General features: G+C 37.5%; 46 protein-coding genes and 1 tRNA gene. 25 read left to right on the top strand and 22 right to left on the bottom strand.

The genetic code is table 11. From position 1 onward, the window contains the following. Window positions 1–117 precede the first annotated feature (117 nt). Entirely contained in the window at window positions 118–2,958 is a 2,841-nt protein-coding gene (locus tag IQ247_RS12780; RefSeq protein WP_193920486.1) for a sensor histidine kinase, read from the bottom strand. A gap of 176 nt (window positions 2,959–3,134) precedes the next feature. Between IQ247_RS12780 and IQ247_RS12775 the strand changes: the two genes are divergently transcribed. Further along, the gene (locus IQ247_RS12775; RefSeq protein WP_193920483.1) at window positions 3,135–4,268 is read left to right on the top strand and encodes a quinone-dependent dihydroorotate dehydrogenase; all 1,134 of its coding nucleotides are present in this window, start codon (window positions 3,135–3,137) and stop codon (window positions 4,266–4,268) included. 76 nt (window positions 4,269–4,344) lie between these two features. Here IQ247_RS12775 and IQ247_RS12770 read toward each other — a convergent pair whose 3' ends face one another. Continuing rightward, on the bottom strand, window positions 4,345–4,962 hold the full coding sequence (locus IQ247_RS12770; protein WP_193920482.1) for an S-layer family protein: 618 nt from the start codon (window positions 4,960–4,962) through the stop codon (window positions 4,345–4,347). A 562-nt stretch (window positions 4,963–5,524) separates the two neighbouring features. Beyond that, the gene (locus IQ247_RS12765; RefSeq protein WP_193920480.1) at window positions 5,525–6,271 is read right to left on the bottom strand and encodes a hypothetical protein; all 747 of its coding nucleotides are present in this window, start codon (window positions 6,269–6,271) and stop codon (window positions 5,525–5,527) included. A 569-nt stretch (window positions 6,272–6,840) separates the two neighbouring features. On the opposite strand from IQ247_RS12765, the gene IQ247_RS12760 reads away from it, so the two are divergent. The 5 genes from IQ247_RS12760 to IQ247_RS12740 all read left to right on the top strand — a co-directional run bounded on the left by IQ247_RS12760 (window position 6,841) and on the right by IQ247_RS12740 (window position 10,738). Further along, window positions 6,841–6,964, top strand: a tRNA-OTHER gene (locus IQ247_RS12760). A 36-nt stretch (window positions 6,965–7,000) separates the two neighbouring features. Continuing rightward, window positions 7,001–8,623: a TROVE domain-containing protein gene (locus IQ247_RS12755; RefSeq protein ID WP_193920478.1), complete on the top strand. Its 1,623-nt coding sequence runs from the start codon at window positions 7,001–7,003 to the stop codon at window positions 8,621–8,623. A 328-nt stretch (window positions 8,624–8,951) separates the two neighbouring features. Continuing rightward, window positions 8,952–9,446, top strand: coding sequence for an alpha/beta hydrolase (locus IQ247_RS12750; RefSeq protein ID WP_228059699.1), 495 nt, complete (start codon window positions 8,952–8,954; stop codon window positions 9,444–9,446). 241 nt (window positions 9,447–9,687) lie between these two features. Continuing rightward, window positions 9,688–10,362, top strand: coding sequence for an HAD family hydrolase (locus IQ247_RS12745; RefSeq protein ID WP_193920474.1), 675 nt, complete (start codon window positions 9,688–9,690; stop codon window positions 10,360–10,362). A 79-nt stretch (window positions 10,363–10,441) separates the two neighbouring features. After that, complete coding sequence (locus IQ247_RS12740; protein WP_193920473.1) at window positions 10,442–10,738, top strand: hypothetical protein; 297 nt, start codon at window positions 10,442–10,444, stop codon at window positions 10,736–10,738. A 263-nt stretch (window positions 10,739–11,001) separates the two neighbouring features. Here IQ247_RS12740 and IQ247_RS32550 read toward each other — a convergent pair whose 3' ends face one another. The 7 genes from IQ247_RS32550 to rpmI form a co-directional block, all read right to left on the bottom strand. Next, on the bottom strand, window positions 11,002–11,199 hold the full coding sequence (locus IQ247_RS32550) for a type II toxin-antitoxin system RelE/ParE family toxin (RefSeq protein WP_322745496.1): 198 nt from the start codon (window positions 11,197–11,199) through the stop codon (window positions 11,002–11,004). Window positions 11,200–11,276: 77 nt separating this feature from the next. Next, the gene (locus tag IQ247_RS12730; protein ID WP_193920472.1) at window positions 11,277–11,501 is read right to left on the bottom strand and encodes a hypothetical protein; all 225 of its coding nucleotides are present in this window, start codon (window positions 11,499–11,501) and stop codon (window positions 11,277–11,279) included. Between the two features lie 131 nt (window positions 11,502–11,632). Next, window positions 11,633–13,159: a ferredoxin:protochlorophyllide reductase (ATP-dependent) subunit B gene (bchB, locus tag IQ247_RS12725; RefSeq protein WP_193920471.1), complete on the bottom strand. Its 1,527-nt coding sequence runs from the start codon at window positions 13,157–13,159 to the stop codon at window positions 11,633–11,635. A gap of 443 nt (window positions 13,160–13,602) precedes the next feature. Further along, the gene (locus IQ247_RS12720; protein ID WP_193920470.1) at window positions 13,603–14,148 is read right to left on the bottom strand and encodes a tetratricopeptide repeat protein; all 546 of its coding nucleotides are present in this window, start codon (window positions 14,146–14,148) and stop codon (window positions 13,603–13,605) included. Between the two features lie 113 nt (window positions 14,149–14,261). Beyond that, on the bottom strand, window positions 14,262–15,131 hold the full coding sequence (locus tag IQ247_RS12715; protein ID WP_193920469.1) for a transporter substrate-binding domain-containing protein: 870 nt from the start codon (window positions 15,129–15,131) through the stop codon (window positions 14,262–14,264). 102 nt (window positions 15,132–15,233) lie between these two features. Continuing rightward, window positions 15,234–15,590: a 50S ribosomal protein L20 gene (gene rplT, locus IQ247_RS12710; protein WP_193920468.1), complete on the bottom strand. Its 357-nt coding sequence runs from the start codon at window positions 15,588–15,590 to the stop codon at window positions 15,234–15,236. A 49-nt stretch (window positions 15,591–15,639) separates the two neighbouring features. Next, complete coding sequence (gene rpmI / locus IQ247_RS12705; RefSeq protein ID WP_193920466.1) at window positions 15,640–15,837, bottom strand: 50S ribosomal protein L35; 198 nt, start codon at window positions 15,835–15,837, stop codon at window positions 15,640–15,642. 200 nt (window positions 15,838–16,037) lie between these two features. Here rpmI and IQ247_RS12700 point away from each other — a divergent pair, with 200 nt between their 5' ends. Next, window positions 16,038–17,237, top strand: coding sequence for an MFS transporter (locus tag IQ247_RS12700; RefSeq protein WP_193920464.1), 1,200 nt, complete (start codon window positions 16,038–16,040; stop codon window positions 17,235–17,237). 153 nt (window positions 17,238–17,390) lie between these two features. Then, window positions 17,391–18,191, top strand: a complete 801-nt coding sequence (locus IQ247_RS12695; RefSeq protein ID WP_193920462.1) for an SDR family NAD(P)-dependent oxidoreductase — start codon at window positions 17,391–17,393, stop codon at window positions 18,189–18,191. Between the two features lie 46 nt (window positions 18,192–18,237). On the opposite strand, the gene IQ247_RS12690 is transcribed toward IQ247_RS12695, so the two are convergent. Beyond that, complete coding sequence (locus IQ247_RS12690) at window positions 18,238–20,658, bottom strand: ATP-dependent helicase (RefSeq protein ID WP_193920460.1); 2,421 nt, start codon at window positions 20,656–20,658, stop codon at window positions 18,238–18,240. Between the two features lie 307 nt (window positions 20,659–20,965). On the opposite strand from IQ247_RS12690, the gene IQ247_RS12685 reads away from it, so the two are divergent. From IQ247_RS12685 to IQ247_RS12670, 4 genes are all read left to right on the top strand, one after another. Further along, window positions 20,966–22,729: a glycosyltransferase family 39 protein gene (locus IQ247_RS12685; RefSeq protein WP_228059698.1), complete on the top strand. Its 1,764-nt coding sequence runs from the start codon at window positions 20,966–20,968 to the stop codon at window positions 22,727–22,729. A 362-nt stretch (window positions 22,730–23,091) separates the two neighbouring features. Continuing rightward, complete coding sequence (locus IQ247_RS12680) at window positions 23,092–23,739, top strand: sigma-70 family RNA polymerase sigma factor (protein WP_193920458.1); 648 nt, start codon at window positions 23,092–23,094, stop codon at window positions 23,737–23,739. A 27-nt stretch (window positions 23,740–23,766) separates the two neighbouring features. Then, window positions 23,767–24,858 (top strand): DUF1822 family protein, encoded by a 1,092-nt coding sequence (locus IQ247_RS12675; protein WP_193920456.1) that lies wholly within the window; start codon window positions 23,767–23,769, stop codon window positions 24,856–24,858. A 300-nt stretch (window positions 24,859–25,158) separates the two neighbouring features. Continuing rightward, window positions 25,159–27,843, top strand: a complete 2,685-nt coding sequence (locus IQ247_RS12670) for an ABC transporter substrate-binding protein (RefSeq protein WP_193920454.1) — start codon at window positions 25,159–25,161, stop codon at window positions 27,841–27,843. Window positions 27,844–27,945: 102 nt separating this feature from the next. Here IQ247_RS12670 and IQ247_RS12665 read toward each other — a convergent pair whose 3' ends face one another. Then, complete coding sequence (locus tag IQ247_RS12665) at window positions 27,946–29,034, bottom strand: RuBisCO accumulation factor 1 (RefSeq protein WP_193920452.1); 1,089 nt, start codon at window positions 29,032–29,034, stop codon at window positions 27,946–27,948. A gap of 422 nt (window positions 29,035–29,456) precedes the next feature. Between IQ247_RS12665 and IQ247_RS12660 the strand changes: the two genes are divergently transcribed. From IQ247_RS12660 to IQ247_RS12645, 4 genes are all read left to right on the top strand, one after another. After that, window positions 29,457–30,401, top strand: coding sequence for a response regulator (locus IQ247_RS12660; RefSeq protein ID WP_193920450.1), 945 nt, complete (start codon window positions 29,457–29,459; stop codon window positions 30,399–30,401). 132 nt (window positions 30,402–30,533) lie between these two features. Beyond that, window positions 30,534–31,223, top strand: coding sequence for a bifunctional demethylmenaquinone methyltransferase/2-methoxy-6-polyprenyl-1,4-benzoquinol methylase UbiE (gene ubiE, locus IQ247_RS12655; RefSeq protein WP_193920448.1), 690 nt, complete (start codon window positions 30,534–30,536; stop codon window positions 31,221–31,223). A gap of 282 nt (window positions 31,224–31,505) precedes the next feature. Beyond that, window positions 31,506–32,741 carry a DUF445 domain-containing protein gene (locus tag IQ247_RS12650; RefSeq protein ID WP_375341228.1) on the top strand — a complete coding sequence of 412 codons (1,236 nt, stop codon included), beginning with the start codon at window positions 31,506–31,508 and terminating at the stop codon, window positions 32,739–32,741. 52 nt (window positions 32,742–32,793) lie between these two features. Beyond that, the gene (locus tag IQ247_RS12645) at window positions 32,794–33,369 is read left to right on the top strand and encodes a Uma2 family endonuclease (protein WP_193920444.1); all 576 of its coding nucleotides are present in this window, start codon (window positions 32,794–32,796) and stop codon (window positions 33,367–33,369) included. 137 nt (window positions 33,370–33,506) lie between these two features. On the opposite strand, the gene IQ247_RS12640 is transcribed toward IQ247_RS12645, so the two are convergent. Then, on the bottom strand, window positions 33,507–34,226 hold the full coding sequence (locus tag IQ247_RS12640; protein ID WP_193920442.1) for a hypothetical protein: 720 nt from the start codon (window positions 34,224–34,226) through the stop codon (window positions 33,507–33,509). A gap of 252 nt (window positions 34,227–34,478) precedes the next feature. On the opposite strand from IQ247_RS12640, the gene IQ247_RS12635 reads away from it, so the two are divergent. The 4 genes from IQ247_RS12635 to IQ247_RS12620 all read left to right on the top strand — a co-directional run bounded on the left by IQ247_RS12635 (window position 34,479) and on the right by IQ247_RS12620 (window position 38,309). After that, window positions 34,479–34,970, top strand: coding sequence for a GNAT family N-acetyltransferase (locus IQ247_RS12635; RefSeq protein WP_193920440.1), 492 nt, complete (start codon window positions 34,479–34,481; stop codon window positions 34,968–34,970). Window positions 34,971–34,990: 20 nt separating this feature from the next. After that, complete coding sequence (locus tag IQ247_RS12630; RefSeq protein WP_193920438.1) at window positions 34,991–35,830, top strand: dienelactone hydrolase family protein; 840 nt, start codon at window positions 34,991–34,993, stop codon at window positions 35,828–35,830. 245 nt (window positions 35,831–36,075) lie between these two features. Next, window positions 36,076–36,786, top strand: a complete 711-nt coding sequence (locus IQ247_RS12625) for a molybdopterin-dependent oxidoreductase (RefSeq protein WP_193920436.1) — start codon at window positions 36,076–36,078, stop codon at window positions 36,784–36,786. A 311-nt stretch (window positions 36,787–37,097) separates the two neighbouring features. Beyond that, window positions 37,098–38,309 carry an EAL domain-containing response regulator gene (locus IQ247_RS12620; RefSeq protein ID WP_193920435.1) on the top strand — a complete coding sequence of 404 codons (1,212 nt, stop codon included), beginning with the start codon at window positions 37,098–37,100 and terminating at the stop codon, window positions 38,307–38,309. Between the two features lie 191 nt (window positions 38,310–38,500). Here IQ247_RS12620 and IQ247_RS12615 read toward each other — a convergent pair whose 3' ends face one another. Both IQ247_RS12615 and IQ247_RS12610 read right to left on the bottom strand, forming a co-directional pair. Next, entirely contained in the window at window positions 38,501–40,954 is a 2,454-nt protein-coding gene (locus IQ247_RS12615) for an ATP-dependent Clp protease ATP-binding subunit (protein ID WP_193920434.1), read from the bottom strand. A 222-nt stretch (window positions 40,955–41,176) separates the two neighbouring features. Next, a complete protein-coding gene (locus IQ247_RS12610) occupies window positions 41,177–41,527 on the bottom strand; it encodes a YkgJ family cysteine cluster protein (RefSeq protein ID WP_193920433.1) in 351 nt (116 codons plus the stop codon). Window positions 41,528–41,791: 264 nt separating this feature from the next. On the opposite strand from IQ247_RS12610, the gene psb30 reads away from it, so the two are divergent. After that, complete coding sequence (gene psb30 / locus IQ247_RS12605) at window positions 41,792–41,911, top strand: photosystem II reaction center protein Ycf12/Psb30 (RefSeq protein ID WP_015122679.1); 120 nt, start codon at window positions 41,792–41,794, stop codon at window positions 41,909–41,911. A 54-nt stretch (window positions 41,912–41,965) separates the two neighbouring features. Here the strand turns inward: psb30 and IQ247_RS12600 are convergent, their stop codons facing one another. Further along, window positions 41,966–42,262, bottom strand: a complete 297-nt coding sequence (locus IQ247_RS12600; RefSeq protein WP_193920432.1) for a protealysin inhibitor emfourin — start codon at window positions 42,260–42,262, stop codon at window positions 41,966–41,968. 27 nt (window positions 42,263–42,289) lie between these two features. Between IQ247_RS12600 and IQ247_RS12595 the strand changes: the two genes are divergently transcribed. Beyond that, window positions 42,290–42,730, top strand: a complete 441-nt coding sequence (locus IQ247_RS12595) for a four helix bundle protein (protein WP_228059697.1) — start codon at window positions 42,290–42,292, stop codon at window positions 42,728–42,730. Window positions 42,731–42,750: 20 nt separating this feature from the next. Here IQ247_RS12595 and IQ247_RS12590 read toward each other — a convergent pair whose 3' ends face one another. From IQ247_RS12590 to IQ247_RS12570, 5 genes are all read right to left on the bottom strand, one after another. Further along, a complete protein-coding gene (locus IQ247_RS12590) occupies window positions 42,751–43,833 on the bottom strand; it encodes a M4 family metallopeptidase (RefSeq protein ID WP_193920431.1) in 1,083 nt (360 codons plus the stop codon). A 164-nt stretch (window positions 43,834–43,997) separates the two neighbouring features. After that, window positions 43,998–44,816, bottom strand: coding sequence for a class I SAM-dependent methyltransferase (locus tag IQ247_RS12585; protein WP_322745495.1), 819 nt, complete (start codon window positions 44,814–44,816; stop codon window positions 43,998–44,000). A gap of 545 nt (window positions 44,817–45,361) precedes the next feature. Beyond that, window positions 45,362–46,417 (bottom strand): DMT family transporter, encoded by a 1,056-nt coding sequence (locus tag IQ247_RS12580; RefSeq protein ID WP_193920430.1) that lies wholly within the window; start codon window positions 46,415–46,417, stop codon window positions 45,362–45,364. Window positions 46,418–46,672: 255 nt separating this feature from the next. Next, window positions 46,673–47,053: a hypothetical protein gene (locus IQ247_RS12575; RefSeq protein WP_193920429.1), complete on the bottom strand. Its 381-nt coding sequence runs from the start codon at window positions 47,051–47,053 to the stop codon at window positions 46,673–46,675. Between the two features lie 179 nt (window positions 47,054–47,232). Then, window positions 47,233–47,832 carry a Crp/Fnr family transcriptional regulator gene (locus IQ247_RS12570; RefSeq protein ID WP_193920427.1) on the bottom strand — a complete coding sequence of 200 codons (600 nt, stop codon included), beginning with the start codon at window positions 47,830–47,832 and terminating at the stop codon, window positions 47,233–47,235. A 231-nt stretch (window positions 47,833–48,063) separates the two neighbouring features. Between IQ247_RS12570 and IQ247_RS12565 the strand changes: the two genes are divergently transcribed. Then, window positions 48,064–48,543, top strand: a complete 480-nt coding sequence (locus IQ247_RS12565) for a gluconokinase (RefSeq protein ID WP_193920425.1) — start codon at window positions 48,064–48,066, stop codon at window positions 48,541–48,543. Between the two features lie 85 nt (window positions 48,544–48,628). Here the strand turns inward: IQ247_RS12565 and IQ247_RS12560 are convergent, their stop codons facing one another. Continuing rightward, window positions 48,629–49,606, bottom strand: a complete 978-nt coding sequence (locus tag IQ247_RS12560; protein WP_193920423.1) for a carbohydrate kinase family protein — start codon at window positions 49,604–49,606, stop codon at window positions 48,629–48,631. Window positions 49,607–49,949: 343 nt separating this feature from the next. Between IQ247_RS12560 and pedR the strand changes: the two genes are divergently transcribed. Together pedR and IQ247_RS12550 are read left to right on the top strand one after the other, a co-directional pair. Then, complete coding sequence (pedR, locus tag IQ247_RS12555; protein ID WP_193920421.1) at window positions 49,950–50,213, top strand: photosynthetic electron transport-dependent transcriptional regulator PedR; 264 nt, start codon at window positions 49,950–49,952, stop codon at window positions 50,211–50,213. Window positions 50,214–50,596: 383 nt separating this feature from the next. Beyond that, window positions 50,597–51,247: a DUF6391 domain-containing protein gene (locus IQ247_RS12550; RefSeq protein ID WP_193920419.1), complete on the top strand. Its 651-nt coding sequence runs from the start codon at window positions 50,597–50,599 to the stop codon at window positions 51,245–51,247. The last annotated feature ends 95 nt before the right edge of the window (window positions 51,248–51,342 follow it).

The raw sequence follows: 51,342 nt of genomic DNA, 5'->3' as shown, positions 1-51,342 counted from the left end.
GAGATGGGGAGGTTAGGAGTTAGGAGTTTTGAGTTTTGAGTTTTGAGTTTTGAGTTAGAATTTATTCCCTATTCCCTATTCCCCATTACCAATTACCAATTACCAATTACCAATTCCCTATTCAATTGATAAAAGCAAACGACTAACTACCCTACCATCTGGTAATTGATAAAAATCCAATTGTCCTTGAAGTTTTTTTATGAGTTTTTTGCATATTATTAGGTGCTTCATCGGTGGTTGTTTGAGTTTGGAAGGAACAAGTATATCGGAGTTCATATCTTGTTGTAATTCTTCTAATAATTGGGGATGAATGGAACCGTTATCTGTAATAGATATTTCGATAATTTGCGGTTCTAGACGACGACACCAAATATCGATTCTTCCACCTTCTTGAGAGCGGTGACAAGCACCAATTAATAATTCGCTGAGAATTAATTCAATTTTCACAATGTCGCCGTTTATCGTTAATTGTGAGTTAGATATCAGCGAGTCATCTGTATATGATTGTTCATCTTCTAATTTTTGTCCCAAACCATGTACTCCAACCCAGAGTTTATGTTGTTTGAGTAGTTTGTTAACTCCTTTCAAAGACTGTTTAATTAAACTTGCGATTGATATTGTTTCTCGATTAAAAATTAATTGCCACTGCTCTAGCTTTAATAACGCAGTTGTAGAAGCAACGGTATTATCTAACTGTCTTAATAATTGCTGATAGCGTGTCAGAGTTAGTTGGTTATTGGGAATACCTAAATCGTGCATTTGACTGAGTAACATCACTACGTTATTCCGGATATCTTCAAAACGCCGATGTTTGTACCAGTTGAGTTGTTGTAATTCCTCAGTTTTGCAGTGAAGAAGTTGTGTAACTTGTTTTTGCCGACGCAACCAGGCGAGTTGGTTGACGAGAGTTTTCACAGCATCCAAATTTTCTGGCAACCATTTGCGTTGGTGATAGTCTGCCATTAATATTACGCCGGTGGGTTCATATTCAGCGGTGCGTAGGGCTATGACTAAAATTTCCCCAATTGCGCTACCGCAAAGCCATTGTTTAGTCGATTCCGGTAAATCCTCAGCATTAACGCTTACTAAACCAGATGTAGTTATAGCTGAGTGAATCAGTACATCAGTTTGGATTGAGATAGTCGTATCGGTGTTTATGATCAAGCGATCGCCAGCAACAAATCCAGGTAGAATTTGGGCAAATTTTTCACCGGGATTCCAGGATAATAGTGCAGTTAAGGAACAGTTGAGAATTGCCGCGATTTGTTCGAGGACTATAATTTCAGGTTGTTTTTCTTCTTCTTGACTAAGGTTTGTATTTTGAATGGGTTCGAGAATCCGTAGGCTTTGCTCAAAGGTTTGCCAAATTTGTTGTTGATGTTGATTTTGTTGGGTTAGTTGCCATTGACGGACAATTACTCCTAATTGTTGAGCAACGACTTGGATTAATTCCTTTTCGGTTGTTGTCCACGAACGATTGTTTTCGCTGGCAATCATTAAAATGGCATCGGGTATCTTTTGATTGGTACAATTGCTAACTAAAATCGAACGTATTCCCGCTGTAAGTAAAGATGAACGCCAGTTGAAAAATCGTAAATCATCTTCTAAGTTCTCTACTCCTACAGCTTGGGTAGAACGTTCTAAAAGTTCTGCGTCTACCTCTTTTAATTTATCCAAACTAAATTTTAAACATCGGCGATTATGCGGTTGACTTTGGTAAAAAAAGTTGTATTCAGATTCTTCGCGCTCACGAAACAATAATAAAAATCGAGTTGCAGCTAATCGATTTAAAACTTTTGCCGAACAGCTATGTAAAACTTGTTCTATATTTTCATCGTTATAAATGCTTTCTACAATCTGACTTTTAAGAATTGCGTCTTCTTGAATTTGTTGGATACTGGTTTCCATCTTTTCGGTGAGGGAAACCAAGGAAATTAAGCCAGCAGCACCTTTGACAAACTTTTTATCTGCTTCAGACCAAATACGAGGTTCTTTACCTTCTACTGCCAAAAATCCCAATAAGTCTTTTTTCCAAAGAATTGGAGCAACCAGAAGACTGCGGACATCAAGACGCTTCAGCAGCTTTTGGGTACTATAACTTTTCAGCGAACTACGCCCTTCTCCAATCCAAACTAGTTGATTTGCGGACAATGCATAATAAAAGTCGCTCAAATCTTCTACGGTTACGGTATTTTCGGCTTTATTTTGACTTAATTTACCGATATTCAAATGTTGAGTACTAATCCTCTGCCAAAAGGAATGTTCCTTGGGGTCAAACCAGTAAACGTTGGTGCGATTAGGAACGATAAATTGATGAGTAGCAGATACTACAGCCTCTAACCTTTGTTCTAAAGTTGCTAGAGTTCTTAATTTTTCCAACAGTCGCAATAACACTTCGTCTGGGTGCTTGGTTTGTTTGTGTTGTAAATCCATTTCCAATCGAAAAAGTGCCGCACCCAGTTCTCCTACTACAATCATTACCAGTGCCTTAGCTTCGCTACCGATTAAGTAACCCCAGCGTTTGGAACCGAGCATAATCACACCCAAACAACGGTCTTTGTAGCGGATGGGTAACATAATTGTTCCCTGGATGTCCAACTTTACGGCAATTTCTTGCCACCCTTCAGCCCGTTTCTCTAATCGTAAATCAGCTACACCCATCGGACGCTGCTGAATCACTACTTGTTCTAACAAATCTCCCGGACTCAAAACCACCCGTTGCTGTAAATAATTATTATCATCGCTTGAGGGTATCACACCGCCTTTACCGAACAATATATGATTGAGACGGTCGTAAAGAGCAATCCAAATTAAAGAATAATCAAACTGCTCTTTGATATATGAAATAGTCGTTTCAATCAGAATGTCAGCATCATCCTCTTCCCTCAAAGTTTGAAGGATGCGTCCTAATGTAAAGATTTGCTGTTCGGCGACTGAAAAATTTTGATGCTGCCTCATCTGATTATCGGTAAATATAGCCTGTTAATATATAAGATGCCCATAAAACTACCTTGACTTAAGCTGTTGATTATTTAACTTTTATTTATTTGTCAAATATTTGTCAAAATATAATCGTCAATAAAATCTGTAATTCAATTTTCTAAAATTAAACTAATTAAACTAATTAAACTAAATTGGATATTTATCAAGTTGTATTTCGTCCGCTATTATTCAATCTGTTAAAAGCAGATCCCGAAAATTTGCATTCTCAAACAATTCGCACTTTGGAATGGTTGGGAGAAGGTGACAAACAACCTTTTGCAAATTTGCTCAAAAATCGCTTGCAACAATCGTTCTGCTTACAAGATTCCCGGTTGTCACAATCCCTATTTGGGCTGCAATTTCCCAATCCCGTAGGTTTAGCTGCGGGTTTTGACAAGGATGGTGTGGCTATTCCCATCTGGTCTAGTTTGGGTTTCGGTTTTGCAGAAGTCGGAACTGTCACATCCCTGGCACAACCGGGAAATCCCCGTCCCCGCTTGTTTCGTTTACCGAAAGACGAAGCTGCTCTTAACCGTATGGGTTTTAATAACTGCGGTGCGGCTGCAATGGCTGCACGTTTGGCAAAACTCACTTCAAAGTCAGACTCCTTAATTCCTATAGGTATAAATTTAGGCAAATCTAAGGTAACACCGTTAACAGAAGCCGCCAATGATTACGGTCACAGCTTTAAATTACTGAAAAATTACGGTGATTATTTTGTAGTAAATGTTTCTTCGCCTAATACGCCAGGATTGCGAAAATTACAAGATGCAGCTATGCTCGCTTCAATATTGGATGCTTTGCACGCAGAAAATGATTTACAAAAACCAATATTTGTGAAAATTGCGCCGGATTTGGAGTGGGAAGCAATTACAGAAATTGTCTCTTTAGCTCAAAGTTATCAATTGGCGGGAATTATTGCCACTAACACTACAATCAAGCGTGAAGGGTTAAATACGCAAATACTTGCTCAAACTGGTAAATTAATATCAGAAGAAGCGGGTGGAATCAGCGGAAAACCAGTGCGTGAACGTTCTACGGAGATAATTAGGTATATTTGGCAGCAAACCCAAGGTGAAATACCAATTATCGGTGTTGGTGGTATTTTTACCGCAGAAGACGCTTGGGATAAAATTACTGCTGGTGCAAGCTTAGTTCAAGTTTATACTGGTTGGGTTTACCAAGGTCCGGGTATGATACGTCGTATTCTCCAAGGTTTACTGTTAAAATTAGAACAAAATGGCTTAAGTAATATCTCGGAAGCTGTGGGATTAGCAACTGATTAAGAAGTCGTGTTTTTAGGATGATTGTCTGAGATCGGAAATATAGTGGTTTTCACTTGAGTGGAATACAAATTTTACCTCACCTCCCACACTCCCGACTAAGTATACGTTGTCCATTTTCCAAACGATAAACCCCAGATGGTTCCACAATGGGATCTCCAATTTTCCAGCGACGAAGCGGCTTTTCAGATGTATTATTTGGTACAGATTGCACTTCAACGGTAGAGTAGACAGAGGGTACTGCATCACCGGGACGATAGGGGAAACCTTGAGCGCCAGTAATAAAGAAAGTACCGTTTCTTTCGTTACTTCTGACTACGCAACTGCTTGCAATTAAAGCTTCGCTATCAATTGGGCTTTCTAGTAATTCTGTGAGGCTATTCTGGATACCGCTATTGTCTGGAGTGGTGAGATTAATATTTCCCGCAACTCCTAATTGCGAACTGGCTGTAATATCGCTTTGAGCAGTTTGCTGTGTGCGAGGTTCGATACCAAAGATACCTTGAGAATTAATTTCAACCTTACCACCATTACCTGCGAAAGCATTGGCGCTGATGTCGCTGTCTTCTTTGGGTATGGCAACGATAAAGCCATTAGGGGCGTTGATTGTGATGTTGCCACCATTACCACCTTGTTGAGTAGTACCTGTATTGGTGGTGATTTGACTACCGCGACGGAGTTGGAGTAATTCACTCACGTTCAGGTTGATGTTACCACCGTTAACGGATGTAGATTCAGCATTTAATCTAGCTTGATTATCAGATGCACCACGAGTAAAAGTCCACCTGTATCCGGCGGTTTAAACCGCGACTACATAAACAAAGTCTACCTGTATCCGGCGGTTTAAACCGCGACTACATAAACAAAGTCCACCGATATCCGGCGGTTTAAACCGCGACTACATAAACAAAGTCCACCGATATCCGGCGGTTTAAACCGCGACTACATAAACAAAGTCCACCTGCGTGGACTAATATATTTGAAACCCGTGCAGACGGGTTTCGTTTGTGTAGCCGCGACTTCTAGTCGCCAGGTATAGTATTAATTTAGATTTTTCAAACATCCAAGCCTTAGAAGATGTCTATAAAAGCGGTTTAAAAAGAGGGCGGTTTAAACCGCGACTACATAAACAAAGTCCACCTGCGTGGACTAGTTAATTTAGAACCAAAAAAATCTTTGGGCGTATTTACTGTTTCTCAAGTTAAAACTGCTACATAAATGCACCCAAACAAATAAAAATCAAATTTTTTAGCTTGAGACTAAGTTTGATCTTCCACGGGGAAAAACTCCTTGGTATCGGGAGAAAAAGTCCAAGCAATTCCATCTGGATCTTTATTACGACTCCATTCGGGAAATTCTGGATCATCTCTACGCTTGAAAACTGTGCTGGAATAAACTCCCAAACGTTTAGCAAGTTCTGATTGAATTAAAGAACCTAAAAACAGTTGTTTTTCTAAAGGTTTCTCTAGGTGTTCTACAGTTTCTTTTGGTAACTGTTCCTCTCGATTTGCTAATTCAACAACTGATTCTTCCTGCTCAACTTTTACCGGAATCGGTTCGAGAAATTCTTTGTTTAAAGTTACTCCCGGTGCGTTTCTAAAGTCGATTTCTGGTTCGCTACTGTCCAGAATGCTACCCAAAGTATTAGCACTCATAAAGTAATATACTTTATTAGCATCATCCAAGTTAGCAATAGTCGCGCCAAATTCAGAAGCTTTACTATCCAAATAGCGTTTTGCCTTACCTCCATGAAAATTACCCCGCAACGCTAAATCCATAGGGGTAATTCTGCCTTGATTTTCCCGAACTAACTGCTGGAAAACCGGATTAACCTTGTTGCACCATTGTTGCCATTGAAAGGTTCGCCACAAATTGAATGCAATAAGTATGGCAAACACTCCCAACAAAAATCGCCAGGTACTAACTAGGAAAATAATTACAAACGATAATGGCAAAAGTAGAAGCAAAAAACCTTTGCCCGAAGTTTCTAGTGTTGTTTCACTCATGCCTGTGTATTTGCTAAGTGATTTATTTTAGGAAATAATATCATCTTGGCAAAAATTGGGACACTAATTTGTATTGTTTGTCGATTTACAGGAAAATATTTGGGAAAATTTGATTTTATTAATACTCGTAAATTCGCCAATTTTTAGCTAAAAAATCCTTGCTCAGCAGTATTCTCAAGTTTGAAGGGTATTTGGCAAAAAAACTTAATCTCATGCCATTTAGACTAAACTTGGAAAAGTAAGTAATTAATAATACATATATAAGTTGCTCCACCGAGAGATACGAACACCACGAAAATTAATTTCTAAACCTCTTGACAATCTATAGTACATATACTACATTAATGTTACAGAGCAAAAAACACAGTGTAAATCAATCAAATGCCATAAAAATGTTTGATTGTTGCACGATATTTTTCAATCTTGTTAAAACAAATTAATTGGGAGTAAACCAGAAATATGTTGAGTAAAAATTAAAATTTTGAATTGTTTTTACGAAGGTTTATCGGCTTTTAGCACCACAAATCCGTGTAATCCTTTAATCCTTTAATCCGTGTTCAATTCTGATGTGGCGAGTAGCTCAGTTGGTAGAGCGCCTAAACGTCTTTGTTCAAAACTTGCCTGAAAAGGACGATGAATAAAGGTTATCGCTTGTAATGCGGGATGTCGCAGGTTCGAGTCCTGCTTCGCCACCTTCCATTTTGCCTTTCCAGGCTGGGAGTTTAATCAATGAACTATAAATTTTTTACTCAAAATATTAATCAAAATAATCAAAATAATAAAACACCACAAAATCAACCCATTCCTGGAAGAGAAACAGAAATGATTCCGGGGCGTAGTGGGGGTTATATGTTTGATGCTGGTATCTGGCAAATGCTGCGACGCTGTTTGCTAATTGGTACCGCAAAAAGCACTTATTATGCTGGAAAAAATGAATTAACTGAGGATTTTGTCTCAACCGTTCAACAAGCTGTTACGGAGAATCCCGCTCGTGTAGCCGAAGAAATTCTCTACGCTAGCGATGGAAGAGCCATTAATAACAGTGCGCCAATATTTGCTTTAGTATTGCTCTCAATGGGTAAAACACCAGAAGCGAAAGCAGCTTTTACCGAAATTTTTCCGCAAGTAGTCCGTACTGGTAGTCATTTTTATGAATGGTTGAGTTATACCAAATCGCTGCGTGGTTTTGGTAAAATTGTCCGGGAAGCTGGTAAAACTTGGTTGTCTAATTCCGATGCTAAGGGTTTAGCATATCAATTGTTGAAATATCAGCAACGTCATGATTTCACTAACCGTGATGCTTTACGCTTGTTTCACGTTAAACCACCAACTATCGACCATGAATTACTGTTTCATTGGGTAATCAAGGGTTGGGAGGAATTACCCAGTAATATTCCCACTGAAGCTTTATCACAAATTTGGTGGTACGAATGGTTGAAACGCAACCCAGATCAAACCCATGAAGCGATTATCCAAGGACGTTTAACCCATGAAATGGCTGCCCCCGTGGGTAAAATGGATAAACAAGCTTGGCAGTTGTTATTCAACGAAATGCCAATCGGTGCAATGTTGCGTAACCTGGGTTCGCTGACTGAGTTAGGTGTATTGCGAACTGATGAACCTGCAAACATTGATCGCGTTGCAGCAGTTCTCAACAGTAAAGAACGTCTGAGAAAAGGACACATCCATCCCATTGATGTTTTAAAAGCACTCAAAACTTATCAGTCGGGAGGGAAATTAGGACGCAGCAAGAAGACTTGGAATCCAGTTAGCCGCATAGTAGGAATTTTAGAAAAAGCAGTAGAACTGTCTTTTGATGTGGTTGAACCTACGGGTAAAGTGTTCATGCACGCCGTTGACGTATCCGGTTCCATGTCTTGCAGCACCGTGAGTTCGGTAGGACTTACCTGCTGTGAAATTGCCACCACAATGGCACTTGTCACCGCAAAAGCTGAAAAAAACTATATGATTCGCGGCTTTGCTGAAGACTTTCGCGATTTGGATATTACTGCCAAAGATAGTTTTAGTTCGGCGATTCGTAAAGCTAGTAATCAAAATTTCGGTGGAACCGATGCAACAGTAGCTTACAATTGGATGATTAAAAACAAGTTCAAAGCTGATGTAATTTGTTTTTGGACTGACTCCGAAAGCTGGGCTGGTAGCAGTCATCCGTCACAAGCGCTTGCACGATATCGCAAAAAAATCAACCCTAATATTAAAGCGATATACGTCACCCTTGCACCTTATCAGATTACCTTGATTGATCCATTAGACCCCTTATCATGGGATATCGGCGGATTTGATCCCGGTGCGCCGCGTTTGATTCAAATGTTGGCAAATGGTGGATTGTAAAGTGTATTGCGTTTCACCCTTGTAAAGACGTTGCAGTGCAACGTCTCTACTAAATTAATCACGGCGGGGTTTCCTGGTTCGCAACTTGCCCATATCGGGACGATGGACTTAGGATTATCGGTTAAATCTCCACCAATTTGGGGATGAACGGGTTCAATTCCCGTACCCGCCTTTATATATAACCTTGTATATAACCTTGGCTAGAAGTCAAGGCTTTTTTTTGACAATATACTATGAGAAATTACGCAAAATATTTACTGTTTAAATATTATATAGATATATTAAAATGAAAATTTCATATTACTTTTGGCAGAGTCTATTTTTTCTGATGACCAATATTTTTATATTTGGTAATAGCAGCGTAAATGCTGCTGAAACGGTTGTCTTTACATACAAAACATTTCGTAGAACTTTGCCAGTCAGTGAATTAACAAAATTGTCGGAAACAGGAGAAGTTTCTCCAACGTTGAATTATTATTTGCAGCAGACGCAACAAGAACCTCAAGCAGTTCGAGATGTGTTGAATAGACAAGTAAATGTTGATACTGTGACTTTAGACCGCACGTTAAATAGTAAGATTGGTGAATTTTTATTAGACCAAATCAGTCAAACAATTCATACTTCCTCAAATCAAGCTAACAGACAAGCTTTACGTTCGGCAATAGTACTATCTAGCAGTGAAGATAATCAAGTTTCACTGATTGAAATAATTCAAAATTATCCAACTAATGAAGTTTATGTTAGGGCTGATAATTTAGCGCGGACTTATAATCAACTGAGTATTTTGACGGAAGGTTTACGAGGATGGTTAGGTATCCGCTAATTATTAGCTATATTTCCCTCAGATGGTTATCCTGGGGAACCAACAAGCAAAGCCCACCGGAAGTGGTTTAGTGCATATTCATAATTAAACGGTATTAGATATTTTAACTACTTACTAAGAATGATTTATTAATACTTCTATATCTGTCTTTAGAGCAGTTTAGTAACAAAATTTAACTGTTAACTTATTGGTAAAGAATAATTTTGTTTGCACTTTATAACTTACATATCTAAACAATACAATGGCATTTAAAGGTGTAATTTTGGATGTTGATGGAACCCTCGTTCTTAGTAATGATGTTCATGCCCAAGCTTGGGTAGAAGCATTTGCAAAATTCGGTTATCAGGTAAAATATGAGGAAGTTCGACCATTAATTGGTATGGGTGGCGACCAAATTATTCCTAAATTTGCGCCAGGGCTTTCTGATAGTGAAGGGAAAGGTAAGGAAATTACTGATTACCGTAAGGAATTAGTGCTTGATAAATTTGTACCACAAATGTCCCCTGCTAATGGTGCTAGAGAGATGGTATTGAAACTGCAAGAACAGGGAAAGCGTTTAGTAATTGCAACTTCAGCAAGTTCTAAAGTACTTACATCTTTACTCAAAGTGGCGAAAGTAGACGATATTCTTAGTCAAGATGACGCTACAAGTTCCAACGATGCGGAAAACTCGAAACCAGCACCAGATATCGTACAAGTTGCTTTGAAAAAGTTTGAAATGCTGCCCGACGAAATTGTGATGATCGGTGATACTCCTTACGATATTGAAGCAGCAAACAAAGCTGGAATTGAAGCAATTGCAGTTCGTAGTGGTGGTTTTGATGATTCTCAACTCAAAAGTGCGATCGCTATTTACAATGATGCTGCCGATTTGGTAGAAAACTATGATAATTCACCGCTAGCAAGGGCAGAATGATTGTGATATTTTTATCGTAGTGTGGTTAAGAAGAGGTAATCTAAATTTATAGCCACCTGTATAAATATAAATCAAGTTGATGAAATTAATTGCTTTAATATTACTTTTGCTGAGTACGAATTTTTCATTGGCTTTTCCCGCAAATGCTGCTGTAACTTGTCGCGATTTTAACGGACACGAAGTTTGTATTCTTGATATTAAGCGTAGTGCTAAGAGATATTGGAATTATCGGACAACTATTAGTATTGACGGTGAAAAACAACCGTCAGAAATCTATAATTGTCGTGGAGAGTTTAAGATTCAAAATGATGGTAAGATTGTCAGGTTTGGGGAAGATGGTGTTGGTAATTTGATTTGTAAGTTTTTTAAGAAGTAGTAAAAAAAACCGCAGAGACGCTGAGGACGCTGAGTAAAGAAGTACAGAGGTATTGCTGGTTGTTGGGATTTTATTTGTTTTGGGCGACGAGTATGCAAGCAAGAATAAATATGGTAAATCCTACGTAGCTAAATACAGTTATCCAATCTTGCCAGTTAGGGGGAAGTATTAAGGATGTATTGTTCATTGGTGAAAGTGAATAAATTTAATTTTTTGCGAGTGAAAGCATAGTCAAACTCAGCCAAAATTTGATCATATATCGCTCAATAAACTTCATCATGACTACCAATATTAATTAATATAATTATTTGTTCGTTTTCACTATCTTCAAATGTATAAATAATTCGGCAATCATATTCAACTGCACAAGCCCATAATCCCTCTAACTGACCTCGCAGTTTATGCGATTTCAAGGAATTCGTCAATGGATCGTTAGCTAACAGTTCTAAAACAGCTAATATTTTTTCTTCTCACTGAGGATTTTTACGAGTAATACGCTTAAAAGCTCGTTTAAAACTTGTACCCCAAATTAAAGTTATCATTCTTCATCTAATAAATCGGCTTTTAAATCAGAAAAATTACCGCGTTTAGCTTTACCTAATTTCCATTCCTGTAAAGTCTCGGTTGCACTTGCTGCAATTTCTTCGCGTCGCTTTTCAATACGTCTTTTCTTAATTAGTTCAAACAACATATCTTGTTCTTCTGCGGATAGTGCTTCTACATATTCAATAACTGTTTGTAAAGATGCTGATTCATTTATCATTTTTTTCTCCATTACATACACTATCTTTTCAGAACTTATTATCATATTTTAGCGGGCTTTCCGGCCCGCACTACAATGAAAAGAGCATCGTTGAAGGATGCTCAAATAGTATTGATAAGTTAATTATTCAATTAAGCTCCTACAGATTCTTTTGCTGCGTACAATACCTCAACGTTAATATCTTTAATTCCTCTTTCTCTGGCAAATTTCTCGGTATTTCTTTTGACTTTACCTCTGACAAATCCAGGAATTTTGTTTAATTCTGCTAATCCATCTTTTGTCCAACCTAAGTCAGATTCAGCAGAAATTCCTTTGGTAATTACTTCTTTGGTATCATGTCCACCGAAGATTTCTAATAAGTGGTCTTCCATTCCCAAGGTAAAGGAATTATATACCAAGTCGGCGATTTGATTGGTTCCTTCGTAACCCATGAAGGGTTTGTAACCAATGGGGAAGTTTTGAATGTGAATTGGTGCGGCTATTACACCGCAAGGAATATTTAAGCGTTTACCTACGTGACGTTCCATTTGTGTACCGAAGATTGCTGAAGGTTCAACTCTTGCGATCGCGTCTCCAATTGCTCCGTGATCGTCGGTAATCAAAATTTCGTCGCAGTATTCACTAACTTGTTCGCGGAACCATTCTGCATCATATTTACAATAGGTTCCAGCCCAAACTACGTGAATTCCCATTTCCCGCGCTAATATCTTGGTTATCGCTGCTGCGTGGGTGTTATCACCAAATACAACGGCTTTTTTACCAGTTAAGTTTTGACAGTCAATTGAACGGGAAAACCATGCAGCTTGAGATACGTATAAGGTTTGCTCGTTGATAAATTCTTCGTAATTTACCTCTGCACCTTGTTGATTAATTACCTGCTGAATTTTACGGATGCAACGAGCATTTTCTACTACACCCATTGGGGCAATATCAACGTAAGGCATTGCGAATTCTGCTTGCAAATACTTGGCTGACATCATCCCAAGTTCGCGGTAAGGTACTAAGTTGAACCAAGCACGGGGTAAGTTTTTCAATTCATGAACTGAAGCTCCTTCGGGGATAACGGCATTAATTTCAATTCCCAAATCGTGCATCAGTTTTTTCAACTCGGTGCAATCGTGCAGGTTATGAAAACCAAGAGTTGAAATACCAATGATATTTACAGAAGGTTTTTCTGTCTTTCCCTGGGGAAGTTCGTCTTTTTTACGTGCTTTTTCGATGTAGTATTTTACAACTTGCTGCAAAGTTCTATCAGCAGCTTCTAATTCGTTGACGCGATAATGGTTGACATCTGCCAGCATTACATCACATTTAGCATCCATTTGCGCTCTTTCGACAAAGTTTTCTAAGTCTTCTTGGAGAATACTGGAGGTGCAAGTGGGAGTCAATACGATTAAGTCGGGACTTTCTTCGGAGTCTTTACGGGTAATGTTATCTACAACTTTTTCTTGAGAACCACGAGCAAGAACGTTACGATCAACAACACTAGTCGTCACCGGAGTAAAATTTCTTTCCCGTTCCAACATCGATCGCATTACATTAAAATAATCATCACCAATCGGTGCGTGCATGATAGCATGAACGTTCTTAAAAGAACTGGCAACGCGCAGGGTACCAATGTGAGCAGGACCTGCATACATCCAGTAAGCTAATTTCATGGAAAGTTTTCTCCGTTTTATAGAAAATAAAGTTGTCCGATGATTGGACTATAAGTGCTTTAATTTATTAACCTTCTCAATTGTCGCAAAATAAGTAGTTATGAAACAGAGAAGTTAATAGAAGTTGATTTAACGGTTAATTTTTCTAACAATTGAATATTTTTGAAGCAATTTAATAAGTTAAGTAACATGATATAGAGCGTGAGGAGATTATGGAATGGATAAACTAACAAAATACCGTCAATTAATACAGGAAATATTACTCATTCGCTTAAAATAACAAGGGAGCTTTTCGGCTCCCATTACACAATTACCAATCACGGATTAAAAAGGATTGCACGGATTACACGGATTTTAATTACCCATTACCTATTACCCATTACCTATTACCTATTACCTATTACCCATTACCTATTACCCATTACCAATTACCCATTACCAATTCAAGCTGTAACCAACCTTCTTAATGATTGAGCGCGACGTTTAGCAACGGCATTTTTCGCATCTAATTCTAATGCTTTTTCGTAACTTTCTAAAGCCTGAGCATTTAATTTTTTACGTTCGTAAGCATGACCTAAATTATTCAAGGCTGTGACGTAATCTGGTTGTCTTTTCAAGGCTTCTTTGTAATTACGAATTGCTAAGTCGTACTGTTCTTGAGCAAAGTAAGCATAACCTAATCCGTTATAAGCTAAGGTTACATAATCTGCTGTTGCAGCATCTGTTTCTTCTTGTTGTTCGTCTGCTGCTTTGATTGCTTTTTGAAATAGGCTAACTGCTTGAGTAAATAGTTTTTTCTGTGAATAAATACTGCCTAATTGGTAATATTCTGCAATCGAACCTGTTTCTTTGCTTAATTTAGAACGCAGTTTAGAAAAAGAGCCTTCTTGTTTGCGAGATTTAAAAATTTGGCGAAAAACGCTTATAACTGTTAAAAACAGCAAGCCTACTAAAATAGATAGATAAATAACTGCTAAATTACTATTCATGAGCTTTTATTAATGTTCAATTATCAGTTATTACTTATTCCAGTCTACTATTTAGGATACTAGAATTGTCGGTGAGAAAAAATTACGATTTATCAATTTTGAGGGAGTAGTAACTATAAGCCCCAATATTCAGCGCGTTGTTTGAGCCAACCTTTTTCTATATAACTAGCAATTAATTGGCTGACTTGTCGTCTTAGTTCATCATATTGTAATCCTTTGGGCATGACTACTGATAATGGTTGTGTTGATATTTTGGTTGGGAGTAATCGATATTGGGGGTTTTGCTTTATCCAGTTGCTGAGGCTGGTAATATCGGCGGCGAAGGCTATTACTTGGTTGTTCTCGATGAGGCTTTGTCCTTCTAAGTAAGATTCAACTCCGACTAATTCGGCTTTGGGGAGGTAATATCTTAGCGGGGCAATGGTGCTGGAGTTTTTCAGAACGGCTATTTTACTGTTTTGTAAGTCTGTCAGCTTTTGAATTGATGTGTCTTTTGTTGCTATAAATCCGCCATCTAAGTAGTAAGGAACGCTGAAATTGACGATGCGTTCTCGTGAAGGAGTTGCTGTTACTTTGGCGATCGCGATATCAACTTCACCTTCTATAACCGCTTGGAGTCGCTCTAAGTTAGTTACAGGTTTGAATTTGACTAAATTATCTAAATTATCGGAATTACTTACGTCTGATTTACCTAACAAATCTTGTGCTAACCGTTGTGCTAGTTCGATTTCTAATCCTTGTAAGTTACCGCTTTCGTCTTTGAATCCTAAAGGCGGAAAGTTATCTTTGACTGCAACAATTATATAACCGCGCTGCTGAATTTCTTTTAATGTTGCAGCAGATACAGATGATGTTCCGACATTGAGGAACAAAAAAGTTAAACATAGAAAAATTACAGCGGATAGTAGCAGATGTAACTTATGCTGCTGATTGTATTGCCGATTCTGTCGATAAATTAACCGTAATTTCAACCAATCAATCATAGAAGAGCAACAGTAGTTACATCCGTATACATCCGTTAGTAGATTTTGGATTTTGGATTTTCCTTGATATCTAAAATCTTAAATTTGTTGGGGTGTTGATAGTTAACCTTTGGCTTGAGAGGCGATTTCGGCAACTTTGCTAAAACCATCGGGATCTAAAATCGCCATTTGAGCCAACATTTTACGATTAATTTCGATGTTGGATTTTTTCAAATAGCCCATGAATTTACTGTAACTCATACCGTGCTGACGGATAGCAGCGTTGATACGAGTAATCCACAGACGACGGAAATCGCGTTTGCGTTTTTTGCGATCGCGATAAGCGTGACGTAGGGCTTTCATTACCTGTTGGTTAGCGGTTCTAAATAAGGTAGAATGAGAACCACGAAAGCCTTTAGCTAGTTTAAGGATTTTTTTGCGGCGTTTGCGAGCTACATTACCGCGCTTGACTCTAGTCATAGTTTTAGTTTCTCAGAAATTTGGCAATAGTTTCCTAATATTTTAGGATTTACAAATATGGAAGCATACCGCGTACATTATCGGCATCGCGATCGTTAACAATCACAGCTTTGGACAAATTACGCTTTTTAGCGGTAGTCTTCTTTTCTAGAATGTGGTTTTTGAAGGCTTTGCGACGAACGATTTTACCAGTACCTGTGGCACGAAATCGTTTCGCAGCAGCTTTACGAGATTTTAGCTTAGGCATTTTCTTCTGCTTCTATACTTAAACACAAACCCATATTATAGTTGGTAATTAGAGCGAAAGCTAAACTAAGTTACTAATTTATGGATGAAATAGAGATTGTAGACCAATCCACGTTAAAATACTTTCCTCAACCCAACCGATCAACTATTCTGATAATAGTTTTAACAAATACTATTTTAAGGATGAATAGTATATAGGAAATGAATAACAGCAAACAAGTCTTATGGTTGCAGGTTTTCGGTTTAGCGATGGTACAGGGAGCAATTACACTTAGCTGGGTAATTTACAATTTTTATTTACCTAAATTATTAGTACAATTCGGTTTCTCTCAATCTTTGGCGATAAGTCTGCTAATTTTAGAAAATGCTTTAGCTGTATTCATGGAACCTGTGATGGGTTCCCTTTCCGATCAAAATCAACGTTGGTTTGCTAGCCGTTTCCCTTTTATTACAGTTGGGGTGTTGCTTTCCTCAGCTTTGTTTATTGCTATTCCATGTGTTGTTACTTTTGTTCCACCGACAACAGTATTAAAATTTATTTTGCCAGTACTAGTAGTCGCTTGGGCTTTGGCTATGACTGTATTTCGCAGTCCGGTGCTGTCTTTGTTGGGACGGTATGCAATGCCAAAAAGTTTACCAATGGCTGCCAGCGTACTGACGTTAATTGGTGGAACTATCGGTTCTTTTAGAATTGCTGCTAATGATTTACTGCTTAGTTTTGGTCCGATTATTACTTTTGCTTTTGGTTCTTTTGTGCTATTAGGTTCAGCAGCTGTATTAAGATTTATCCATCCTCCGCAAATTGTATCGCAAGAACCAGTTGATAAACATCAAGCAGCATCACCTTTACCAATATCAATTCCAGCATTGGGACTAATTTTTGTTTTAGGTGGTAGTTTTGCTTGGGGTTATCGCTCATTGTTTGATGGAGTAGGTAAATTTTTGAAACTTCAGGATTCGAGCGATAATATCCAGTTACAAATGGTGATATTCGGTATTGCTGTGGCTTTTGCGGCTTTACCTGCTGGTTTGATTGCTTCTAAAATTGGTAATCGTAACGCTATGCTTGGTGGTATTTGTGCGGCTATCTTATTAATGTTATTGCTACCTTTTGTTGGTGCGAATGTAGTAATTCTTGCTTTTTTGGCAATTGGGATTAGCTTCGTTTTGAACGGTACAATTCCCTTCGCTTTAGAAATGGTTCCACCCCATCGTGGAGGATTGGGTATCGGAATGTATTTTGGTGGTGTTGGCTTAGCTATGAGTATTTTTGGTTCGGTGTTTAATCAACCCCAAGGGATTACACCACAATTCGCGGCTTTCATGAGTGCGATCGCATTTTCACTTGTCTTCGGATGCATTATTTCCACTAACTTTATTTATCGCGAAAACAAAATATAGTTTCATCAAAACCCTAACAACAAGAAAAATTCAACTATCAAAAGTTATGTAAATCCTTGTTCCACACCACCAAAAAAATAAAACTCCAGAGCGATAACAATATCAAAACTATTAACTGATAATTGATAACTGTTAGTTGATAATTGATTTATTATGGATTTTGGGATTAAAGATAAAGTTGCTGTCATTACTGGTGGTGATTCTGGTATTGGTATGGCTACAGCGAAACTGCTCGCTGCTGAAGGTGTGAAACTAGCTTTAATTGATAAAACTGACGATAATTTAAAACAAGCGGCTGAGGAAGTTGGAAAAATCGGCGAAGTAAAAGGTTGGCAAGCAGATTTAAGAGAACTCAAGCAAGTTGAAGCTGCTAAAAATCAGATTTTAGAACATTTTGGCAAAGTTGATATTTTAGTTAATGCAGCCGGAATTACTGGTGCAACGGGAGATTTTCTCGAAATATCCGATGAAGATTGGCACGAAGCAATTGAAGTAGATTTGATGTCAGCAGTACGGGTTTGTCGTGCTTTCATTCCATCGATGCGCGCAGAGGGTTGGGGAAGAGTCGTTTTAATAAGTTCCGAAGATGCTTTACAACCTTACCCGGAAGAATTACCTTATTGTGCTGCGAAAGCCGGAGTACTCAACTTAGCCAAAGGATTATCAAAAGCTTACGGAAAAGATGGTGTGTTGGTAAATTCAGTTTCTCCTGCATTCATTGCAACTCCTATGACAGACAAGATGATGAAACAGCAAGCGGAAGAAAAAGGCATTAGTTTTGAAGAAGCAATTTCCCAATTTTTGTCAAAAAATCGTCCTCATCTCGAATTAAACCGTCGTGGAAAAGCCCAAGAAGTAGCTGCGGTAATTGCGTTTTTGTGTTCCCAGCAAGCTAGTTTTGTGCTTGGTGCGAATTATCGAGTTGATGGTGGTTCGGTTGCGAGTATAGAGTAAGGAACAGGGAACTGTAAACACGAATTGATATTAAAGGCTGATTTCTTTACCCCACCACACACTCAGTAAACTCTCGCTTCAAGGCATTAAATACCGGAGAAGCTGGTTGTTTTTGCAAATTATTTGGTTTACTCCAGGTAAAAGGTGCTTCTTGGGCTGCTGATATCCACAGCAAACGTTTGGCTCGCGTCATGGCAACATAAAATAAACGGTATTCTTCAGCGATTTTCAAATGTTTTGCTTGTTCCCATGCTGCGGTTACGTCGGGTAAGGTTCTTTCTCCATGCAATGCAGCACGGATTTGAGCGCGGGCTACTTCTGATAAGGTAAAGTCACCCAGGAATTTTCTTTGCGGTGGTACCCAAAATTTACCTGGTATTAAGTTTTCGTGTAAAAAGGGTAAAAATACGTAATCCCAATCCAAACCTTTGGCTTTATGCATGGTGATGATTGTCAGTTGATTACGTCTTGTATAACGGGCTTCTGAGTCTTCGGTGTCTACTGGTTCAAAGCGTTCGGAACTGACGATTTCGCTGAGTACTACCAACATTGTCCCCATGGAAATGTTACCGAAAATTTGCTGATTAATTCTTTCTGAAAGTTTATCTGCGGTGGCTAATTCTGCTTGTTGATACTCTAGCTTTAAAGCAATAAATGATATTAACTGATAAAGAGGTAATTCTAAACGAGCGTTGAGTAAATCTCGGCACAAATCACCGGCTTTTTTAACGGCTTCGGTTTGTAGTGGTGCTAGGGGAGAAGGATATAAGAATTCTTCGGGTAAGGAAGCTAAAGCATTTAAATCTTGGGGTTCAATTAATCTTCTTTTGACTAACACTCCTAATGCTGCTTTGAGAAAATCGGCAGAATGAGGGCGATCGCAAAATTGTAAAATTGCCAATATTTCTTCTGGTACATGAGAATGTCGGTCTTGTTCTCCTACGTCATAAAGTGAAATATTATGCTGTTTACAAATTGGTCTGAGTGCTTCACTTAACCATGTTCCCTGACGATTTTCTCTGACTAATATCGCTGCACTACCGTTGTTTTCATTGTCTTGGGGAAATAGTTCGATGATTCTCTTTGACAGTAATTCAACGGTGTGATGAATGTCTCTAGGAGTATAAATTTCAACTCCTCTTCCCACTGCTGCGGGGTTCGCATTTGGTTGCGGATCATTGAAGTCAACACTCAGGATTCTTTGATTGCGGAATGGGAGGGGAAGATGGGGGGAGGATTGTGTGTGGGTTTTTTGGTGTTTTTGGTAGAGGCTGTTTACCCATTCGAGGGCAAAGTTTGCAGTTTCGATAATAATTCTACTACTGCGACCGGCTTGATTCATAGTCGCCAAAAGTCCTTGAGAATCGCATTCTTGGCAAAATTGACGAAAATAAATTGGATCGGCGGGAGTAAAAGTAGAATTAATCGCTTGATTCGGGTCACCAACACGGATTAAATTAATTTGGGAATTGGTAATTGGTAATTGGTAATTGGTAATTGGAAGTGAGCTTTCCCTCTCTCCTTCACTAGCTAATATTTCCAACAACTTTGTCTGAAGTGGACTGGAATCCTGTGCTTCGTCTTCAAATACTGCGAAAACTTGATTTTGCTCGATTTTTCTGGCGCTTTCGTTGTCTAATACTCGCAATGCTGCTAATATCATGTCATCGTAATCAATAAAATCGCGATCGCGCATCAAGTTCTGATATTGTTCGTATAATCCGGCGGCAATTTTCAAAACTTCATATGCATCGGTGCTTTGCTCGCTTAATTGATGTAAGTCTTCGGGTAACATTCCCGAACTTTTGGCTTCATGAATTACCGTTGTTGCTAATTCTGGTAATACTTCTGTGCGTAAAACCGATTGACGACGCAATCTTTCTGTTTCTTCTCCGTCAAATTGCATACCTTCCATCAATTTTGCATACAGTCGAGGATTGCTGGTAATCCATCTCTCCACTGCGGTACGGATGAAGCGGTGACTTTGATTTGGGGTAATTAATGTTACGTAGTCTAGTTCTAAACCGGATAATTGGGGATGACGGCTGGCAATATTTAATGCTAAACCGTGCAAGGTATATACTACAAAACCCGTTTGAGGTAAAGATAAACCTTCTCTGAGGTATTTACGGATTTTGGCTTTAATATTAGCAGCAGCGGAACGAGTGAAAGTGACAACTACTAATTGACGGCGAATTTGGGGACGTAGAGAGTTATGATTTTGGTACTGACGGGCGATGGCAATTGCCGCAGCAGCAGCCATCCCTGTAGATTTACCGGCACCGGGTACCGCAGAAACTGCTAAAGGACCACTTTTCCAGTCAGCCATTTGTTGTTGTCCGCAACGTAAAGAATTACGGATATTTGCAATTGCGGCTTCACGGGAATTAGATGTGTGCAACGTCGGTAATTTTGCTACTGACAAAGGATTATCTGGCACTGGATAGATGGAATTAGTGTCTGACATATGCGAATTTATATTATAGATTTTATATATTCAAAAGCTAGGGGTGATATGTGGGTTACAAGCAGCTATTGTTACATAAAAAGTTATAAGTTTGTATGCAGGTTATTATTGCCTAATTTCTCAATAACAACATCATGGCAACCTAATTGTTGGTTTGCTGAAAATGTATAAAAAGCACCTATCTTTTTCAAGCTCATAATCCTAAAATCCTTGCTAAATAAACTTTACAGTCTGCTTTTACTTACTGATAAAAACATTGAGGTTTATTTGAATAGACAAATCATTTCCTCAATTATTTCATAATTCAATGATGACAAATCATAAATTTAATTTACATTATTTACATTATCTGGGTTTAACTTTTTTTATTGCCATCGCGATTATTTTGCGTTTTTGCAATTTGGAACTTAAGCCTTTGTGGATGGATGAAGTTATCACCGCTATCTTTAGTTTAGGAAAAAATTATAGTTCTATTCCTTTGGATATAGTATTTTCTGTGGAAAGTTTGCGAGATGTTTTTACCTATCAAACTGGGGTAAGTTGTAGTCAAATTGCTCAAAATATTGCTACTGATTCTACCCATCCACCGCTGTTTTTTTGCGGGATGTATGGGCTTCTGGGATGGATGAAACCCTTGGGAGATGATTGGGTAAGTAAATTGCGATCGCCATCTGTATGGTTTGGTGTAACTTTAGTTGTGACGGTATATTTTCTTAACCGATTAGCTTTTTCCCGTAAAGCTGGATTGATGGGTGCTGCAATTGTTGCTGTTTCACCTTTTGCGGTTTATTTATCCCAAGAAGCGCGACACTATACTTTACCAATGCTGACAATAAGTTTATCTTTGTTAGCACTTATACAAATTCAACGAGATATTTTTGCATCACAGCAAATTAAGATCAGGATTTGGGTTTGGCTGTCATGGACAATGATTAATATTATCAGTATTTATATTCACTATTTTTGCATTATTGTCTTTATCGCTCAAGTTGCAACTTTAGTGCTGTTGATTTGGAGAAAGCTGAAAATTCTCAAAATCCGAAAAGTTTTGCTAACAATGATTTTATCTAATAGTGTAGTTTTGATTAGCTTAATTCCCTGGTTTCGGGTAATGCAAAATCATTTAAATCGTTCCGAAACCAATTGGTTACCTATTCCTCAACACATTGAACCGCTATATCAAACTTTGATTAATTGGATTATCATGGTAGTTATTCTACCAGTAGAAAAACAGCCTTTACCAATAACAATTATTTCTGGTTTGTTAATGTTATTATTTGCGGGTTGGTTGGGATGGAAAGTATTTCGAGGAATTAAGTTTTTGTTAAAAGAACCACAAACTCGTTTACCTACTTTAACTTTATTGAGTTTTACAACTTTCGTATTGTTAGGAATCTTGGCGATTTCTTACATATTCGGTAAAGATATTACAGTCGCACCCCGTTATAATTTCATTTATTATCCCAGCTTCAGCGCTTTAATTGCAGCCGCTTTGATTTCTGAAAACAATAGTAGTCGGATTATTTTGTTCGCTGAAAATTCTCTAACAAAACAAAATATTCTCAAATTTAGCACTCAAAAATTATTCTTACCAATCGTTTTATTAACTAGCTTTATTAGCTGTCTATTCGTAGTATCTGACTTAGCTTTTCAAAAACCATATTTACCCCAACAAGTAGCACAAAATATTTACCAACAACCAACTGTTCCTTTAATGGCTGTAATGGCATATCGTAATTATCAAGATGTGGCTTTGGGTTTAAGTTTTGCTTTGGGTTTGGAAAGGGAAGTTAAGAGTTTTCAAAATAGCAATATTCCTGCATCAAATTATCATAATTTTGCTTTCTTTAATCAATCCGTTGGATTAGAATCGGTTTTTAAAAACCTTTCCCAATTACCCAATCAAAATATTTCTCAACTTAATTTGTGGATATTTGCACCCGGAAGAATCCGAAACGATTATCCCCAACAAATTCAAGTTTCTCCATCATTATCTTGCAACATCGACACTAACCAACATTATCGTATCGGCATTCCTTATCAACTTTATCGCTGTCAAAAAAACAACTAGGTTATTCCGCACAAAAAACTCTGCGTACCTCCGCGCCTTCCTTTGCGCTCCTCTGCGTTAAAAAAATATATAATTTTGGGCGTTGCTGAAAAGATGTATGAAAATGATTTTGCGTGATTTTGAAATCCTTGGGAGACGTGATAAGTAGTTAAGCCTTGATGATTTATATAATTACCACTCAGTTATAAAACTATTCCCTATCTATATCTAAATGTAAAGTTTTGTAAAGAATTGAGCGGATTTTTGAATTTACATCTGACAACCTAATGAAGCAGACAATTCAAAATCATTGTAGGAGCAGCTGTGTTAGAGCAACACCCGATATATCAATCGTTTTTCTGTCACATATTAGCATTACGCATATGACACATTCTGAAGATTTAAACGGGCAGCTAAATAAATTAGCAACAGAAGTTTGTCAACATCCGAATGGTAGCCTGAAACGACAGCGATTGTTAAATCAATTGATTTCTCAAATGCAGCACTCAGGAAAAATTTGGAAAGGTAGCGATATTCGGGAGCAATATTATGAAGATGGATTACAACAAACTTGGTTTTGGTTTTGCAAAAATATTCATAAATATGATGCATCTCAAGCGAATGTAATTACTTGGTTTAATGTCCATCTAAAGTATAGACTTTTAGATATTCGGCAACAAATAGCTGAAGAAATGAAAATTAAAGCAGCTAATTTAAAATCTGAAGAATCAAATCCGATAGATCCAATTGATAAGTTACCTGCACCTGACAAACCGCAACCAATTTTAGAAGAAACTCTAGAATGGATTGAAACACAAGGTAGTGAATTACGTCGTCTTCATATTCGTTCATTTCCGCATATTAACTGTCAAGTATTGCTCAAATATAAACTACCTCCTGATGCAAAAACTTGGCGTGAATTAGCGGAAAAATTTGGGAAAAGAGAAAGTACTCTCAATCATTTTTACAACCACAAATGTCTTCCTTGTCTGCTAGCTTTTGGCAGAGAACAAGGATATATAGACACGTAGCAAAAGTTATTTTTACGGTATTTACTGATGATATCAACAGAACAGCTAATCATTTCTATTCCGATTACTCAATCTGAGCGAAATCAGGCAAATAAATTTGCTCAAGAACAATCAAATCCCGAAAAAGCCAAGCAAGTTTACCATAATACTTTGGCTGTATTAGTAACTAATAACTATTTACAAATGTTAGACATAGCGACTTCATTAGAACAGAGTTATAGCTGGAATACTGTTGCTCGATTAAGTACTAATATTGCGGACTTAAATTTACCAGAAAAGGGACATTTAGAATGTCGTTCAATATTAAAAGGTAATGATACTTGTTACGTTCCTCAAGATGTCTGGAATAACCGTATTGGTTATGTTGTAGTGCAGCTTGATGAAGATTGTAAACAAGGAAATTTACTCGGATTTGTGCCGCAAGTTAACAGCACTATGCTTAATCTTAACAAGTTGCAATCTTTAGATAATTTATTTGAACTTCTACATTCTAATCAAACTGTAATCCAGTTAAATAGATGGTTAGAAAATGCGATTGATACAAACTGGCGAAATATTCAAGAAATCATAGATAAACGAACAATTAATCCTCTTTTTGTATTTGCAGATATTTCTCCTAAAATTGCGAATTCTGAGAAAATGGAAGATATAGTAACAGAATTATATTCTAGCCAAGATGAGATAACTAAAGTTGATTCCGATTCTGAAAAAGCTTTAATTCATCTATTAAAAAATACTCACAATGAAGAAATTCGCTGGAAAGCCGCCGAATTACTTTGGGAAATAAATCCACAAAATCCCGCAGGAGGAATCAGAAAAGCAATTGACTTGGGTATACACTTTGATCAAAATGCTGTGGCTTTGATGGTGGCAATTTTACCCAAACCGGATGAAAGCTTGGCAATTTTAATTAGAGTATATCCGGGAGGTGGTAAAATTCATCTTCCCCTAGGATTACAACTCAGCGGTTTAGATGCAGAGGGAAACTCGTTTTTTACAGTACAATCTAGAAATAAAGATAACTATATTCAGTTTAAATTTACTGCTGAATTAGGAGATAAATTCAACATTCAGGTTGCTTTAGGAGATGCAAATATTACAGAGAGATTTATTGTTTAGTTATTCAGATAATTTGTATGCGCCGATTTTTCTCTGTTCAAAGCAATATTTTTATTTGTAGAGATGTGATACAATTCGTCTCTACATTTTTGATATTTTTAACGCGAAGGGACGCAAAGGTATACGCAAAGGGACGCAAAGTTTTTTATTCCTATGGTGTAAAAAAGAATAAATTTATTACAAATATTATTACAAATATTATTAAAAATGGAAACATTAGCATCTATAATCTATTCTTCAGTATAATTACGGTTATAAATTAGACGAATTTTTAAGAAAAACCATTACTCCCCAAGCGTCATGAGCAAGTTTGTTGTATTGAATATTTACGAAGGCAGTTTTGACCAAGGGTTTCGTGTAATGCTTGAAATTGGTGAAGATGGTCGAAGATTCTTTAAACAAGAGATTACACTTGCTCCGGCACCGGATATTCCCCAATTATATCGAGATTGGCAAGACAAATACCGCGAGTTGGGTAAAACTAGACAAATTAATATTCCTGCGGCTCAAATTACTAATTGTTCTGTAATTGAAGATGAAAATATTGCTAGAAATCGATTTGAAAAATATTTGATTCAGTGGTTTGCTCAACTTTCCTTCCGAGAATTACAGGTAAGGATAGAAGAAAAAACTTATCCAAATGAATTAATAAGAGTAATCATAGATACTAATAATATTTATTTAAAAAAGCTTCCTTGGCATTTATGGAAATTATTTCACAATCGTCCTCAAGCCGAATTTGCTTTGAGTGCAGAGTATTCACGTTCTAGTGAACCTTTAAAACGTCCTATAAAAATTTTGGCAATTTTCGGTGGTAGTGAAGGATTAGATTTATCTTTAGATCGACAGTTATTAATAAATTTACGCAAGCGGGGAGCGAAAGTTACTTTTTTAGAAAAACCTCAAATAAAACAACTTAGTCACAGTTTGTGGGAGCAACATTGGGATATTCTATTTTTTGCGGGACATAGTTCTTCTAGAGAAGAATGTAACAGCGGAGAAATTCAAATTAATGATAGCGAGAGTATTTCATTAAATCGGTTGAGAAATGCGTTAAGAACTGCGGTTAAAAATGGTTTAAAATTAGCAATTTTTAATTCCTGTGATGGTTTGGGTTTAGCGGATGAATTGAGTGGTGTGAAAATTCCGCAAATAATTGTAATGCGTGAACCTGTACCCGATGAAGTAGCAAGACAGTTTTTGCAATACTTTTTAGAAGATTTTTCCCAAGGACATTCTTTGTATTTAGCGGTACGAAATGCACGTCAACGTCTTGAATGGATGGAAGAAGAATTTCCTTGTGCTTCTTCGTTACCTGTCATTTGTCAAAACCCCGCAGCACGTCCTTTAATTTGGGCTAAAAAAACAATTTCACTTCAGAAAATAGCAATTTTCACAAGTGTAATATTCGTAGTTATGTTCACTTATTTAAATTTACCTAAACCTGAAACTGTTAACGAAAATCTTCCTCTAAAACAATCAGAAGTAATATCAGATTCCGGAGATACTTTAGAAAACTTAGGCGATAATTTTAGTTGGGGAGAAAAAATATTAATCGACTATAATTCCAATATATGGAAACAAAGAGGTATAGAAGCTTTTTCCCAAAAGAATTACGAAGATTCAATCGGATATTTGGAAAAATCGCTTAAACTAAATCAGAATGACCCAGAAACACTAATTTATCTGAATAATGCTGTAGCGATGGAACCTTCACAAAGCGTTAAGCTTCCGGTTTTAACTACAGGTACTCAACGTTGCGTTATTCAAAAAAATCTAGAGCCTTTAAAAATTGCTGTAATTGCTCCTATTTTTGGCAATACAACAAACCAAATCAATGAAGAAATATTGCAAGGAGTTGCCCAAGCTCAAAATCAAATTAATTTAAGCTGTGGTATTGAAGGTAGGCTGTTACAAATCGTTATTGTTGATGATAAAGATAAGGCTTCTACATCTGCACAAGTAGCTACAAAATTGGCAAATAAGAAGGATATCTTAGCTGTAGTTGGTCATTATTCAACTAGAGCAACTCTCGAAGCTGGAAAAGTTTATAAAGAAAACCAAATGGTTGTAGTTTCTCCTACCAGCACTGCTGTGAGAAACTCTCTTAATAGAGACAGAGACTATGGAATTGATTTGAATAAATATGTTTTCCGTACACCAACACATGACGGGATTGCAATTAAAAATTTAGTTACTTATATGGTTAGAACATTAGGTAAAACAGAAGCAGCTATTGCCTATGATTCTAGTGGTCCCTACAGCAAAAGTTATCGCGAAGAATTGAATAATCAACTGCAATCAATACAAAATGGTAAATTGATTAATCTTAGCGAATGTGACCTTTTCAATAATCCCAATCTCGAAAATTGCGTCAAAAAGGCTAATGAAATAGTAAGTGTATTAGTGCTTGTTCCTGAAACAGGTATAACTTTGAATAAAGCTTTGGAAATTTTAGATAGCAATAAAACTTCAAATCTGACACTCTTCGGTGGAGATTCTTTGCATAGCCAAGCAGTAGAGAATAAGGGTGAGAAAGCCAAAAATCTGATGATTGCAATTCCTTGGTTTCCAAACGAAAATCAAGCGAATCAAAGTTCATTTGAAAGAGATGCTCAAAAGCTTTGGAATGTTCAAGTAAACTGGCGTACCGCTATGTCATATGATGCCACTATAGCAATTGCTGAAGGTTTGCGACGTATGGGTAACAATCCAACTCGCGAAGGACTTCAAAAGGAGTTATCTGCACCGGATTTTTCTATCGAAGGTGCAGTAGGAAAAGTAGAATTTGAAAATGGCGATCGACGCATCAAAGATGAACGCCGCATCAAAGATGAACGACGCATCAAAGATGAACGACGCATCAAAGATGAACGCAAAATCCCCCCCGAAAACGATGATCAAATCGGCGTACTAGTCCAAGTAAAATGCGACACTCTTTCATTGCAGCCTAATTGTAATTTTGTTAAAGTTCCACAACAGTAAAGTTATGAATTGTAGAGACCTAACAATGCTACATCTCTACGGTACCACCGGAATTTTAACCTTTAACCTTTAACCTTAGACCTTTAACCTTAAACCTACTCCTTATTCATCAATTTGCCAAGAATCTTTGGTAAATTCTTCATCCAAAATTCTCTTCGGCTTGACGATCACAATTATTCTTCCTAATAAGTCTACTTCTGGTTCGGTTTCAAACCACTGAAAATCTAATTCTCCCGAATTTTCTACGACAAAATAACTACCAGAATCCCATTTCCTTTGGGAACGATCTATGGCTACCATTATTGGTTGTGGAGTATTTTGGTCTTGGTTGGGAAATCTGTCGCTGTTACACAATATTACCACAGGGTCTTGAGCAGCTAACACCACTTGCCAACCTGGTAAAGGTACCCACGCGCCCTCACCTGCAAATTTTACCATGTTAAATGGTCCATTTTCTTCCACTATAGGCACCGCTTGCAAATCATTCGGTGTCAATGGTAACTCACCCACCACCGGAACTACACGAGACATTTCTGCATCAGATTCCAGACGGTAAAAGGGTAACAACGGTGCGGGACGTTGGGGAACAACGGTAAAATCAGTTAATAAATGTTCGATTTTTTTCCGCGCTGATTCAGTATGAGCAAACTTTAAACCTTTAGCAATAAAACGCGATCGCAATTGCAAATCTGATTTTTGTCTGGCTTGTTTCCAAGTTTGATAAGCCACCGCATCTCCAGGATGTGCGGAAAACCCTTCCGGTAAATTACGCAAGCGGGAAAAATCTTTGATTGCTCTAGCTACTTCTTTAACTTCATCTGCATCAACTTTATGCTCAAAGGTAAGCTCAGCAGCACTTGCACGTTCTTCTTCAGTGAGCAAACGCAACTCATATAAGATATCGCTTCCTCGTTGGGAATAATATGATTGTACTTCCTGCGGCGCACCACCTTTTTTCAAAGAATTATAAACTTGAGAGCCAACAATAATTTGATTCTGCTGAATGGGTTCAAAACCAGTAGCTTCAAAAATGTCTTGAGGATTGTAACCGACTTTTTGCAAATAAGCACAACCTTGTCCCCATTCCACCCAGTTTCCTTCTTTTTGTCTGAGTTTTTGTAGTAATTCTTGGACTACTTCCGGATCTGGTTGATTTTCAGTATTTTGAATTGGGGATGGGAAATCTGTCATAACTGGGGATAGGAAAATTCACGGTAGTAAATACAATTTTATGATGTAACGGCGTAACTAGACAAAACTCATGGTTACAGATTTTCTCTGAAAGTAAAAAAAATCAACTTCAATCTTGGGGTGAATACTCTACCGTTAGTTAAAATTATGAGTTATCAAAGAATAATCCAGCATCGGACAATAATTTTAACTCCGTGTTTTCGCGGTTAATATCAACCTTAATTTAGATAATAACCCTTTGAAATTAATGATTAACCTCAGTTTGACTGTTCTCTGAGATTACAGATATTTATCCTAAAAACCTGACTTCTTTGATTTTCATCTAACTTAGGTTAATCATTAAAAAGATTACAGAAAAAATACAAAATAGATTTGTATCAAATATAAAAAAGCACCTATGATGATGTGAAGGAATACGTATAATGAAAAATCTTCCAAACGAACTAAATAATATCCAGAGTAAATTAATGACTTCAGAAAGACGTAAAAAACAAAAAATCTTAGTGGTAGACGACGAACCTGATAATCTAGATTTGTTGTACCGAACTTTTCGTCGTGACTTTCAAGTGTTGAAAGCAGATAGCGGTACTAGTGCTTTAAGAGTATTAGCTGAGGAAGGAGAAGTTGCTGTAATTATCTCTGACCAAAGAATGCCAGAAATGAAGGGAACTGAATTTCTTAGCAAAACTTTACCTCAATTTCCCGATACAGTACGCATCATTTTGACTGGTTTTACCGATATTGAAGACCTTGTAGACGCGATTAACGCTGGACAAGTTTACAGATATATTACCAAGCCTTGGGACCCCGAAGAACTCAAAGGAGTTGTACAACGGGCTGCTGAAACTTACGATTTGCTTAAACAGCGTACTGAAGAATTACGTCGCGCAAATTCCCAAATGGCGTTATTAACTTCATCGGTACAGATTAGCCAAACTGTTTCCAGTGTAGAGGAAACTTTAGCACCAATTGCCGCAATCTATGGAGAAACTTTTGCTGCTGATGGTTGTATTTTGCAATTAGTAGAAAACGACAGTTTGACTTCTATTAGTGGTACCTTTAGTCAAGACGGAATATTAGATAACTGGTTGGATCGAGACCCTTTAATCAAGGAAACTATTGCAACTAAAAAAGTAAAAGTTTGCGTAAATGTACTTGCATCAGAGCAGCTCAAAGACCTAGCTCATTATTCAGATACAAATACACAAGCACATTTGACTATCCCCGTCGTTCACGCAAATCAAGTTACCGCAGTACTATCGTTACAGTGGAAAAAACCTTGTACCTTACAAGAAGATGAATTAAAATTGATTCACCTTTCCGGACAAGTCTTAGCACTTATACTTAATTGCGCCCATTACAGTTAACAGTGAGCAAACAGTTAACTCGAAGAGAATGTAAACCTCTTTCCTTATCGGAGAGAGGGGTTGAAATTTTTAAAATAACTGATAGCTGATGACCGATAATTAATAACTGATAACTGTTAACTGCTCACTGCTATGTCTGAAATTCGCTCCATTTTTAACCGCATTGCACCTGTTTACGATCAATTAAATGATTGGTTGAGTTTCGGACAACATCGGATATGGAAGGAAATGACGGTTAAATGGAGCGCAGCCAAGACGGGAGACACCTGTCTGGATTTGTGTTGCGGTAGCGGTGATTTGGCTTTTCGCATCGCTCGTAGAGTCGGGAAAAGTGGTAAGGTAGAGGCTGTAGACTTTTCTCCAGAGTTATTAGAAGTAGCTAAACAACGTTATAAGCAATATTATTCTATTCCTTCTATTACTTGGACAGAAGCTGATGTCCTAGAATTACCTTTTGATGATAATCAATTTAACGCCGCTACAATGGGTTATGGATTAAGAAATGTTACAGATATTCCCCGTTGTTTAAGCGAATTACATCGAGTTTTACAACCAAAAGCGAAAGCTGCAATATTAGACTTTCATCGTCCCGAAAATCCTGTAATACGTAGCTTTCAGCAATGGTATTTAGATAATCTCGTAGTTCCCGCAGCCAGTCAAATGGGTTTAAAAGAAGAATATGCTTATATTAATCCCAGCTTGGAACGCTTCCCATCAGGTAAAGAGCAAATTAAGATAGCTAATCAAGTTGGTTTTGCTTCTGCGGTACACTATCCCATCGCAAACGGTATGATGGGAGTGCTAGTACTAACAAAAAGTTAAGAGTGAGGAGTTAGGAGTTAAGAGTTAGGAGTTAAGAGTTAAGAGTTAGGAGTTAAGATTTAAGAGTTAATGAAAAAAGTAGTTGAATTGAAAAATTAGGGAATTTATCCCATGATTATTTGATTACTATTCCATTTTGACCAAATTATAAATTTGTAAAAATAATTTATCTGAGAAAAAAGAATTATATATTTAACTTGAGAATTTCTACTTTTTTCCCACTCCTAACTCCCAACTCCTCACTCCTAACTCCCAACTCCTAACTCCTAATTCCTAATTCCTATCGTGGATTTATCTAATCTCTGGTTATATATTACCCCCCCCGTAGCAGGTGCAATTATCGGCTATTTCACCAATGATTTAGCGATAAAAATGTTATTTCGTCCTTACCGAGCAATTTATATCGGTGGGAAAAGGATTCCATTTACCCCTGGATTGATACCTCGTAATCAAGAGCGTTTAGCTAAGAATGTTTCTAAAACCATAATGCAGTCGCTGCTGACACCAGAAGAATTGCAAAAATTGGCACGACGCTTGTTAGAAAGAGAACGAGTAGAGTCAGGAATTCTCTGGTTACTGCAAATGGCTATCAATCAAATTAAAGATGATAGAGAGCAGAAAACGACTAAAATCCTAGCAGGAATTCTCAAAGATTTGCTCGGAGAATCATTACCCCGTCTACTCAAAGTTTTAGCACGACGAGAAGATTTTTTAGAAGCGCAAATAGATCAGATATTCGACCAAATATTACTAGAATTCCAACTGAGTGAGGTTCAAGCTTACCGTTTAGCTGATTGGTTATTGCAAGTCGTTTTACCCGCAGATACTATTCGTTTAGCCATAATTGATTTTCTCACAGACCGCACCATTCAAACCATCGATGAAAGTTTCCGCGAAAGAACCAGCGGTACATACTGGGTAGTCGCAAACCTCTTCGGTTTACGCAACAGTTTAACTCGTTTACGTACCTATTGCTTGGATGAAAAAGACGCAACCAACGCTCGCATCACAGAATTAACTCAAGATTTACAAGTTCGCGATCGCATTCGCAAAATCGTGCAAAATGTTTCGTTACAAAACTTACCGATGGGTACAGTTCGTCAGTTACGGAAAACCACGGGAGACAGCGTTCGTCATTATATCCAAACGCGGGGTGGTGAGTTACTAGAAGGTTTCAGTAAATCCTTAGATTGGGAAAAAATAGCAAGTTTACTGTTAAATCGTTTGAGTAATTCACAAGTAATGAGTTCATCTTTAGAAGTAGTTAGTAAAGAATTAGCATTACTTTTAGAACGTTACTTGGAAAAAGATTTAGAAAACCTTGTTGCTCAAACAATTCCCATTTTATCAATTGACCAAGTAATTATCGATAGAATCAAATCAACATCACCTGCTGACTTAGAAAATGCCATTGAAGGAATAGTTAAAAATGAGTTACAAGCTATTGTAAGTTTAGGTGGCGTTTTAGGTTTATTGGTAGGTTCATTTCAAACAATACTATTATTATTTAATCGATAATTTGTCAGTTAACAGTTAACAATAAATAGTTAACAAAAAGGTATAAATAGTTATGACTGCCATCACCATCAACTTTAACAACGTTGTCAAACTTACTGACGACCAATTTTACCAACTATGTCAGGATAATCCCGATGTCAAATTAGAACGCAATCAATGGGGAGAATTAATCGTAATGCCACCAACGGGAGGAGAAACAGGAAACCGTAACTCAGAACTGAATGCGGAATTTGTACTTTGGAACCGCAAATTTTTACTTGGTAAAGTATTCGATTCTTCTACCTGCTTTAAACTCCCCAATGGTCCCAACCGTTCTCCAGATGTATCTTGGATACAATTAGACAGGTGGAATACACTTAGCGAACAACAGCGAGAAAAGTTTCCTCCTATCGCCCCAGATTTTGTATTAGAATTGATGTCACCTTCAGATCAATTAAGCGATGTTCAAGAAAAAATGGTTGAGTATATGGCTGCGGGTGTCAAATTAGGCTGGCTTTTTAACCGTAAAAATCGTCGGGTAGAAATCTATCGTCAAGGGCAAGCAGTAGAAGTATTGGATTCTCCTACAAGTTTATCCGGAGAAGATATCTTACCGGGGTTTGTTTTGGATTTGTCAATTCTATGGTAAGTACTTGTGGAAAATTAATTAAACATTTCGTTTAGATAGGGAACAGGGTTGGGGTACTCACGTTAAATACAGAAGAATATTATTCCAACTCAAAACTCCTAACTCAAAACTCCTAACTCCTCACTCCTAACTCCCTTCTACTGCGGTACAAAAGTAATATCAAAAGAAGTCCATTCGTCATTTATTTTCTTTGGTGTTCCAACTTTAAAAAAGCCGGATAACTTACGATTTTTTTCGTCATAATTGGTAACTTTACCCCAGTTATAACCGTTTCCGGCTTGCTGCATAAAGTAAGTGTGATACTTAGAATTTTGTTTTGTTGGTGTTTCAGTAACTTCAAAAAAAGGTACACTTTCTTGGGAACGATAACCTTGTGGTATTGTCTCACCAAAAACTATTTCTAAATAAACAGTTTTACCGATATTATCTTGCATAAAATTATTAAATGCTTGAGGATTTTTATTAATTTCTCCAATAAATATTGGAACGTTTGTTTTTTTTAATTCAACTTTATTTTCCGCTATCCAACGATTGCCAACTTTATCGAATTGTTCGATTCGTAAATCATTACGATTGATTCTGAAACGCTCAAATATCAGTTTAGGATTGGAAGCACTAGGACATCCTGAACCGTGTTTTTCATGCACAATAAAATCGAAAAATGATGCATTAGAATTAACCGTGACAAAAGAAAGACAATTCATCTGGACATTACGATATTGACTATCATTTAATATTCGTGCAGCAACAGTTTGTAAAGCAGTATTTTTATCCAACAATCGAGATTGCGCTGTGGCAGGGATTGCTGTAGAAAATAGAAAAGGTAAAATGAAGCCTAATGTTAATTTGCGATTCATATTGACTTAATATTCTCTTAAAAAATGCGATAAATAGGGTATTTTTACTGATAGCATATTCACTTTAATTAAACAAGCTTTACTAAAAATTCATATTTAAGACGATTATATTAAATTTTGATGAATTAAATTTTTATTAGTTTGCACTCAAGGGTTTAACCCTCATAATTCATATTTAAGGTACGGTATCGCTCTTCGTAATTTATACAAACCTTGAATTGTGTTTCTTATTAACTTGAAAAAATATGAAAAATGGAAAATATTCGTTTAAAACCTACAGATGACAACGACCTTAATTTTGTATTGCAAGCAGAACAAAATCAAGAAAATCGTTCTTTTGTGAATCCATGGACAAAACAACAGCACCGTGAATCTTTATCAAATAGTAATATAGCTCACTTTATTGTTGAAAGAACTACAGATAATTGTCCTGTGGGATACGCGATATTAGCAGACTTAATGAACTTTTATCAAAGCATAGAATTACGACGAATTGTAATTACAGATAAAGGAAAAGGATACGGCAGAGCAACTTTGAAATTAATCAAAAAACTGTCTTTTGAAGAGTTTTCTGCACATCGTTTATGGCTAGATGTAAAAGAAGATAACCACCGTGCTAAAAGGCTTTATGAATCAGAAGGTTTTACTGTAGAAGGTTGTTTGCGTGAATGTCTCAACATTTCAAATACATGGGAATCTTTGGTTATTATGTCCATGTTAAATATAGAATATTTTAATGCTTAGTATTTATAATTTTACTGAAAATGACACAAAACAACTTTGGTAGACGGGAATTACTTATCGCTAGTTTAACAGCAGGATTTGCGATGGCGGTACATCCGATTTATGCTCAAGTTATCAACACAGAAACTTCTGAATTAGTTGCGGGTGAAGTGAAAATTCCCGTTGCTGATGGAGTAATTCCTGCTTATCGTGCCATGCCAAGGTTAGGTGATAAATTTCCAGTAGTGCTGGTAGTGCAAGAAATATTCGGTGTACATGAATATATTCAAGACGTTTGTCGGCGTTTTGCTAAGCTCGGATATATTGCGATCGCACCTCAGTTGTTTGCGCGTTATGGTGATGTTTCTAAATTAAGTGATACTCAAGAAATCATCAGTAAAGTTGTTTCCAAGGTTCCCGATACACAAGTACTTTCAGATTTAGATGCAACGGTAGTTTGGGCTAATAATTCGGGTAAAGCTGATATAGATAAACTTGGTATAACAGGCTTTTGTTGGGGTGGTAGAATCGTTTGGTTGTACGCAGCACACAGCCCGCAATTAAAAGCAGGTGTAGCTTGGTATGGAAGATTAACGGGTGATAGCAATCCTTTACAGCCACAGTATCCCATTGATATCGCACCTTTGATTAAAGCACCAGTACTAGGACTTTACGCTGGTGAAGACAAAAATATTCCCGTTAGTGATGTGGAAAAAATGCGAGAAGCTTTGAAACAAAATAAGACAGCAACTCAGATAATAGTTTATCCCAACGCACCCCACGGATTCCACGCCGATTATCGTCCCAGCTACCGCGAAGCAGCAGCGAAAAATGGTTGGTTGTTGTTACAAAATTGGTTTAAAAAATATGGTGTGGCTTGATTAAAACAAACTCTCAATTGTTTTCTTATTCGTCTGCGTACTCTGCGTCTAGTAAGGTTTGTTTTATTATTAAATCAAACCCTTAACGCCATAAAAAACACAAGCACCAGCAGCGCATTCGTTAAAATATACTTATTATATACAACGATAAACAATCATTATTTTCACAAATCTAAAAACCTTAATTGTTGTTACAGCATTTATCTTCTGCGTCACACACCCTACGAATACTAACTATTAACACTATGAAACCAAATTTACATTTAACTCGTCGTAAATTCTTACAAATTTCTGGTTTATCAAGTATCAGTTTACTTTTAGGTGGCTGCGGTACTCCGATATTTGAAGATGTGGTGGGTACGCTTTCAGAACCGCTAAATCAAAATTTTCAAGCTTTATTATTAAAACCTCAAACACTTGTACCAGAATTTTCTCCCCATGAAATAGAACCAGAAAAATTGATAGTTAATACATATAGATTTACTCCAGCTATTGACCAAGAAAAATATCGTTTAATCGTTGATGGTGAGGTAGAAAATCCCTTGAGTTTGAGCATGGAAGATATTCAAAATTTACCGTTAACTTCCATGATTATTCGTCATGTATGTGTAGAAGGATGGGCTGCAATTGTCCAATGGGGTGGTATTTCTTTGCGGGAACTTGTGGCTTTAGCACAACCTAAAAACAGCGTTAAATATGCTTATTTTCAATCAGCCGATGGTTATTATTCAAGTTGGGATATTGCTTCTACTTTGCATCCTCAAACTTTATTAGCTTATCAGAAAAACGGCGCATCGTTACCTGTTGAAAATGGCGCACCTTTACGTTTGGCTTCCCCAATTAAACTTGGTTATAAACAAAGTAAATGGGTTACTAAAGTTAGTTTAGTTAGTCATTTATCCCGATATCAAGGCTATTGGGAAGACCAAGGTTATGAATGGTTTGCTGGGTTGTAAAATTTACTATATTTCTAATGTTGTAATTGTTGTAATTAAAGATTGGGTTTTAATGTTGAAACCTTTTGCAAATTATTTTTTTAACTCCATCCTATTGTCCTGTATTTGATAAAATCTGAAAACAGGTATTGTTGAGAAACTTCAAATAGGTAATCTTAGTATTATTACTGATAGATATTTCAGGTTAGCGATTGTAAAACGGTATATATCTATGTACCAAAACGAAATTAGATTTTTCACCAAAGTTCCTCAAACAAAAGCTTTTGAAATTGCTTTGAGATTAATTTAATTTTTACAATCAGAGGTTAGCAATGACTAAGATTTTAGTAATCGAAGATGAAGAATCAGTACGGGAAAATATTTTAGATTTGTTAGAAGCGGAAGATTTTGAAGTTATTGCTGCTCCTAACGGTAGATTAGGAGTTGATTTAGCACTCAGTGAGTCACCAGATTTGATTTTGTGTGATTTAATGATGCCTGAAATTAATGGTTTTGCTGTTTTAGCCCTATTGCGGGAAAAATTTAGCACTTCTGCTGTACCTTTTATCTTTCTAACTGCCCGCTCTGCAAAAGTAGATGTTCGTCAAGGCATGGAATTAGGTGCTGATGATTATTTAACTAAACCATTTACCCGTGCAGAATTGTTAACTGCAATTTCTGTGAGGTTACAACGACAAGCGGCAATTCTCAAAAATCCACCTTCTCATGCAGAAGTTAAAGCACACCCTAGAGAAATGCGAATTATCGAAAATGCTTTACGTCGCACTATCGAAGAAGGCAAATTTCGCGAATTTCAAATGTACTATCAACCCATCGTTGATATTAAATCTGGTGAGATGATTGCAGTGGAAAGTTTGATTCGTTGGTGGAGTCATAAATTGGGTTTAGTCTCTCCTGCGGAGTTGATTCCTTTAGCCGAATCTACGGGTTTAATTATACCTTTAAGCGATTGGATTTTAGAAACTGTTTGTAAACAAACACGCACTTGGTTAGATAATGGTTTAGATGTTTTACCAAGCTGCGTTAACATCTCCACAAGTCAATTTATTCAACCTAATTTCGTTGAAAAAGTTGCAAATATACTATCAAATTATAATTTAGCACCCCATTATTTAGAATTAGAATTTACTGAAACTACAATCATGCAAGATATAAATAAAACTATTGATATTTTGCAACAATTAAAATCATTAGGTGTCAAAATCACAATGGATGATTTTGGTATTGGTAATTCTTCTTTAATTTACTTGAAAAAAATACCGTTACATACTATCAAAATCGACAAATATTTTATATATAATCTCTCTCAAGATTGTCAAAAATTAGCAATTACTAAAGCTTTAATTCAAATGGGGCAAAATCTCAATTTGAAGGTTGTCGCTAAGGGAGTAGAAAGTGTTAGTGAACTGAAGATTTTGCGCGAACTCAGATGTTATGCTATGCAAGGTTATTTGTTCAGCCAACCCTTATCAAGTTTTGATTTTGAACAAATGCTGGTAAGTAAGCAAGGTTTGCATATTTAGGTAAATAGGTAATAGGTAATAGGTAATAGGGAATAGGTAATAGGTAATAGGTAATAGGTAATAGGGAATAGGTAAATCCCCATAATCACAACCACAGAATTCGGGTTTTTAGCTGTTAATAAAAATCCCCTAGTATCGCTACTAGGGGTGTTATCCGAATGTTACCACCAAATTTAATTGTGGTATAATTTTTAGCCTACATTTATCAATTCTAATGCGGATTTTTCGGATTTAACTACTCTGACTTTTCCGTCGTCGTCAACGTCTACAACCGCTGTATCACCTTGTGCGATTTGACCTGAGAGCATTGCTTCTGCTAATGAATCTTCTAAAAGGTTCATAATTGCTCTACGTAATGGTCTCGCACCGTAGCTGGGGTTGTATCCTTCTTGCACTACCAAATTTTTGAAGCTTTCGCTGATTTGCAAGCTGATTTCCTTCTCAGCTAAACGGCTAGTAACTTCTTTGAGCAAGATTTCGGCGATTTCTTTGATTTCGTCTTTCTTGAGTTGAGTAAAGACGATAATCTCATCGAGACGGTTAAGGAACTCGGGACGGAAGTAGTTTTTGAGTTCTTCGTTAACCAAAGTTTTAATGCGGTTGTAATTAGCTTCTGCTTCGTTTTCTAAATCGAAGCCCAAACCACCACCACCTTTTTCAATAACTCGCGAACCAATATTGGAAGTTAAGATAATCAAAGTATTCTTGAAGTCTACTTTCCTACCTTTAGCATCGGTAAGATGACCGTCATCCAACATTTGCAGCAACATATTGAATATATCGGGGTGCGCCTTCTCGATTTCATCGAAAAGTATTACTGAATAAGGTTTGCGTCGCACCGCTTCGGTTAATTGTCCCCCTTCATCGTATCCCACAAAACCCGGAGGTGAACCAATCAGCTTGCTGACGGTGTGACGTTCCATGTATTCGGACATATCCAAACGAATCATCGATTCTTCGGAACCGAAGAAATAGGAAGCCAAGGATTTCGCTAATTCTGTTTTACCAACTCCCGTCGGACCTGAGAAAATAAAGCTAGCAATCGGACGATTGGGATTTTTCAAGCCAACGCGAGCGCGGCGAATTGCTTTGGCAACTGCACTGACTGCTTGCTCTTGTCCAATTAATCTTTGGTGCAGAGTATCTTCTAAATGCAGCAACACCTCAGATTCGGATTCGGTAAGCTTATTAACGGGTACACCAGTCCAAGAAGAAACGATTTGAGCAATATCTTCTTCGTTGACTACAGGTCTATTGACAGATTCCCCTGCTTGTGCTTCTTGTAACTGTGCTTCTAGCTCTAACTCTTTGTCGCGCAGTTCGGCGGCTCTATCAAAATCTTGTAATTTAACCGCTTCGTTTTTCTGCTTAGCAGCCGCAACAATTTGACGTTTCAAATCCCGATTCTCTGAAATCATCGAGTTACGCAAACGCACGCGAGAGCCAGCTTCATCAACCAAGTCGATCGCTTTATCCGGTAAAAAGCGGTCTGAGATGTAGCGATCGGAAAGCTCTGCGGCTGCAACCAATGCATCATCGGATATCGTTAAGTTGTGATGCTGCTCGTAAGCACCACGCAAACCCTGTAAAATCTCAACGGTTTCTTGTACCGAAGGCTCACCAATTTTAATCGGTTGGAAACGGCGTTCTAAAGCTGCGTCACGCTCGATGTGTTTGCGGTATTCATCAAGTGTGGTGGCTCCAATACACTGAAGTTCACCTCTGGCTAATGCTGGTTTGAGGATATTGGCGGCATCCATACCACCTTCCATACCCCCCGCACCCACTAAAGTGTGAATTTCATCAATCACAATAATGATATTTCCTGCCGAGCGGATTTCCTGGATGATTTTCTTAATTCGTTCTTCAAAATCACCACGGAAACGAGTACCCGCGACTATCGAACCCATATCAAGACTGATAACCTGCTTGTCTTGCAAGATATCGGGTACATCCTGATTGAAAATTCGCTGCGCTAAACCTTCGGCGATCGCAGTTTTGCCAACTCCAGGCTCGCCAATTAACACAGGGTTATTTTTAGTGCGTCGTCCCAGAACTTGAACGGTACGCTCGATTTCTTTTTCGCGACCAACTACGGGGTCTAATTTGCCTTCGGCAGCTAATTTAGTCAGATTTCTCCCAAATTCTTCTAAAGTTGTCGATTGATTGCGTCTGGTACTACCACCACCAACTCCAGCCCCAACAGATGCAACCTCACCCAAACGGCGAATCACAGCAGTACGAAGTTGCTTCAAATCGACATCTAAATTCTGTAGTACTTTGGCAGCAACACCTTCTCCAGCTTCTGTCAAACCTAAAAGTAAGTGTTCCGTACCAATATAATTGTGTCCTAGGGAACGAGCTTCCTTAAAGGACTGCTCAAATAGAGTTTTAACTTTAGGAGTAAAAGGAATTTCCGGTGGAACAAAACCAGAACCTCTACCAATAATTTTTTCAACTTCGCGGCGTGCATCTCGAAGAGTCACACCCATATCCGTCAGCACCTTAGCAGCAACACCCGTTTCTTCTCCCAGCAATCCCAAGAGAATTTGTTCCGTGCCTACAAAATTGTGTCCCAGGCGACGTGCCTCCTCCTGGGCGAGCATTACTACTTTAATTGCTTCGGAAGTAAAGTGTTCAAACATAATGGGTTCTTGCTCCCTCGCTGAACGGTTAACAGTGAAATCAAATTCACTTTTTTCTGAACATTTGTCTACTTTTCTTAAGGATAATGTATCTTTATTTTAAATACAGTGGCAGTGGGGAGACCCGTAAGCTCTAGGGTGTAGTTGCCGTCCGTTGCTCCGGAGTTGACAGTTGACAGTTGACAGTTGACAGTTGACAGTTACCCATTACCAATTACCCATTCAAATTCCCACTGCTCGATCAAATCGCAACATTTCCAAACTGCGATCGCCATATATTGATTCTATCTGCTGATGACAGCATTCGATGGCAAAGTCGTTTAATTCTTCGGATTCAATCCCAAATAAGTCTTTAAATACTTCTGGCTCTACACGACAAAAACGCGGACGTTCAGCATAAATACTGCATTCTCGCTGACTATGGTCGTAGTTTATGCACCATCCATCTTCGCCGACCATTCTGAGATATTGTTCTAATTCTTGGGATGATAAATATTCTTCTAAATCAGGACGTTCTGCTGGCTCAAGATAGCAGCAGGCTCCACATTGCTTTACACATTGCCAAGTTGCCATTGTTTTCTTTGCTTCAATAATAAGTAACAAATAGTATGAGAGTCAGATTACCAGTTATCTGCGATGCTTTCTCTGCTTGTCTCAATTATCAAACACTCTAGGTTCTTAAAATCAATTTCATTTTTTGAGTTTTTTTATGTATTTTTCTATAATTTTGTTAAGTAAATTAAAATTGAGCGTTGATTGCCGGATATGATCTATATCCAGGAAGATAATTTTATGCGGATTCATTTTTTCATTTTTTAAGACAACTAGGAGAAATTAATGGAAGCTTTAGCCAACGTCAATTGGGAAGTTATTTTTCAGCTAACGTCTGTAGCACTAATCATGTTAGCTGGACCTGCGGTAATTTTCGTATTAGCATTTCGCGGTGGCGATATGTAATGCTTTGTACTGAGTTAGGAGCTATCAATTTAACTCCTAACTTTACCCTATTTTCTATTTTGCATTACAGTTGATCCAATCAATCAAAGGTCTTAAAGTTCCTGGTATCGAACTTTCCTCTATTGTTATCGAGTGCTGCTTATCTTCATCTTCTACAGTTATTGTATATTGAAAGCGATCGCGATTCGGGGTAGAATCGGCGGCTATGTATGTGGGTAAGTGAAAGAAATTTGCAGATTCTAATAATATCGGTAATTGCTCGGCTTGATGTTGCGGTATTTTTGTCGTATCAATCGTTATCACTTTTCCTATTCCAGTAAAACCACCGCTACGCTCTAGGGATATTAACATTTTGATTGGACAGTGGGCAGTTGGCAGTTGACAGTTGACAGTGGGCAGTGGACAGTGGGCAGTTATTTAATATACAAATATTTATCAGATATTAACTACCCTAAAATGTCTACTCCACTAAAAGATAAGTCCTTTAACTTTGCAGTCCGAATCATTAACCTGAATAAATATTTATCTTCAACTAAAAAAGAATATGTATTGTCAAAACAAATACTTCGGTCTGGAACAGCTATTGGTGCATTACTCAGAGAAGCGGAAGAAGCCGAAAGTAAGCCCGATTTTATTCATAAACTAGCTATTGCCCTCAAAGAAGCCAACGAAAGCGAATACTGGATATTGCTACTCCGTGAAACAGATTATCTCACCTCAAAAGAAAGCGAGTCAATATTAAATGGCCTAAAAGAACTCCTAAAATTACTAACGAGCATCATCAAAACAACCAAACAAAAGCTCAACCCAAAACTTTAACCTTTTCGATCTGTCAACTGTCAATTGACTCCAACTTCTTTCCAAGCATTAATTACGGCTTTTTGTTCACTGCTTGCTTCACCGTAAAGTTCTCCCGCTACTTTAATCGTTACTTCTGCGGCTTGTTTAAAGTTTGATTTTGAAAGCAATTTTTCGCATAAACTAATGTACCAAATTTTTCCAGCTTTCTCCCAAGCGTAACCTCCTATTTCCGTTGCTGCTAAGTAAAAAGCACGGTTGGGTATACCCGAATTTATATGTACTCCGCCGTTGTCTTTCGCACCAGTATAGATGTCTCTCATATGGGCGGGTTGGGGGTCTTGACCAAGTACCGGGTCGTCATAAGCTGTACCTGGTGCTTTCATTGAGCGAATTCCTTCACCTTTGACCTTTTCGGTAAATAATCCTACACCAATTAACCAATCTGCTTTATCCGCAGTTTGATTGTTGATTCGCTGTTTGACCAAGCAACCAAATACGTCAGAAAACGATTCATTAAGCGCACCGGATTCGCCAAAATAGATTAAATCGGCTTCATACTGGGTAACACCGTGAGTTAATTCATGTCCGATGACATCAACCGACTTGGTAAAACGGTTAAATAGTTCCCCGTCACCGTCACCGTAAACCATTTGAGTGCCGTTCCAAAAGGCATTTTCATATTTTTCACCGTAATGTACAGTAGAATCCAAACGCAAACCTTTATCATCAATAGAATTGCGATCGTAAATTTCTTGGAAAAAGTCGTAAGTCGCACCAGCTGCTTCGTAGGCTTCGTTTACAGCTTCGTCTTCTGTAGGAGCATCACCTTCATCGCGTACTAATTCCCCTGGAAGATTTTCAGTATTTTTCGCATCATATATAGTACGGCGTTTCTCACCAGCTTGAGACGTTAATTCGATACCGCCCAAATTAATCCTTCTTCCCCGAATTTGCGCTGAAAGGTTTAAAGTCTCAAAAGCCCATTCTCGCTGGGTTGGAGTACCATTAACCGCCATTTGTTCCAACATATGAGGTGGGATAATACAACAAATCGGGCATCTGTAATGAAGTGAATGTTTATACCCGAACCCAAGTGATTTTTTCTGTTTTTTTCGAGCCATATTGTTTTCAATTGTTAATTATCGATTTATGGATACAATCCGGTGATTTTAGTAGCGTGTCCTTTATGACATATAGTAAACAGTTACCAGTATGTACAAGTTGATCAAGGATGACTTAAATTCAGGAATTTAACTGATAACTGATAACTGATAACTGATAACTGTTAAACAATTCCTCCAAAAACCGCCAATCCATAATATTTCCAAGGTACTGCTACGGTATTAAATCCAGCTTTGACCAGCATTTGCAATTGTACATCTAAGGTTGCTAATTGATCTTGACTAGAATAACCGTAACTAGCAACGCAATCTACAGAATTGCTATTTCTTGCTAAGCGAGAACGAACGGATTGTATAGTAGTTCCTTGTTTTTCAGTCCATTCTTCCCTTGCAGCGTTGTAAATTTCTGCTAATGTTGGTGATTCTGGTAAAATCGGGTCTGCATTCCAAAAACAACCACCACTCTTGAGACTTTTGCCGATACGTTGAAATAACTTCGCTTTCATCTCGTCATTGAGATGATGAATTGCCAGTGATGAGACACAAGCATCAAATTCTGTACCGATATCAAAGTTTTCCGGATTATTTGTCCATTCTCCAAAATCAGCTTCTATGCCATTCCATCGCTGATAACCAGCTTCAGCCATTTTTGTTCGAGCAAATTCAATCATCCTGGGGGAATAATCCACAGCGATAATTTGAGCATCCGGACAACGATTGAGTATTTTCAGGCTAAGTTCACCCGTACCGCAACCCAATTCTAAAATCCGACGAGAGTTAGAAGGAACGCAGCGAGCAACAGTTTCGAGCATTTCGTCATAGTTCGGTAACAGTTGACGAATACCAGTATCAAAATCGGTAGTTTGAGCGAAAACTTCACCAGGAAATACTTGAGGCATGGAAATTTTACCCTGATAACGCACCATCAATAATTTTATGGCATTATGGCGATCGCGTAGTGCAAGGGAAGCTATCGCCATCATATTTTTTTTAATTTAATATTATTTAAACCAAGGCTCATCAAATAAAAGTACTAACTAACACACCAAAATGGTGGAATTTATTTAATATGGTTATAGACCTCACGAGTTTTGTGTGGTTGTGTGTTGTAAAATTTAGTTGTAATTTTGCCCTGGGGATTAAACCCTTGGCATTTTTTTTGGCGAATTTTTGCAAAACGAGTGTATTGCGATCGCGAAGCTCTTCTCAAACAGGTAGATTTATCGCTATAGTCTTTCCAATTAATTCTTGTAGTTAGAACATCTTGGTAGTAGAGAAGGAGATGTTCCCACTGCTTCTATATCACCAATCAAAAAATAGTTACATGACTTACGTAAAAACCAACGACAGTAGCGGTAATTCATGAATTACCGCTACGCAAGAATCACTTTTTTAATCACATCAGGAATGGCCGCTTCGGAACCGCATCCTACGGGTGAATGTCACAATCAATTTTTTGTTAAGAGTTCCTCTGAGTTCCTCTCAATCTTAACCATAGGTAAGATTTTTAAAATACAATAATTTGGGTTCAGATTCCCTTAAATCCAACTTCACTTTCCAGTTCTTGTAGTTTAGTTGGTGAATTTTTAAGATCATTGGAACTTTGAGAAGATAGTTTTTGCAAAATACCTAACTGGCTAAAAATAATTCCAATTAAAATTACAAAACCACCAATATATTGGGCTAAATTTGGTGCTTGCCCTAAAATTAAGTATGCAGCAATTACAGCCGCAATCGGTGTAAAAGAGCCAATTAATGAAGCTTGGGTTACGCTAGTTGCTCGCAATCCTGTAATCCAACAGGACTGACCAATTACTACTATTACTGGTCCGTAAATCAACATCCATTTCCATAAAAACGGCGAGAATACATCCATAAAATGATTCTGTCCGTACAATAGTAAAGCTGTGAAAAAAAATATTACTGTTCCTAAAGCGGTGCGATAAATAGTGAAAATTCCCAACGGAATTGTTGCAAGTTTTAGTTTACTGATAATAGTCGAAATCGCTAAAGCCACAGAGGCGATCGCAGTCAAGATTTCCCCGGTACCAAAACTCAAGAAATTTTGCATTTTCATCATTTCTTGAAAATTAGCTGGTAAAGAAATTGTCAGAAATACACCAATAAAAGAGACAATTGCTCCAATTATTTGCCCCTGATTGACTCGTTCCCCCAATAACCAAGCAGAAAGAGCTAAAGTTAGAGGTGGTTCCAATCGACCAATTAAAACAACATTATTTACATCTGTAATTGCTAGGGCTTGAAAAATCAACCCTGGTGCTAATGCACCTGCAAGAATTGCAGAAATAGTCAGGTAAAACCATCTATTTTTGCTAATTCGCTGCAATCTACTCAGTGTAAACTGTCGTCCATAAACTATTAATAGTACGAATAAAGCGCAGAGGTTGCCGACAAATAAAACATTACAAAACGAAACAGGATTGTTGCCATTAACATACCTTTGCGCTCCAACTTCGGTCAGTTTACGGGTAACAGAATTTGCTGCACCAAAGATAATAATGGCAAAGCAAAGATAAAGTTGACCGGAAAATTTAGGAATGACAAAAAAACGTGATATTCGCATTTAATTTGAGTGATTACAAGTTACCATCACCTATTTTAATTGCGTACTCCCCTGACTTATACAAGGCTTAATATTACATTGCAGTTGGTACAGTTAATAAAAATATTAATATTTATTCTGACTGGAGGTGAGAAGTCAGGTTTTTACAATCGTGATCTTTTTATCGATATTTGAGGTAAAAAACCCGACTTCTTGAATTAATGGGGTAGTTTTTGATTTTTTACCCCATTTTTTCGTTTTCAAATATTAAAAGTATTACTTAACTTCCTCTGGAAGGAATTTATTAATTTTACCTTTTTTAACTGCAACCACTACATCATAAGTAGAACAATAAGAAAAAGTAACGTTATTTTTCTTGTTGAAAAGATTAACAACCATACCCGCACCACCTGGTTGAATCCCGATTGGTTCTAAATCTCCAAAGAAAAAACGACGCATTGCATCAGCGCTACCAAATTGCCCTTTGTTTTTGGCAATCATATCAATGTGTTGTTGGGGTGTCATTCCAGTTACATCCTTCATTTCCTGAGCGGATGCTGCTTTCAACCCCGGATTAATCACCTTTGTCGGAACATCCCAAACAAAAAACATACCCGCTAAAGTCAAGACTGTGAAAAATGAAGTTGGTTTTATCATTGTTACTCCTAATTACTCTTAAATATCTGAAATTAATTCTCAATACCTTGATTGCTGCAACATTAGTAACAGGAAATATAGCCTGAGAGGCTCACAAACCGACATGATTGGAATCAATTTTCCAGAACAAGTTTAGGTATAGAAATATTTGTTCATCAAAACATTAATTTATATGACAATTAATAACGAAATATGATTTTTCGCTTGAAACGTGTCAGAATACCCTCATTTTGTAATTGGGACAGTACGCGGGATAATGCTTCTGGAGTGATGCCGATATCGCTAGCAACATCTTTTAACGGTTGTTCTAAATCAAGAGTTGTTTGGTCTGGAGGAATCATGACTTGCAGATAATGAAGAAAGCGATCGCGTGCTGAACGAATTCCTCGTAATTCCAATAGCAATTTTGTCTGGTGCAATCGTCGCGCTAATTGTTCGGTAAACTTTCTCGATAAATTAGCATCTGAGTGCAAAGCATCTAAAAATAACTGTTTTGGGAAAGAAATTACCCGCGTCAAATTTTTGGCAATGGCGCTACACACATATGTTTCGTTAAATAATGCGACTTCTGCAAAATATTCTCCTGGTTTGACTGCATAATGATTAACAGTTGTACCATCATCTATATAGTGAATTAACTTGATGCAACCATAATCAACAACAAAAACAGCATTGGCAACTTCATTTTGATAAAAAAGTATTTCACCATCAGCTAAATTATGATGAGTCATTGCAGCGAGTAGGTTTTTTGGCAAATCTTTGATTTTAAAGCTACTCATGGTTATGTAATTTGATTAATAAAAGCAAGATGTTTGAATTCCACACTTAGAGTCTTTAGGTTTGACTTTAACGACAATTTAAAGCTTTTTCTGATTAGTTAAATGAATTTAAGTTGAGAATCAGTTTAGAATTTCTGTTAATAGGGCTGGAAAATCTTAGAAATTAAGATTGTGGAAGGCGAAAATTAATTATATTTTTAAAAAGAAAGAAAAATATAAAGATAAAGATAGATGATTATTTTGGTAATGGGTGTTTCGGGTTCAGGAAAAACTACCGTTGGGAAGAAACTTGCCGAATCTTTAGGTTGGGAATTCCGCGACGCTGACGATTTCCATTCCCAGGAAAATGTTGAGAAAATGCTGCACGGTATCGCGTTGGATGATGCGGATAGATTACCTTGGCTGCAAAAAATTCAAGATGTAATCAAAGAATATTTATCAGTAAATAAAAATTTAGTTTTAAGCTGTTCGGCTTTGAAGGAAAATTATCGTGAGATGCTTTTAGTAAATCAAAATTTTGTCAAATTAGTTTATCTCAAAGGTTCTTTTGACTTAATTCAAAAACGCTTACAAGAACGTCTCAATCATTTTATGAGTGAAAAACTTCTTAAAAGTCAATTTGATATCCTTGAAGAACCAACAGACGTAATTGTAGTAGATATTTCAGAACCTCTTGAAGCAATTGTGCAAGAAATCAGAGAAAATTTGTGATCAGCAAGTCGATGAGAACAAGTAAAAAATTTTAAATAATTCAAATAATAAAGACGTTGCATTGCAACGTCTCTACATAATGAAACTAAATTTGATGTTCTTTGAGAAAACTTTCTATTTCCGAAGCTGTGGGTTGGGAAGCGATCGCACCTGGTTTAAGTGTAGTTAAAGCTCCCGCAGCACAAGCGTAAGCGATAATTTTTTTCGCAATTTCTGGGTTGTTTAAATTTTGTACACCATGATCTAACAATTGGTGAACAAAGCCTGCGACAAAACTATCCCCTGCACCAGTTGTATCAATTACGGGTACGGAAAAAGCGGAGAATTTATCTTCGTTTTCACCCAAACAATAAGCACAGCCTTTGTCTCCATCTGTGACTAATACTCCTTCCACAGAATTCAGACGATAAGTGATTGCTCCAGCATCATGAGTATCAAATAATAATTCTGCCTCTTCTTTAGCGAGTTTGAGAAAATCGACTTTTTTAATTAGTTCGCGAATTTGATCCGGAGCAGCATCGGGATTAGTCCAGAATACCGAGCGCCAGTTAACATCGAGCAAAATTTTCACATCGTATTGGCAAGCTAATTCTAAAGCGCGGTGAACTGCTGCACCACTATCGGGATAAGCTAATTCTAAAGTTCCTAAAACCAAAAAATCAGCAGATGCAAATAATTCTTCCGGTAATTCCCCAGCCTTGAGATGAGTATCAGCAAATTCGGTGGTGTCGTAATCCTTGAATCCCGCAAAAACGCGATCGCCATTTTGTTTCCGCACTACTAAAACTTGACGAGTCGGTGCTTGGGGATGACGCTGTACCCCGGTTGTATCTACACCAATTTCCTGTAAAAGCGCTTGTAAGTTATTTCCAGCTTCGTCTTCACCTACTACACCGATAAATGCTGAGGGTGTTCCTAACTTTACTAAACCACAAGCAACGTTAGCTGGCGCACCTCCCGGATAAGCAGTCCACGACTCAACCTCAGAGGGCGATCGCCCTAACTGATCGGCAAGCATATCATATAATATTTCACCCAAACATAAAACACGGGGATTGCTCATTTCATTTGATTTTTAAACTTAAATTCTGCATAAAACCTACAATAATATTTACCATTCATTTGGCAATCGTTCATACAATTAAACAGCAAGATTCATTCATAATTGTGTTCTATTGCTCTTGTCCCAAATGTTTTTAAGGGCGATCGCGTTATTTTTATTTTTTATATGTAGTTAAAATAAATACTTATATAAAATACTGTATCGCGGTCTACCTAAAACATAAAGAAAATATAGACAATCGTATTGCATTAAACACTTGAAACGCCTACCTTTCATACAATCTTCTACAATGGGAAAGAGCAATTAAGTACATTTACCACAAATAAGGGAGGATGAATTTAAAATGGCTGGTGGCGAGTCTCAGACCCCTGTTAGTCTGTCAGACCGAGAACTGCAAATTATCGACTTAGTGGCCACTGGCTTAACTAACCAACAAATTGCAGTCAAACTAGAAATAAGTAAGCGTACTGTTGATAACCATATCAGCAATATTCTTACAAAGACCGGAACTGAAAACCGAGTAGCTCTTGTCCGTTGGGCTTTGCACTGGGGTAAGGTCTGTTTAAATGATGTTAATTGCTGTCCTATTCCTCCTCGGAAAGATTAAACAGCATTACAAACGGTTATTTGTCAGTCTTGATTGATTGCTGCTAGTTGTTCTCCTCACGCTTCACTTATTTATGGTTGTTTTTTCCTTGACGCGCAGTAATTACAGGGTATTGGTCTACGCGCTCTATTGCTAGCAGTAATCAATCCCCGTCCGACTAGCAACGGACGGGTACACTTTCATTTTTTATTTATGGTTAAACCCGTTCAAGTTAATCAGCATTAAAAAAAATCAAATTTTTGATTGCTATTTATTTAATTTATTTAAAATAGACTTAATATAAATTTAATAATCAACAAAAATTAGTAATAATTCCTTTTGCTGCTTGTTACATTGATAGTGGAATATATTTTGCCCGCGTCAGGTGGGGGAGCAATGTTGGTATGAATACCTCAACTTTTGCCAAAGATAGCGACAATTCCTTTGATTTTTTGAATTTGGATTTAATCTCACCCTCTCCCACACAAGATAAGGATTTACTCGATCGACTATCCTTTATTCCTGGGCTAAAAGAAATTTTGATGCTGCGTCAGGTTCACGCTTTAGAACACGCTACAGTATGGATTTTAAGCGAATCCTATTCAGCATTAACTCCCCAAGTCAGCCGTCAAAATATTAATATCGATAATCAGCTTCACACTGGCTTATCTACAGAATCGGGATTTTTTCTTTATGGTGAAGTCAATATCAGCAACTTACGACGGGCTGTAAACCTTGCTCTCCAAAGACTTACCAGTGGAGAATGGGATTTAGCCGTACATCCTCGCTGCGGTACAAATGCATCAGTAGCCATGTTATTAACAGCAGGATTAGCTGTGGGAATGCATTTATTATTACCACGAGGACCGATTGAGCAATTAATTGGTTTGGGTTTAGCCACAACAACCGCAACCGAACTGACTCCCGATGTTGGTGCTTTTTTTCAACGTTATATTACCACTGCAATTCCTTTTAACCTCGGAATTGAAAATATTACCCAGCAATATGATGCAATGGGACACAAAGCTTATTTTGTCCAAGTTAAGTGGAAATAGAGGTTAGAGGTTAGAGGTTAGAGGTTAGAGGTTAGAGGTTAAAGGTCAAAGGTTAAAGGTCAAAATTCTACTTTGTCTCCCCATCTCCCCATCCC

Source organism: Plectonema cf. radiosum LEGE 06105 (assembly GCF_015207665.1).
Lineage (GTDB): Bacteria > Cyanobacteriota > Cyanobacteriia > Cyanobacteriales > Nostocaceae > Rivularia > Rivularia radiosa_A.
The sequence above is the reverse complement of the archived record's forward strand: the minus strand, read 5'-3'. Positions and strand labels throughout refer to the sequence as shown.

Coding starts and splice junctions, on each gene's coding strand:
- IQ247_RS12780 (WP_193920486.1), bottom strand. CDS start 2,958: ATGAGGCAGCATCAAAATTTTTCAGTCGCCGAACAGCAAATCTTTACA.
- IQ247_RS12765 (WP_193920480.1), bottom strand. CDS start 6,271: ATGAGTGAAACAACACTAGAAACTTCGGGCAAAGGTTTTTTGCTTCTA.
- IQ247_RS12755 (WP_193920478.1), top strand. CDS start 7,001: ATGAACTATAAATTTTTTACTCAAAATATTAATCAAAATAATCAAAAT.
- IQ247_RS12750 (WP_228059699.1), top strand. CDS start 8,952: ATGACCAATATTTTTATATTTGGTAATAGCAGCGTAAATGCTGCTGAA.
- IQ247_RS12745 (WP_193920474.1), top strand. CDS start 9,688: ATGGCATTTAAAGGTGTAATTTTGGATGTTGATGGAACCCTCGTTCTT.
- IQ247_RS12740 (WP_193920473.1), top strand. CDS start 10,442: ATGAAATTAATTGCTTTAATATTACTTTTGCTGAGTACGAATTTTTCA.
- IQ247_RS12730 (WP_193920472.1), bottom strand. CDS start 11,501: ATGATAAATGAATCAGCATCTTTACAAACAGTTATTGAATATGTAGAA.
- bchB (WP_193920471.1), bottom strand. CDS start 13,159: ATGAAATTAGCTTACTGGATGTATGCAGGTCCTGCTCACATTGGTACC.
- IQ247_RS12720 (WP_193920470.1), bottom strand. CDS start 14,148: ATGAATAGTAATTTAGCAGTTATTTATCTATCTATTTTAGTAGGCTTG.
- IQ247_RS12715 (WP_193920469.1), bottom strand. CDS start 15,131: ATGATTGATTGGTTGAAATTACGGTTAATTTATCGACAGAATCGGCAA.
- rplT (WP_193920468.1), bottom strand. CDS start 15,590: ATGACTAGAGTCAAGCGCGGTAATGTAGCTCGCAAACGCCGCAAAAAA.
- rpmI (WP_193920466.1), bottom strand. CDS start 15,837: ATGCCTAAGCTAAAATCTCGTAAAGCTGCTGCGAAACGATTTCGTGCC.
- IQ247_RS12700 (WP_193920464.1), top strand. CDS start 16,038: ATGAATAACAGCAAACAAGTCTTATGGTTGCAGGTTTTCGGTTTAGCG.
- IQ247_RS12695 (WP_193920462.1), top strand. CDS start 17,391: ATGGATTTTGGGATTAAAGATAAAGTTGCTGTCATTACTGGTGGTGAT.
- IQ247_RS12690 (WP_193920460.1), bottom strand. CDS start 20,658: ATGTCAGACACTAATTCCATCTATCCAGTGCCAGATAATCCTTTGTCA.
- IQ247_RS12685 (WP_228059698.1), top strand. CDS start 20,966: ATGATGACAAATCATAAATTTAATTTACATTATTTACATTATCTGGGT.
- IQ247_RS12680 (WP_193920458.1), top strand. CDS start 23,092: ATGACACATTCTGAAGATTTAAACGGGCAGCTAAATAAATTAGCAACA.
- IQ247_RS12675 (WP_193920456.1), top strand. CDS start 23,767: ATGATATCAACAGAACAGCTAATCATTTCTATTCCGATTACTCAATCT.
- IQ247_RS12670 (WP_193920454.1), top strand. CDS start 25,159: ATGAGCAAGTTTGTTGTATTGAATATTTACGAAGGCAGTTTTGACCAA.
- IQ247_RS12665 (WP_193920452.1), bottom strand. CDS start 29,034: ATGACAGATTTCCCATCCCCAATTCAAAATACTGAAAATCAACCAGAT.
- IQ247_RS12660 (WP_193920450.1), top strand. CDS start 29,457: ATGAAAAATCTTCCAAACGAACTAAATAATATCCAGAGTAAATTAATG.
- ubiE (WP_193920448.1), top strand. CDS start 30,534: ATGTCTGAAATTCGCTCCATTTTTAACCGCATTGCACCTGTTTACGAT.
- IQ247_RS12645 (WP_193920444.1), top strand. CDS start 32,794: ATGACTGCCATCACCATCAACTTTAACAACGTTGTCAAACTTACTGAC.
- IQ247_RS12640 (WP_193920442.1), bottom strand. CDS start 34,226: ATGAATCGCAAATTAACATTAGGCTTCATTTTACCTTTTCTATTTTCT.
- IQ247_RS12635 (WP_193920440.1), top strand. CDS start 34,479: ATGGAAAATATTCGTTTAAAACCTACAGATGACAACGACCTTAATTTT.
- IQ247_RS12630 (WP_193920438.1), top strand. CDS start 34,991: ATGACACAAAACAACTTTGGTAGACGGGAATTACTTATCGCTAGTTTA.
- IQ247_RS12625 (WP_193920436.1), top strand. CDS start 36,076: ATGAAACCAAATTTACATTTAACTCGTCGTAAATTCTTACAAATTTCT.
- IQ247_RS12620 (WP_193920435.1), top strand. CDS start 37,098: ATGACTAAGATTTTAGTAATCGAAGATGAAGAATCAGTACGGGAAAAT.
- IQ247_RS12615 (WP_193920434.1), bottom strand. CDS start 40,954: ATGTTTGAACACTTTACTTCCGAAGCAATTAAAGTAGTAATGCTCGCC.
- IQ247_RS12610 (WP_193920433.1), bottom strand. CDS start 41,527: ATGGCAACTTGGCAATGTGTAAAGCAATGTGGAGCCTGCTGCTATCTT.
- psb30 (WP_015122679.1), top strand. CDS start 41,792: ATGGAAGCTTTAGCCAACGTCAATTGGGAAGTTATTTTTCAGCTAACG.
- IQ247_RS12600 (WP_193920432.1), bottom strand. CDS start 42,262: ATGTTAATATCCCTAGAGCGTAGCGGTGGTTTTACTGGAATAGGAAAA.
- IQ247_RS12590 (WP_193920431.1), bottom strand. CDS start 43,833: ATGGCTCGAAAAAAACAGAAAAAATCACTTGGGTTCGGGTATAAACAT.
- IQ247_RS12585 (WP_322745495.1), bottom strand. CDS start 44,816: ATGATGGCGATAGCTTCCCTTGCACTACGCGATCGCCATAATGCCATA.
- IQ247_RS12580 (WP_193920430.1), bottom strand. CDS start 46,417: ATGCGAATATCACGTTTTTTTGTCATTCCTAAATTTTCCGGTCAACTT.
- IQ247_RS12575 (WP_193920429.1), bottom strand. CDS start 47,053: ATGATAAAACCAACTTCATTTTTCACAGTCTTGACTTTAGCGGGTATG.
- IQ247_RS12570 (WP_193920427.1), bottom strand. CDS start 47,832: ATGAGTAGCTTTAAAATCAAAGATTTGCCAAAAAACCTACTCGCTGCA.
- IQ247_RS12565 (WP_193920425.1), top strand. CDS start 48,064: ATGATTATTTTGGTAATGGGTGTTTCGGGTTCAGGAAAAACTACCGTT.
- IQ247_RS12560 (WP_193920423.1), bottom strand. CDS start 49,606: ATGAGCAATCCCCGTGTTTTATGTTTGGGTGAAATATTATATGATATG.
- pedR (WP_193920421.1), top strand. CDS start 49,950: ATGGCTGGTGGCGAGTCTCAGACCCCTGTTAGTCTGTCAGACCGAGAA.
- IQ247_RS12550 (WP_193920419.1), top strand. CDS start 50,597: ATGAATACCTCAACTTTTGCCAAAGATAGCGACAATTCCTTTGATTTT.